Raw genomic sequence first — 57,671 nt, forward strand, 5'->3', positions numbered from 1 at the left:
AATACCAAGGTCATTGATATTGTTAAGGAACTTCGGGAATACGGAATTGAGCCTGTGATTGTGGATGAAACAGCGGATGCGGAGGAAGCGCAGAGACTGTACGGCGTGAAGCTGGCAGACAGAAGTGAAGTGAAGGATTTGGATGCGCTTGTCATCGCTGTGGCCCATGAAGAATTCAGCCACATGACCAGGGAGGATATCGCTGGATATTTCAAACCTGAGCATGAGAAGAAGGTGCTTGTTGATATCAAGGGTATCCTGGACCGTAAGGATTATCTTACACAGGATTATATCTACTGGAGACTTTAAGAAGGCGCCGGTTTATGGAATATAGTGCAGCCGCGGCGGCAGGAAAGCCGGAACGGCCGCAGGAATACTGAGGCAAAAGGTAACTGTAGGATACCGAACAGCTGCCGGAAAAGGAAAGGATAGGAAAATGGGTTATAAACATTTGCAGTTTGACAAAGACAGTGTATTTCTTGTAACTGGAGGCGCGGGCTTTATCGGTTCCAACCTCTGTGAAGCGATTCTGGATATGGGGTATCAGGTAAGATGCCTGGATGATTTATCCACCGGAAAGCAGGAAAACGTGGAGATGTTCCTTGACCGTCCGGGCTATACTTTCATTAAGGGTGACATCAAGGATCTGGAGATCTGCCGCAGAGCCTGCGACGGCGTGGATTACGTGCTGAATCAGGCAGCCTGGGGAAGTGTTCCCAGGAGCATTGAAATGCCCATTTTCTATGAGCAGAACAACATCGGCGGAACGCTGAACATGATGGAGGCGGCAAGGGAAAGCGGCGTAAAGAAATTCGTATATGCTTCCAGCTCTTCCGTATACGGCGACCACCCCGCGCTTCCCAAAAAGGAAGGCATTGAGGGCGAGGTGCTTTCTCCCTATGCGCTCACTAAACGCACCAATGAGGAGTATGGGAAGCTTTATAAGAAGCTGTACGGGTTGGATACCTACGGCATGCGTTATTTCAACGTGTTCGGACGCAGACAGAACCCGGACGGCATGTATGCGGCCGTTATCCCCAAGTTCTTAAAGCAGCTGCTGCATGATGAAGTGCCTACGATTAACGGGGACGGCAGGCAGTCTCGTGACTTTACCTACATTGATAATGTTATCGAAGCCAACCTGAAGGCCTGCCTGGCTTCCAGTGAAGCTGCCGGGGAAGCTTACAATATCGGATCCGGCGGAAGAGAATTCCTGATAGACATTTATTATTATCTGTGCAAGGCGCTGGGCAAGGACATTGAACCGAAATTCGGGCCGGCCAGAAAAGGGGATGTGCGGGATTCCAATGCGGATATCACCAAGGCAAGAACCAATCTGGGATATGACCCTGACTATGATTTTGAAGCGGGAATCAAGCTTGCCATTGACTGGTATAAAGAGAATCTGAAATAAATACAGCCGGGGCCACTGGCTGCCTGGAAAGGCAGTCTGGTCCCGTTTGTTTTGGAAAGGTGAGGACGGATAAGTGAAATATAAAGTGGTAATATTCGGCGTAAAGGATACCACGGCGGAAATCGTGACCTTTATCCAGGAAAAAATATGTCCTGTGGATCTGGTGGTGACCATCCATCCCGACGTGCTTTCCGGAAACCAGGTTTCCGGCTACCAGGGACTGGGTTTTTTGACGGAAAAGTATGGAATCCCTGTATTCGAAACCCATTCCTATGGACTGAAGGATGAAGAAACGGCCCGGTTCTTTGATGGGAATGAATTTGAAATCGGTATTTCCATGGGCTGGCAGCGGCTGATTCCCCAGTCCGTGCTGGATCGGTTTGCACACGGTATTTTCGGCTTCCACGGAAGCTGCGGTTATCTGCCCTACGGCCGGGGGCGTTCTCCGCTGAACTGGTCGGTTATCAACGGGGACACCCGGTTTATTCTGAATCTATTTCAGTATGATGCGGATCCCGACAGCCCGAATGTATTTGCCAATGAAATGTTTTCCATCAATCCTCATGATACCATCCGTACGCTGCAGTACAAAAACATCCTGGCCTCCAGGCGGCTGATTCAGAAGCTTCTGGAAGCGTACAGGAAGGATGGGATCACCATAAACAGACAGTCCAGGGATTTCAGCGGCTGGTACAACAAACGGACTGCCGCGGACGGGAAAATCGATTTTCATGGGAAAACAAGGGATATCTATAACCTGGTCAGAGGAGTGACCCGCCCCTTCCCCGGAGCCTTCTGCCTGTGCGGGGAGGACAGGGTTACGGTATGGAGTGTCCACCCCTTTGACGAAATCATGGATTTCTCCGCTTATGCGCCGGGAGAAATCATAGACAGCATTGACGGAAAGCTGATAGTCCGCACAGTGGACGGTTCTCTTTTGATCGAGGAATATGAATGCGGCCGCAGGCTGCTTCCGGGAGACAGGCTGGAGTAAGGCGGTCATATAAGGGCGTGGCTGTTTCAGGTAACGGTCTAGCCCCGTCTGAACGGTTACTGTTTCTGGCCTCTTAAGGCCGGCCCGACTGATCAGTTAGGAAAGGGTTACGTATGAAGATTGCGATTCGAATGGATGATATTACGGCAGATATGAACTGGAAAAATTTCCTGGCGCTGAAGGAGCTGTTCGACAGGCACGGTATCTGCCCTCTGATCGGCGTGGTGCCGGATAACCGGGATGAAAATCTGCGTATGGATCCTCCCAGGGAAGACTTCTGGGAGTATCTTGGTAAGCTGCGCGGGCAGGGCTGGGTAATTGCGCAGCATGGGCAGTATCACCGGTATACCACTCAAAAAGGAGGATGCTTTCCCCTGAACCGCTTTTCCGAGTATGCAGGCGTACCTTATGAAAAACAGAAAAGCATGATTGAGGAAGGGAAAAAAATACTGGAGGATAAGGGGATCAGGACGGATATTTTTATGGCGCCGGGGCATACCTTTGACAGGAATACGTTGAAGGCGCTGAGAGAATGCGGTTTCAGATACCTTACCGATGGTTTCGGAAAATCACCCTATTCCCGGGAGGGGCTGACCTTCCTCCCCATATCCAGCCGTAAAAAAGATTGTTTTAAGGACAGGGAAGGCTATACTACCCTGGTAATCCACGCCAACGGAATGAGCGAGGCGGAAATCGGCTGGTATGAAAGAATGCTTGCAGAGTATCCGGATCGGTTTATTTCCTATGGTCAGCTGCTGACGCTTCCTGTCACAAAACGCGGTTTTGCAGGAAATCTTGCTGAATATATACAGGCTTCCTGCAAACGGATCCTGGTGAAGCTGCTTTCCTGAACGGAGTGAGGCTGTGAAGAGGGGGCTGTGAAGGGTGGTACTGTAAAGAGGGACACTGTGAAGAGGGGCACAGCAAAGTGATGCTGTAAAGGGTGCTGCTGTAAAAAGTGTACAGTGCAGGGGTGTCATCGTGAAGGAACACGTACCAGAGACATATAAATTAGGAAAGGCGCAGAAAACGGGAATGAAAACAGTGAGAGTGCTTCAGGTTCTGGGAGGAACCAGCCTGGGCGGCGCGGAAAGCCGGGTAATGGACAGCTACCGCCACATCGACAGAAACAGAATACAGTTTGATTTTGCCGTCCACACCGGGGAAAAAGGTTTTTTTGACGAGGAAATCGAGCGTCTGGGAGGGCATATTTACCGTTTCCCCAGGTTCCGGGTTATAAACTGGCCGGCCTACCGCAGGGCCTGGAAGGATTTTTTCAGGGAACATCCCGGCTACAGGGCAGTGCACGGACATATGACAAGCACGGCGTCCATTTATCTGCCGATCGCAAAGAAATCCGGCGTGTCGCTGACGATTGCCCATGCAAGGAGCGCCGGAGTGGATCCGGGGCTTAAGGGGAAGCTGACCCGCTTCCTGAGAAGAAATCTGGGGAAAAAGGCAGATATGTGCCTGACCTGCTCCCAACTGGCGGGAGAAGCGGTGTTTGGAAAAAAAATGTGGGATGAGGGACGGGTGAAGACGGTTCCCAATGCCATCGACGCGCCGGCCTTTGCCTATGATGAGAAGATCAGGGAGCGGATGCGGCGCAGCCTGAGCATCCCTGAGGATGCTTTCGTGATAGGCCATGTGGGACGGTTTGGCCATATGAAAAATCACCTGTTTCTTCTGGATGTTTTTGCAGCGGTGAATAAAAAACTGCCGGGGGCAAGGCTTTTGCTGGTGGGCGAGGGCGGCCTGATGGAACAGGTGAAGGAAAAGGCGGCGGCGCTGGGCGTTTTGGAGCAGGTGATTTTCACAGGAAACCAGGGGAAGGTGAGCGATTATTATCAGGCGATGGATTTCTTTGTGTTTCCCTCCCTGTTTGAAGGCCTTCCCGGGTCGGTAATTGAGGCCCAGGCCTGCGGGCTGCGGTGCCTGATATCCGACAGCGTAACGCCGGAGGTGCTCATTACAGATCTGGCCGAGGCGAAGCCACTTTCCCTGGGAGCCGGAGACTGGGCTGAAGATGTTCTTTTGAGGAAGGATTACAGGCGGGAGCAAATGGAGCAGGCAGTCAGGGAGGCTGGCTTTGATGTGTCGGATCAGGTAAAGCTGCTGGAAGAGATATATTTGCAGGAAAAATAAACGTCAAGGAAAAGGCGGCCGGGATTGCGGCGGTCAGGCCAGGATTTTGCCGCAGCCGGATTTTTACATCTGCCAGGAGAAATATTAATGAAGAAAAAAGTTATGCTTATTGTACCTATGCTGCATCAGGGAGGCTTTGAACGGGTCTGCGTAGCTACTGCGCGCCTGCTGGAGCCGTTTTATGAAGTTTATATTGTGATTTTCAGCGCTAGGGATATTGCTTATGATATCAGGGGGCTCCATGTGATCGACCTGCATATGGGGGCGTCTGAGGGAAAGCTGCTTAAGATTCGCAATGTATTCCGCAGGAGCCGGAGGGTAAGCGCACTGAAAAAGGATTTGGGAATCGATATTGCATACAGCTTCGGCCCCACAGCCAATCTGGTAAATGTGTTTTCCAGATCCCGTGGAAAGACCTGGTGCGGTGTCCGCAGCTATATGGATATGGGAAATCCCAGGCTTCTGAAGCTTTTCTGTAGCAGAGCGGATCGGATAATCAGCTGTTCCCGTACGATTGAGAAAGAAATACGGGAAAAATTCGACTGTCAGACTACCTCTACGCTTTATAATCCTTTTGATATCAAAGAGGAAGAGGAACGGGCGCAGGAGGAGGAAAGCCGACTTCCTTTTCAGGACTGCGGGCCGGTGGTGGTGTCCATGGGGCGCGAGGACGATGTAAAGGGCTTCTGGCATCTGGTAAAAAGCTTTTCCCTGGTTCATCGCAGGCTGCCGGATTCCCGGCTGGTGATTGTGGGAGAGGGCGATTTCCTGGAGTACTGGAAGCTGTCTGAGGCGCTGGGGATTTCGGATGCGGTAAGCTTCCCGGGGGTAAAGAAGAATCCCTTCCCGTGGCTGAAGCTGGGAAGTATTTATGTGATGACTTCCTTAAACGAAGGCTTTCCCAATGTGCTTGTGGAGGCCATGGCCCTTGGCAAGCCGGTGATTTCCACCAACTGCATGACCGGGCCGGCGGAGATCCTCATGGATGATTTTGAGGCTTATGTGGGAAAAGAAGAGTATGTGGACGGAGACTACGGTATTCTGATTCCCAACCTGGAAACGCAGAAAAATCTGGATGCCAGGGTGATTACGCGGGAAGAGGAGCTTCTGGCGGAACAGATGCTGCGCCTGCTGACGGATCAGAAGCTGCATAAAAAATATGCCGATGCGGCGCTTAAGAGGGCGGCCTGCTTTTCCAATGAAGCTTATGTGGAACAGCTCCGCGGGATGGCGGAGGATGTGTGAAAGGTAAAATTCAATTGTAATGGCTTGTAAATTCCCGCTGTTTGCGGTTGAAAAAACTGCGGTATCCACCTGAAAAAGATGGATGCCGCAGTTTTCTTATTATTTGCCTGAATGCATTTTTATAAAAAATTATAATTTCAATCCCCGGTATCTGTTAAAGCATGCAAAGATTTCCTGCCGTCTGGGAACCGCCAGATCCGTGGGCAGATAGCCGGAGCCGGCCAGTGCGGACAGGCCTTTTTTTTCAATCAGTGAAAGAAAGGAATCCACAAGCATACGCAGGCTGGTCTGACCGTTAAACATACTTTTTTCCGCCAGGGCAAGCATATAGGAAAGGGCGGCGGTCTGTTCCGAATCGGCAAGCTGTTCCAGGTAGCGCAGGTCGATGTCCTCATGTCCAATCTGAATGTTTTCCCGGCCGTGGACCTTGGTTTTCAGCCGTTCATCCCTGCGAAGCTCTGGACGATAGCCGGGAGTGCGGCGGAAGGATGGCAGTTCGGGATCAGGGAGCGGCTGGGGCATTCCCGCTTCCGGTGTTTCCTGATTGCGGGAGGCGTAGAGGGCGGCTTCTTTTTTGGCAAAAGCGGTTATGTCTTTGGGAACATAGCGATCCATCTGGATTACCGCATCTGCGATGTAAAAATAGGAACCGGAGCTTCCGGCAACAATTACGGAAGAAATGCCGCATTTTTCATAGAGGAAACGGGCGCGTTCAATGAAGGGAGTGATAGGCTCCTCTTCCCGGCAGACCACGCGCTGCATCAGCTCGTCGCGTATCATGAAATTAGTGGCGCAGGTGTCCTCGTCTATCAGGAAAAGTGAGGTTCCGCTTTCCATGCCTTCTATGACATTGGCGGCCTGTGAGGTGCTTCCGCTGGCATCCTCCGTATAGAAGGCTTTGGTATCCTTTCCGTTGGGAAGGTTATTGATGAACATGGATATGTCCGTTTTTTTGATGCTGCGGCCATCCTCTGCGCGTATTTTCAGGGCGCTGTCATCAGTGATGACATATTCCCTGCCGTCGCCTGCGATATGGTTGTATACGCCAAGCTCCAGAGCCTCAAGGAGCGTGGATTTCCCATGATATCCGCCGCCTACGATCAGGGTGATTCCTTTCCTGATGCCCATGCCGGTAATCGGCCCATGATGGGGCAGATTCAGTGTGATTTCCATGGAAGAGGGGGAGGTGAAGGGAATGCCTTCTTTCATGGGGAGGTCCGATACCCCGGACTGCCTGGGAAGGATGGAACCATTGGCTACAAACGCACACAAATCCAGGGCAGGCAGCTGGGTGCGGATATAATGCTGGTCCTCAGCCAGATGGATGACGCTTTGTACCTTGGCGGGGGAGAGCTTTTTGTAAAAGCAGACCGTCTGTACGCAGGCCGGCAGGAAATCAAAGAGAATGCGTTCCAGCTGTGACGCGTTGATAGTCCTTCCATTGGCCGGAAAACCAGCGGCAAAACGGAATAACAGGCCGCCGTTTTCCGGGTTGATGGTTACGGCGGAACGCTCCAGAATTTCCTGGCCGCAGCGGCTGACACTGATCAGCCCGCTTTTGCCGGAGCCTTTGGCCTTGAAGGTATACTTTTCGATCTCCTGGTAAAAAAGCCGGTTCAGGTAGTCCTGTAGCGCAACCTTTTTATAGCGGGTATCATAAAGCCCGGCAGGAAATCCGGCGGTTTTTCCGTCAACAAGGATGCTCAGGCGGGACGGAGAGGCAAAGGGATCCCCTTGGACATGGTCAATGGATAAGACATAATTGCGGAAGGAATAGCTTCCTTTTAAATCCTTGTAGGCAGGATAGCTTTTATGGTCGATGGCACGAAGCGCACGACGCAGGTCTTCTGAATTTTTCATGGGGTTTTTTGGTCCTTTCTGTAAAGCTTTTTTGTGATATCGGGCAGCTGTTTTGTGTTTTCCTACATATTCCCCAAAAATCAGTTAAAATAGTTTACAGGAATATTTTTTTAATCCGGCAGCACTTTTTTGCGGTATTTGGTCAATGCATGGTCTTCATTTACAACTGCGTTATCTGTACTTTATCACAGGATTGCGGGGAGTGCAAAGAGTAATGACGGCAAAGGAAAAAGGATTTGTATTTTGGGGTCAGGTCTGTTATTTCTTCATTGACTGTATATAAGAATACTGGCGAGGGTGATGTTGGAAGAGGTGATTGCTATTAGCAAAAGACCTTTTAATGGTGCATTATACAGACTGGGTATTGCCATAGGCGTTTTAGTTGCCTCTGCCTTTATATTACCAAGATCATTCAAAGGCGGTTACCTTTCTGGCCTCATATTCCACCTCAGCTTCAACTCCATGTGGCAGGAATCCGTAGTATTTCCATAATATCGGAATCCTGGAAAGCCGTTCATCATTGGAGTGCATGAGGAAAAAGCTGAAGCGGGAACGGCTCCTGTAAACGCCGGATCTTTTATGTCATACAGCAGAAAAAATAGGAACTGCTGCAGCGATATACAGTTTATCAGGGACGCGAATTAATGTGTTTCAAGATAAGCTTTCAATTCAGGAATCTCATTCGTCAGCATTTCTGTAAAGTAAACCGCCCCTTTTTCATTCAGATGGTCGGCATCTCCAAAATATTGAAGGTTCGTCTGATAACGTTCATCATGGGAATAATCGTAATACGTAATATTGTATTCAACAGCGATATCCTGTATTTTACTGTAGAATTCATATAAAAAATCTGCAGAGACATATTGATTATAGTATTGTGTATAGGGGGTTGTGATCAATATGGGAGTAATATTTCTTTCTTTGCATAATTCAATTATATTTCGCAGATCCTGTTCTTTATCCTCTTCAAAATAATCTGTTTTCCCTTCAAAATGCCTTTGATATCGGGCATATCCCTTGGCCTCAAATTCCTGTACCTTTTCAGCACCGTAAATTTGTTCCGGATTTTCAGGAGCAGGTGCCTGCGGTGTATCAGAAGATTCCCCCTCTCCCTGCAGCTCACCTTCGGCAGCAGGCGCTTCTGTTCCCGGAGCAGCATCCGGTGAGGCTTCCGCGGCATATACAATATTCTGGCGGTTATCCGACAATGAGGGGAAGGAAATCGGCGGTTTAAACAGGTCGAAGATTCCATCACCTGCTGAAAGAATAGGAAATCTTACAGCAACAAGATCCTTATACAAGCTGTAGTCGGGATTGTACTGGGGAGACAGCAGGCGGTAATACCTGATACTGATGGCTTCTATATCATTGGGGTCAGTTGCCTCACGGTTAAAGGAAAAGTAGGAAACCGGAATAAAGGCGATGCTTCCCTCTGTAAAAGCGTCCTTATGCATATTTAACAGCGCATAATCGTATTCAAAGGACTGGCTGGTCAGTGCGAAATTAAAACATTTCAGCCCGCGATCCTTAAGGGCTGACCAGTCGAAAGCACATTGACCGTGCGAACTTCCGAAATTAGCGATTTGAATTGTCTCCGGGACAAAATTAAAGGCATTGATTTCCGCTATGGGATTATCTGATTTTTGTTCATACATAATATCCAGATAGAATAAACAAAACAGGGTGATACAAACAGCCAGGACACTTTTTACCAGAAATGATTTCATAGGCTTTTTATCAGAATCCATAAGTATGGCTTCTGAAATCAACTCCTTTCCAGGGAAGATTGAAAAATATACGGAAACATATGATACTATTTGAGACATTCGTTCTGTATTATCATAGTCAGTACTATATTCTACTACGTTAATGGAAAAATATACAAGTTAAAATAAAGGATTACGGTAAAATTAAAAAAAATTTAAGGTTTTGCATAAAAGATTATTCAGCACTATCCAGGAAAAATATTCCACCTAATAATATGTTCCAACTGCTTTTGCACTTTTATTTGACAATTACTGTCAAAAAATTATTAAATTTTTAGAAACTTCTAATAAAAAGTTGAAAATGGCGGAATGCAGAAGTATAATGTATAGAATTTGGTGAAAGGAAACACTAAACACTTTATAAAGTTAATGTCTGTATAAGGGGGTTAAATCCCTCGCCTTAAGGCGAAGCCTTTAGGTCAACCCCATAGCTTCAAGTGAGAAATACTAGGCTTGAGGTGATAGAATGGAAAATTACAGGAAGTCAGCACATGCAACATATGATATCAAGTATCATATAGTATGGATTACGAAATACAGGAAGCCGGTAATTGTAGGAAAAATAGCGGAACGAACAAGAGATCTGATAAGGCAGGTATGCCAGACAAAGGAAGTGGAAATATTGTCAGGTCACGTAGAAAAGGATCACATACATCTGTTGGTATCAGTATCACCGCATGAGGTGATAGCCGAATATATAAAAAATCAGAATCTCGAAGAAAGAAGGAAGAACGATAACTTTGAGATAGGTCAACTTTAGGCGGCTTTAGCCGCTAGTCCGAACCTGCCGGCTTTAGCCGGCAATGGTTCAGTTAAGGAGAAAATGTGCGAAAAAAAGGTATTATTTTCTGTACAAGTATACTTTTATTTTGGGGTTTTCTGCTGTTTGGAATAAATGAGGAAGCCAGGGAAAACGAAAAAATATTATCCACAGCTATTAAAACAGAAGATGAGCTCAACCTTATGAAGGAAGGCAGAGAAGCTTCAGAAGAACTTCCGGGAGCTTTTGTACGATTTTGTGAAAAGGAACTGCCATATGATGGGAATTATGGATTCTATTATATTTCACAGTCAATGAATACGGAACAATTTGAAGGTCAGTTAAAAACCCTGGATCATCAGACAGAAGTTTATTTTTATGAAGACAGTTATTGGAAGGATAAAAAGAGCGCTGTCAGGGAAGGGCATCCCTTCCGGTTTATAGTATTTGGAGACGGATGGTATACCGAGGATGAAATCGTATTTTCAGGGCTGCCGATAATCAGTATTACAGGAGATTTAGTGGAATCTGAACAAAAGTCTGTCAGCAATAACAGCAGGATTGTCGTATGGAATCCTTCTGATGCTATTGCCGGTGGAATGTATACCATTAAAGAGAGTTATTGTACTTATTATGAAAGAGGAGCCAGCAGCCGTCAGTTTGATAAGAAGAGTTTTGGAATACGGCTGTTTGATGAAAAGGGAGATTCACAAAGTAAATCCTTTTTGGGCATGCGCGATGATAATAAATGGATATTGAATGCGCTTTATTCAGATACAAGCAAAATCCGTGAAAAACTGGCACTTGATATATGGAGTGAAATAAGTCCGAATCTGTCAGGCAGCAGGATGGAATATGCGGAGGTGTTTGTTAACGGATTCTACCGCGGATTGTATGGGCTGATGGAGCCGATTGATAGAAAGCAGCTGTCGTTGAAGGAAGGGGATTATCTATATAAATGCGGTTCCCTGGAAGGGATAAATAAGGAATATTATGTTCCATTATCCGATTGTATGGAAACAGAAGATATTGAGGTGGAATATCCGAAAGAACCGCAGCCTGATATCTGGGCACCGATGCAGTATTATACTGAATTTATTACGGAGGGTAATATTACCGAAAACTCAGTTAAGCTTGATGAAGAAAATGTGGTTAATTATTGGCTTTTTGCGCAGTTCCTTTCTGCTTCGGACAATATAGACAAGAATTTTTTTATTGCGGCATCTGAAGACGGAAACGGACTGCTTCTACAGAAAATACCGTGGGACTTAAATTATAGTTTTGGAGATGCCTGGTCGGATGAAACAACAAACATGACCAAATTCGGTGTTTTTGACATTGATACAATTTATTCGCTGCAGGATTACCAAAATCTGTATCAAAGTCGGCCTGACGAAATATCCGGTCTTACAAAAAGTCTGTGGAATTCTATGAGAGATGGGGTGATACAACAGGAACGTTTATGTGAAGCGGCAGATGAGTATATGACAATGCTGGCAGAAAGCGGTGCGTTTGCAAGGGAGTCTTTGCGTTGGCCGGAAGCGGAAAACAATACTGATATTTCTTCTATAAAGGAATATATCGGGGAGCGGATTGCATTTCTTGACAGCGTCATTGCAGATGGAAGCAATTATGGAGATTAGAAACCGATGGATTACAGAGTAGAAGAAAAATATATCTGTACGGAGGGAGAGCTTCAGATTTTAGCCGGAAGGCTGTCTTCCATAATGAAGGAGGACGGACATCATGAGGAAGGAAAGAGATATCAGATCAGGAGCCTGTATTTTGATGATTTTGATGATTCCTGCCTTGCTGAAACAATAGATGGTGCAAATGACAGAAAAAAGTTCCGTATCCGCATTTATGGCGGCCATACCGACAGAATTGCTCTTGAGGTCAAATATAAATTGAATGGTATGACAAAAAAGGATGCCTGTCTGCTCACTGAAGAACAATGTAGAGAGCTTATGGCAGGGAGAAGACTGCCCTTTCAAAAGTCTTCTCCTAAGGTTTTGCGTATGCTGTATCTGGCAATGACAACGGACTGGCTTTTGCCGGTAACTATTGTGCAGTATGAAAGAACAGCATATATAAGTAACATAGGAAATGTCAGAATTACATTTGACAGAAATATTTCAGCGTCTGCTGATATCAGGCATTTTTTGGAACCCGGAATCAGACTTATGCCTGTCATGGAAAAGGGAAAGCATGTTCTGGAAGTAAAATATGATGAAGTGCTTCCGGATTATATTGCACAGGCGCTGGAAACGGGGAGGCACCAGCAGACCCCTTTTTCAAAATATAAGGAATGCAGAATAGCGCTTGAAGCATACAGAACAGGAGAAATGAGATGAGTGCAAAGGATATAATCAAAAAGTCGGTACTGGAAGGATTTTCAATGGAGATGTCGGTTTATCATATCATCTTCATTCTTCTTGTAACGGTAGTACTGTCGATGTATATATTTTATATTTACCGTTTGAACAGCCACAGCAGTTTTTATTCCAGGGACTTTAACAAGACACTGGCAATCATGCCGGTTCTGACAGCGGCTATTGTGCTGGCGCTCCAGTCTTCTATTGTTATTTCTCTGGGTATGGTAGGCGCCCTGTCAATTGTTCGTTTTCGGAATGCCATAAAAAGTCCTATGGATCTTCTGTTTCTGTTCTGGTCCATCAGCACCGGAATTATATGTGGGGCCGGGCTGTATGTGCTGGCAATTGTTACCTGCCTGATTGTAACGATACTTTCATTTCTGCTTGATTTTATAAAAATGCCGTAGGCACCGCTTCTTCTGGTGGTAAATAGCTCGGATAAAGAAATAGAAAAGAAATTTCTGCCTGTACTGAATTCTTTTGCCAAAGGTTATAAAATCAGGTCGCGTAATATAACGCCTGCCGGGATTGATTATGTAATTGAGCTAAGGACAAAGGATGAAATGGGCCTGATGGAAGCCTGCAGCAAACTGGAAGGACTGGATTCCATATCCCTTTTGACACATGATGGGGATATCAGATATTAAAGGTGGCAGAGGTTCCTTGGTTAACATCTCAAATGCAGATAACGGCAGTGGGGAATAAAGAAAACCAAACCGGACATACTATTCCCAAAACAGAAAGGCGGAAAGAGTATGGACAAGAATGGACAGAATTTATCCGGTTCCAAAACGAAGAACTTAAGCGTATATGACGACGGCAATATTCCCGAAGTGGATTTGCCGCTGCCCGATGACAGTACGCAGGATGTCATTCCTGATGAGGTGCCCAGGAAAGATGGCCCTGGCGGAGAAAACAGCAATAAAAACAATGACTGACTCAGCCCCGCTGCACAGGGGATAAAACGGCGGAATGGAATAGAGACAGCCTGCAGGCGGATACCACAGCATGAAGCATGCCGGTATCCGCTTTTTAGTTGATTTCAGAGGTAAAGAAACGTCAGGCATTTCAGTAATATCCCGGTATCAGGCCCTGGAAGGAGCTGTTGTTCATACACACAGAAATGAGGCAAAACAGGCGTTTGTTTGAAAACAGTCCCTTGTAACCTCCCTTCTAATGTGGTAAACTAAGTTGAATTTGTGTACCCAAATTAAGGAAGTGTTAATTCTGTTCATGAAGGATGGGCAGGATCTTCCCGGAATGTTAATGTAGGAGCAGCCGGTGCACGGATGGGAGCAAATATGCGTAAAATAATCTTTCATATAAACAGCCTGGAACAGGGCGGGGCTGAGCGGGTTATTACCAATCTGGCCCACCAGTTTGCGGCTGAGGGTTACGAGGTCTATATCGCTACGGAATGGTATGCGGAAAATGAATTTCGTATTGATAAGAGTATTACAAGAGTCCATGTGGGTCTGAATGCGGAGGAAGAGGGCAAGGGCAGAATCGCCAAGCTGAGAATCCGTGAGAAGAGGCTGCGGGCTTTTATAAAAAAGGTGAGGCCGGATGTGGTGGTGGCGTTCTGCCATAAGGCGAATTACCGCGCTATAACGGCTGCATTGGGAACCGGGATTCCGGTCATCGTCTCGGTAAGAACGGATCCTGTTGGGCATTATGACAAATGGGATGATAAAATCCAGATCCCTCTTCTGTTTCCCAGGGCAGCAGGCTGCGTGTTCCAGACGGAAGGGCAGCGGGATTTTTTTCCGGTCAAGGTACAGCGGAAATCACGTATCATACTGAATCCGCTGAATAATAAATATCTGGATATTCCCAAACCGGAAACAAGGGTAAAAGAAGTGGTGCAGTCAGGCAGGCTGGTGGATTTCAAAAACCAGCTTATGTTAATCCGTGCTTTTGATAAAGTACATCAGAAGCATCCCGACTATGTACTTAAAATATACGGCGGCGATTCCAGGGACGGTACGAAGGAGCTTCTGGAGCAGCTGATTGCCGAAAGAAAAGCCGAAGCTTATGTGTTCCTGATGGGGGCCAGTGATTCCCTGGAGAGGCAGTTGGTGAATGCTTCTGTTTTTGCGTTTTCCTCCGACTGGGAGGGGCTTCCCAATGCGTTGCTGGAGGCGATGGCTCTGGGGCTTCCCATTGTGTCCACTGACTGTCCCTGCGGCGGTCCAAGGACAGTGATACAGGATGGGGTAAACGGCCTTTTAGTGCCGATTAAGGACGAGGACGCGATGGCGGAGGGGATCTGCCGTCTGATAGAAAATCCGGAGCTGGCGGAACGCCTTGGAAGCAAGGCCCGGGATATCCGAAAAATTGCCAACAGCAAGGCGGTTTTTGAACAGTGGCAGGATTATATAGAATCAGTATGCAGACACTGACAGCTGTCTGTGAGGCAGCTGTAACTGGTATGGCTGCGGACATAAGAGAGGTACGAAAAGATTCCCGCCTGCGGTAAAGGCGGACAGAGAGGTGCAAGAAAGTATGTTTTCCTATGCGGATTATAAAGAGATCATAAGAATTATCAAAGAAAGCGGCAGGGCCTGTAATTTCAGGCAGGCGCAGGAAAAGGATAAATTTATTATCATGCGTCATGATGTGGAATTCAGTGTGGATCGTGCTTTTGCGCTTTCCAAGCTGGAGCTTTCCATGGATTTTACTTCCACTTATTTCTTCCAGTGGACGAACAATTCCTACAATATCCTGTCCAAGAAAAATATGGATATGATTAAATATATGCATGAAAGAGGACATGTTATCGGCCTCCACTTCGCTTTGAACGGCCTGACTGATATGGAGCTTGTGCGCAGGAAGATACTGCAGGAAATCCATGTGCTCAGTGAAATGCTGGGCTTTGAAATCACAGAGTTTTCCATCCACAGGCCTTCGGCGGATGTGCTTCGGGAGAATATCAAATTCCCCGGCATCATCAATGCTTATCAGGATGAATTTTTCACCTTTTCAGAAAACGTAACAGCGGATACGCCGCTTCATGTAAAATATATTTCCGACGCCAAGCACAGGTGGAATTATGGGGTGCCGGATGAAGAAACGCTGCTGGGATATGATAGGGTACAGATTCTGACCCATCCTTATTCCTGGACGAAGAAGGGGTATGATAATCTGGAGAATTTCAGGACGCTGCTTCAGGAGCGTAATGCAGAGCTGATGGATACTATCGATAACGAGTGTAAGCACTTCGCCAGCATCCGCGATTCGTTGTAGGGCGGCGGCTCCCCGTCCGTCCCCGGAGGCCCCGGCTTCTGTTTGTCTCCTGTCTGCCGTCTGTCTGGCCGGGGCGGGGTTTTTGCTGGTTCGGCCTCAAAAATGGGATATTTCTAACAGGCTCCGTTTTCCCTGCGGCTGCCAAAATGGCGGAACTCCTCACTGCGTTCGTCAGACATCGCCATTTTAGGCGGGCAGCCGCAGGGAAAGCGGAGTCTGTAAGAAATATCTCCATTTTCTCGGGACTCACCTGCAAAAATCCCCGTCCCGGCCAGACAGACGGCAGACAGGAGATAAACAGAAGCGCGGCCTCCGGGGACGGACGGGGAGCCTGGGGCTATGATGAAGGGCGTAAAGGATAAGGGCAAAAGATAAGGGGTTAGTTGGTGTAGAAGTGAAGTTTTTGAGTTTTAATGGTTGATATGGCATGAGGAGTTTGGTTTGGAAGGGAGTGATGGAGGATGTGCGGGATTTGCGGGTTTGTTAGCCGGGGGGATATTTCTTTGGAGGCTTTGCGGGGGATGAATGATACGATGTATCACCGGGGGCCTAATGATTCCGGGGCGGAGATTTATGTCGGGGGAGATGGGTACCGGGTTGGATTTGCGCAGCGCAGGCTTTCTATCATGGATCTTTCGGAGCTGGGGCATCAGCCTATGCATTCGGAGGCTGCTTTTGGTGTGGCAGGGCAGTGTGTGAGTGTGGTTTTTAATGGTGAGATTTATAATTTCGGCGAATTGAAGAAGGAACTTTCGGACTACCCCTTTAAGTCTAACTGTGATACGGAGGTGATTATCGCAGCTTACCTGAAATGGGGTATTTCCTGTATTGACAGGATGAACGGGATGTTTGCCATCGCTTTGTATGACAGGAGGTCGGATGAGGTTTTTCTGGTGCGGGACAGGATCGGGAAGAAGCCTTTGTATTATTGGATTGAGGGCGGTAATCTGGTCTTTGGGTCGGAGCTGAAGCCTTTGATGGCTTGTCCGGGATTCCGGAAGGAGATTCGCAGGGATGTGCTTGCCAGGTTTTTGTATCAGCAGTATATCAATGCGCCGGATAGTATTTTTAAGGATGTTTATAAGCTGGAGCCGGGAGGTGTGCTGCGGTTTCATCAGGGCGAAGTGAAGAAGTGGAAATATTGGGATATCGGCAGGGTGTATCACAGGATGCAGGAGCGGCCGGTTGAGGATTTTGATGAAGCGAAGGGGGAGCTGAAGGGGCTTTTGAAGAGAGCTGTGGCTTCCAGGATGATCGCGGATGTGCCTTTGGGCAGTTTTTTGAGCGGGGGTTATGATTCTTCTTTGATGACGGCAATTGCTCAGGAGAATTCGGCGGAACCGGTGAAAACCTTTTCCATCGGGTTTGAGGAGGAGCGGTATGATGAGGCGGCGTATGCCAGGCAGGTGGCGGAGTATCTGGGGACGGATCATACGGAGGCTTATATTGATGAGAAGGGGATGTTTGAGCTTGTGGAGAGCATTCCGAAGTATTATGATGAGCCTTTTGCAGACAGTTCGCAGATCCCTACCATGTTGGTGTCGGCGCTTGCCAGGGAGCGGGTGACGGTGGCGTTGTCCGGTGACGGCGGGGATGAGTTTTTCTGCGGTTATCAGATGTATGACAGGCTGGCGCAGGCGCAGCGGCTGGATGGGGCGGGAGCGTTTGTCCATGGAGTTCTGGGGCTGCCGGGGCTTAAGGGGACGAAGCTGGAGGAAAGGCTTCCAGTGAAGGTGCGCGCTGTGTCGGAGAACCGGGATCCGGAGCTGAAAACGCAGATGTGTCCGCCGGCTTATCTGAAGACAGCCATGGCCTTTGTCCCGGAAAGCGGGCTGGACTGCAGGTATCCGCAGGAAAGCGGCTATCAGGTAAAGGACTGGCAGATCCGCAGAATGCTTCTTGATATGGATACGTATCTGCCGGGGGATATCCTGTGCAAGGTGGACAGGGCGTCCATGAAATATTCGTTGGAAGCAAGGTGTCCGATTCTGGATAAGGATGTGATGGAGTATTCCTTCCGGCTGCCTCATTCTTTTAAATATGACGGGAAGGAAAAGAAGCGGATTCTGAAGAGTATCGCTTATGATTATATACCGCGTGAAATGCTGGATCGGAAAAAGAAGGGGTTTTCGGTGCCGTTGGATAAATGGCTGCGGGGACCGCTGCGGGAGAGTCTGGAGACGTATTCCGAAAAGGGATTTCTGGGACGGCAGGGAATTTTTGATGCGGATTATGTGAGCAGGTTTGTTACCAGGTATCTGGAGCAGGGAGACGGCGGTCCGGGAAGCGGATCCAATTATTCCAGGATAGTATGGGCTTTTTATACCTTTCAGCAGTGGTATGCCTGTTATATCAGACAGGCTTAAGGAGTGGTGAAGTTGGGAAAAGGACAGTGTGAGAAAAAAGACAGGAAACAACCGCATATTGCTCTTTTTATCAGCGCGCTCCGTAAGGGCGGTTCGGAACGTGTCCTGGTGAATCTGGCGGAGTATCTGAAGGATAACGGCGTGGAGGTCACTGTGGTGACCCAGTATGAGGGGCAGGGGGAATACTCTCTGTCGCCCGGTATCCGGCGTGTATTCAGCGAGATTACGGAGGAGGAGAAGAGCAGGAGCCGGGTGGTGAACTTTTTCCGGCGGTTTTTCAAGCTGCGGGGTATCTGGAAAGCGGAGCGGCCGGATGTAATTTTGTCCTTTATTGGGAAAAATAATCTGATGGCGCTGCTGACCAGCAGCTTCCTTCGTATTCCGGTAGTGATTTCCGTCCGGGGAGAGCCGAAGGAGGAATATTATTCCGGTGTGCTGCGTTTCTTTGCGAAAACTTATTTTGCCAGGGCGGCGGGAGTGGTTCTTCAGACAAAGGAGGCCATGCAGTTTTTCCCGGAAAGGATCCGGAAGAAAGCGGTGATATTAAAAAATCCGCTGAATCCGTCCTTTGTCAGGGAGCGGTTTGAGGGGGAACGGGAGCGTTGTATCCATGCGGTAGGCCGTATGGACGCCAATAAAAACCATGAAATGATAATGCGGGCGTTTGCTGCGCTGGCGGCGGATTTTCCGGAGGTAAGGCTTGTTATATACGGAAACGGCGAGTGCAGGGAGCCTTTGATAAAGCTTTCAGAGCAGCTGGGGCTTTCGGAACGAATCAGCCTGCCGGGAGCGGTGTCGGATGTGGCGGATAAAATTTACAGAAGCAGCGCTTTCGTGTTGTCCTCTTACAGTGAGGGGATGCCGAATACGCTGATTGAGGCCATGTGTATGGGACTGCCGGTAATTTCCACGGACTGCCCCTGCGGCGGGCCTGCGGAGCTGATTGAGGATGGCGTGAACGGGTATCTGATTCCGCCTGGTGATGGGAAGGCGCTGGAGGAGCGGCTGCGGATTCTTCTTTCCGACAGGGAGAAAGCGGAGAAAATGGGCCGGAATGCGTCGAAGCTGCTGGAAGAGTATCGGCCGGAGCATGTGGACAGGACCTGGATGGACTATCTTCTTTCCTTCCTGCCGCCGGCAAAATGAAGGAAATTGGATAAAACTGCACCGTTGTTAAGGCAGGGCCGGAAAATGTTTCCGTTACAGAGAAAGATAAGCTGTCCGCCGCCGATGAAAAGGGCGGAAGCGGCAGCTGACAGAAAGCAACAGGTAGTATGAAGAAAAAAGAATGGATTAAGACAATTTGTTTCATAGCAGGGTTTTTCCTGATTCTGATACCGCTGACTTATATTATCCGTACGAATGGTGATATTAAGGATATTTTTGTGGGATTTTATGCAGAGAAGGAAGATACGATTGATGTGGTTATGATCGGATCCAGTCCGGTGTATCCGTATTATGCGGGGCCGAAAATCTGGAAGGATACCGGGATAACCTGTTATCCGCTGTCCTCAAACATGCAGCGGCCCAAGGCGGCGGTGCATCTGGTGGAGGAAGCGGAGAAAACGCAGGATCCGGGGCTTTACATTTTTGAACTGCGCATGTACCTGGGGCCGGATGAGCGGCTGACCCAGAATATGGCCTATACCAGGGGAGTGACCGATAATATGAAATACTCCTGGAACCGGATTAAGACGATTAATGCGTTGGTGGATCCGGACGGCCCGGAACCGCGTTATACCTATTACTTTGATATTTTCAAGTATCATTCCAACTGGAAAACCATGGTGCTGCCCAGCCAGATCGTTACCTTCCGGTATGAGTGGCCGGATCCGCTGAAGGGCGCTGTCATCAGGGATGATGTGGGTCCCAGTGAGATTGCGGATTTTTCCTGGGTAACGGAGCGGCAGGCCATACCGGAGGATCAGGAGGAGGTGCTGCGGGAGCTGCTTTCCTGTCTGCAGGAAAAGGGGCTGAATGCGCTTTTCATCGTTTCCCCCAATACCATGACGGAAGAAAAACAGCGCCAGTATAATTATATTGCGGATATCATTGCGCCTACAGGCTACGGCTTTCTGAATCTGAATGATTATTATGAGGAGCTGGGAATTGATTTTGAAACGGATTTTGATGATTACGGCGGCCATACCAATGCCTTCGGCATGGAAAAATGCAGCGCCTTTTTGGGGGAATATCTGAGCACCCACTATGATTTTGAAGATAAACGGGGACGGGAAGGCTATGAAAGCTGGGATAAGGCGGCGAAACTGTGGGAAGAACAGACAGAGAGCGCAAAGCAGACCATACTTGATAAAATAGCCCGGAAAGAGTTTAAGGTAATTGAGGAAGAAGAGTAATTTTTTGCAACGGTTCAGGACGATGCGTCGTCCCGAGCAGATACTATTTGAAGAATTATTCCGCCAGGTCAGCGCATAAAAAGCGCAGACCGTAAGAAAGCAGGTGAGCCTATGTGCGGTATTGCAGGATTTTGCAACTGGAAAACAGACTGGGAGAAAAACATAAGGAAAATGAATGACCGTATGCGCCACAGAGGGCCGGATGCCTCCGGGATCTGGGCCAGTGAAGACGGCAGGGTTGTTTTCGGCCACCAGAGGCTTTCCATTGTGGATCTTTCCGAGAACGGCGCACAGCCCATGCAGTCTCACAGCGGCAGGTTTGAAATTGCATTTAACGGTGAAATTTATAATTATAAACAGATTGCGAAACGGCTTCTGGATGAAAAAAAGGTGGATCATTTCCGGGGAGGTTCGGATACGGAGGTGCTTCTGGAGGCTATGGAGCATTATGGGGTGAAGGAAGCCATTTCCATGTGCAAGGGGATGTTTGCCATCGCTTTGTATGACAGGGAGGAACGCGTCCTTTACCTTCTCAGGGATCGCATCGGGGAAAAACCCCTGTACTATGGATTTGTCAACGGCAGCTTTGTGTTTGCCTCGGATATCGGTTCCATTGCCGCGCTGGACGGATTCAATAATGGAATCAATAAGGATGTCCTGGATATTTACTTTGTACATGGTTATATACCGGCGCCTTATTCTATTTATGAGGATATTCGGAAGCTGGAGCCGGGCTGTATACTTACGTTGCGTCAGCCCTTTGCAGAGCCGGAATTGGAGGCCTATTGGTCTGTGAGGGAAGCGGCACGGAAGGGGCAGGAAAACCTGTTTACCGGCAGTCGGGAAGAAGCGGCGCAGGAGCTGGAGCGCCTTCTGAAGAATTCCATACGGGAACAGATGGTGGCGGATGTGCCGGTAGGCGCCTTTTTATCGGCAGGCATTGACAGCAGCACGATTGTGGCGCTGATGCAGTCACTGAACAGCGGAAGGGTGAAAAGCTTTACCATAGGTATGGGAGAAGCAGAGTACAATGAGGCGGAGGCGGCCAGGGAAATAGCGAAAATACTGGGAACCGAGCATACGGAGCTTTATATTACGGAGGAGGATGCCAAGGCTGTCATCCCCAGGCTTGCGTTTATGTTCGGGGAGCCCTTTGCGGATTCCTCCCAGATCCCGACCTATCTGGTGAGTAAAATGACAAGGGAGCATGTAACCGTTTCCTTAAGCGGCGACGGCGGGGATGAGCTGTTCTGCGGCTATACGTCCTATGCCTCGGTGAGTCGCATCTGGAACAAGATGAAAAATGTCCCCTATTTTCTGAGGAAGCCCTGCAGCGGCCTGGTACTTCACAGCCCGTTTGCCAGGAAAGAAATCTTCCGTATCAAAGGAAAGCTTTTGGGCGCAAAGGATCCGGCGGATATTTATCTCCAGTCCCGCCTGACAGATCCGCTCACCATGGAAATTGCAAAGCAGCGGGGGAACCTGCCCTATAAATATACCATGATGCCTGAGGGATACCTGAAGGAGGTCAATCACACGATCATGCTGATGGACATGCTCATGTACCATCCGGATGATATTCTGGTGAAGGTGGATCGAACGGCCATGGCTGTTTCGCTGGAAACGAGGGTGCCGATGCTGGACAAGGATGTGGTGGAGTTCGCCTGGAGCCTTCCTGTGGAGTACGAACGTCAGGGAGAGACGGGAAAGCTGGTTCTGCGGGATGTGCTTTATAAGTATGTGCCGAAGGAGCTGATGGACAGGCCGAAAAAAGGATTTTCCATTCCCATTGCCAAATGGCTGAAGGAGCCGTCCCTGCGGGCCTGGGCGGAAACGCTGATTGATCGCAGGACGCTGGAGAGCCAGGGGATGCTGAATCCGGAGGTGGTATGGACCATCTGGAAGGATTTCGTGGAAAACGGTGTGTGGCGCATCCAGATCTGGTATATATTGATGTTCCAGGCATGGATGGCGGAACGCAAGCTGGCTGTCTGAAGGAGGTGGAAGCCTTGCGGAAACTGGAAAAATTCACGCCTTTGCCGATACCGGAGGAGGAACAGACGGATAAAATTTCTGTGATAGTAGCAGTCTATAATATAGAAGCCTATCTGGAAAAATGTGTCCGTTCCCTCAGAAACCAGACCTATCGGAATCTGCAGATCATTCTGGTGGATGACGGCGCTACGGACGGCTGCCCGGCCATCTGTGACAGGCTGGCGGAAGAGGATGGCAGAATTCAGGTCATCCATAAGAAAAACGGCGGCCTCTCAGACGCCAGGAATGCCGGAACCGCTGCTGCGGACGGAGAATATATCGCTTTTGTAGACGGGGACGACTGGATTGAGACGGATATGTATGAGAAGCTGCTTTCCGCTGCCAGACAATTCGATGCGCCCCTGGCGGTATGCAGATACCGGAAGATTTACCGGAACCGGGAGATGGATGCTTCCACCGGTGCGGCCGTGGTTTTTGACGGCCAGGAGGCCCTGGAATCCTTTCTTATGGAGGAGGATGATATCTGCATCCAGAACGCTGCCTGGAACAAGCTGTACCGCAGGGAGCTGATGGGGGAGCTGCGTTTTCCCACGGGAAAGTATTATGAGGATATTGTGTACACCACCATGCTGCTGGCACGTTCCCAAAAAACGATTTATCTGGATCTGGCGCTTTATAATTATGTGCTGGAGCGGGAGGGCAGTATCATGGGCGAAGGGCTGGGAAGCCGGATTTTTACGGATCAGATCCCTGCCTATGAAGAAAAGGAAGTATTTTTACGCTCTATCGGAAGAGAGGATCTGGCGGATGTACACAGGTATTTTTTCTATAAAAGGCTGCTCCTGTACTATATTGCCCTGGGAAAATCCCAAAAGGATATGAAAGAAAAGTACAGGAGAGTCATACGGGAGAGGCTGCTGACGGACCGCGGGGATATGGACAGGGTATATGCATGCAGGGCGGCTAACCCGAAGGAAAAGAAAAAGATGGAAATTTTCCTGAAAAGCCCGAAGCTGTATCTGGCGGTAATTATGGTGAATGAACGGTTTCTGATTCCGGTGAAGCAGCGGCTTCGCCGGCATTGAAGGCATAGAAGGCAGAAAATATGCAGGCTTTTAGAGGTCTGTGATAAGATGGTGCAGATGGGAGCAAGTACAGTATGGTAATTGTGCAATTATCAGGAGGGCTGGGCAATCAGATGTTTGAATATGCCCTTTACCTGAGTCTGAAGGCGAAGGGGAAGGTCGTGAAAATAGACGATATCACCTGCTATGAGGGGCCGGGAACGCGGCCGAAGCAGCTGGATGTATTCGGGGTTTCCTATGAGCGGGCCACAAAGCAGGAGCTGACGGAAATGACGGATTCTTCCCTGGATCCCGTCTCACGTATCCGGCGAAAGCTCACCGGGCGTAAGACAAAGGCATACAGGGAAAAGGATATCAATTTTGACCTGCAGGTAATGGAACGTGATCCGGCGCTGCTGGAGGGATGCTTTCAGAGTGAAAGGTATTTTCAGGACTGCAGGGAGCAGGTGAGGGAAGCCTACCGCTTCCGTGGGATCGAATCCGGGGCTTATCCGCTTCCGGAGGCTTACCGGAGGCTGGAAAAAGAAATCGCAGACTGCCCATCAGTGAGCGTCCACATCCGCAGAGGCGATTATCTGGAGGAAAGCCACGGAGGGCTCTATACGGGAATCTGTACCGAACAGTATTATCAGGAGGCCTTTGCCCGGCTGGAAAAGGAAGTGCCGGGGGCAAAATTTTTCCTGTTCAGCAACGATCCGGATTGGACGAGGGAGCACTTTAAAGGCGAAAACCGGATACTGGTGGAAGGAAGCACGGAGGATACGGGATATCTGGATCTGTACCTGATGAGCAAATGCAAACATAACATCATCGCTAACAGCAGCTTCAGCTGGTGGGGCGCATGGCTGAACGACAACCCGGAAAAAAAGGTGACGGCGCCGGCCAGATGGCTGAACGGCAGGGAATGCCGGGATATTTATACGGAGAGAATGATACGCATATGATGGAGAATATTAAAAAGCTGAGTCGTATTTTAAGCAAGGCACAGAAAAGAAAAGTTGGGATGATAGGTATCCTGATATTGATTGGCGGCGTGCTGGAAACAGTAGGCGTAACCGCAATCCTTCCGCTGATTACCGCGATTATAGATCAGGACCGTATGCTGAAAAACGAGACTGTTCAGCAGGTGTGCAGGTTCTTTGGATTTGAATTAAGCAGGGAGAACTATACCCAGCTGATTTTGCTGCTGCTGTTACTGGTCATTGTGGTCATTGTGGTAAAAAACCTTTTCCTGCTGCTTCTTACCTATGCCCAGGCCAGGTTTGTAAACGGAAACCAGTTCCGCACGGTAAGCTATATGCTGGAGGAGTACCTGAACAGACCCTATGAATTTTACTTGAATGCGGATATTCCTACTGTATTCCGTACGGTGGACAGCGACGTGCCCAAGGTATTTACTATATTGATGGAATATATCCAGCTGGCCAGTGAGGCGGTGGTAGCCGTTTTCCTGTGCGTTACGCTTCTGCTTGTGGACTTCAAAATGACGGTGGTCATGGGCGGCATCCTGGTGGTTATGACGCTGTTAATTATGCGGGTGATGAAGCCGAAGCTCAACACCATGGGATTAAAATCCCAGAGCGTACAGAGCCGGATGGGGAAATGGCGCCTGCAGTCCATTTATGGAATCAAGGATGTGAAAATCCTTCATAAGGAATCCTTTTTTGCCAGGAATTTCAGAAAGTATTCCCAGATTGCAGGGGAAGTAACCAGTAAGTATACGGTTTTGAATAATGTGCCCAGATTGTTGATTGAGACGCTGTGTATGGGCGGCGTTCTGGGGTATCTGGCCGTGTATATCTTAAGGGGAGGCAATCTGACGGAAATGATTCCCCAGATGACCGCATTCGCCTTTGCGGCAACCAGACTGCTTCCCAGCGTAAACCGGATCAACGGCCATGTGACCAACATCGCTTTTTTCCAGCCGTCTCTGGATTATGTGTATGAAAATGTGGATTTCAGCGATTATACTAAGTATGGAGAATACCAGAACAGGGACGACGCCAATGCGGCGCCGGTTCCGGTAAAGGATGCCATCTGCCTGGACAATATTACCTACATTTACCCGAACACTACGAAAAAGATTCTGGAGGATGCCTGCATGCGGGTTCCCATCGGTAAATCTGTAGGCGTTATGGGACCTTCCGGCGCCGGAAAAACAACGGCGATTGATATTCTTATGGGTCTGCTTCAGGTGCAGAAAGGAACGATTACATGCGGCGGAGTGAATATTTTTGACAATTACCCCTCCTGGCTGAGCCATATCGGTTATATTCCCCAGACGATCTTCCTGACAGATGATTCTCTGAGGGAAAATATCGCTTTTGGTGTGGATAAGGATCAGATTGACGATGCCAGGGTGTGGAAGGTATTGGAAGAAGCCCAGATGAAGGAATTCGTGGAGCAGATGCCCCAGCAGCTGGAAACAAGCGTTGGCGACCGCGGCGTACGCCTCTCCGGCGGCCAGCGCCAGAGAATCGGTATCGCAAGGGCGCTGTACCATAATCCGGAAATCCTTGTTTTTGACGAGGCCACATCGGCGCTGGACAATGATACCGAGTCTGCGATTATGGACGCGATTAACAGCTTCCATGGGCGTAAGACGCTTATCATCATTGCCCACAGATTGCGGACAATAGAGAATTGTGATATTATCTACAATGTGGATAAAGGGAAGATTGTGGAGGCGAAACTGCCATAATCTGATATTTTGCCGTTGACAGAGGGGCAGCGTTCCTGACAGCCGCCGACAGGAAGGGCAAAGGAATGACCGTCTGGTTAACGTATAAGGAATGAAGGAAAGTAACTGTGAAGGTGCTGAACAGTTACAAAAGAAAATGAGTAACTGTTCAGCGGAATGAATGGCTGCGAAGATAAAGGAAGCATTTACATGATTGGTACGGAATTGCTTAAAGGGCAGGGACTGGGTAATCAGTTGTTCTGCTATGTAACGACCAGATGTATCGCAATGAAGCAGGGAAGGGATTTTTCGATTTTGGGAAGTGACACACTGGCCAATAATATCCACAGTTCCTGCGGGCTTTATTTTATGGATTTGGATTTCGGTGTTAAGGCCGGAAAAGAAGATTTTACAGGAGTTTATGCAGAGAGGGATGATCGGATCTTTACCGGCAGCTCCCGCCATGATATGACGCATGGCTGCTATGTCACGGCTGCGGATGAAGAGATGTTCCATGTAAAGGATAATATGCTCTTGTTTGGAAATATGCAGGCAGAGGAATATTATATTGCCTATCGTGACCAAATTAAGCAGTGGCTTAAAGTAAAGCCGGAATATGACTGCTATGAATTCAGCAGGGATAACCTGTGTATTCTTCATCTGCGTTGTTCTGACTATATGGATTCGCCGGAACTGTATTTGCGTAAAAGATACTGGCTTGACGGTATGAAGAATATGCGCAGGATAAATCCGGATATGGAGTTTATGATCATAACGAATGATGTGAAGGAGGCTAATAAATTCCTCCCCGGAGTACCTGCATATAATTTTGATCTTGCAAAGGATTATTCCATTCTAAAAAATGCGAAGTATCTTCTGCTGGCAAACTCTTCTTTTGCATATTTTCCTGCATTTACCAGTGATACGGTGCAATATATTATTGCGCCCAAATATTGGGCGAGACATAATGTATCGGATGGCTATTGGGCAAGTGAGCAGAATATTTATTCCGGCTGGCATTATATGGATCGCAGGGGAAGAGTCTTTTCTGATGAAGAGTGCAGGGTAGAACTGGAAGCCTATAAAGATAAATCGCCCAGATACAAAAAGCTGAATATGCGTCCGGGAAAGGTGAGAACCTTTTTTTATACAATACAAAGTAAATGCATTTATACCAACGCAAGAGTCCGGAAGATTTCCAGGGGAGTTATGCGCAGGCTGAAGGCATTGAAAGGCAGGTAGAATCGGCGATGAGTACAGAAAATAAAGAACCCAGGAGCTACCGCAATGCCCAGGGCAAGCTGGTCCTCCCGCAGGTTACCCTCTGCGCCATGACCAGCGTTAATGTCAGGGAAACCCTGAAAGCAATGGAATACAGCTGCCGTGGCATTGAGTTTGCCGATGCGGTGATTATTACGGATAAAAAGCCGTGTTTCCTGCCCAAAGGAATCCGGTACAGCCATATTGACCGGCTGGGAAATATCGATGCATTCAATTACAAAACCGTCTATGATATGGGAGACTATATTCATACGGATTTTGCCCTGCTGGTGCACTACGATGGCTTTGTGGTGCATCCGGAAATGTGGCGGGATGAATTCCTGGACTATGACTACATCGGTTCGCCCTGGCCGCTGCCAAAGCCGGGCGATGACACTACCTACCGGGATATTTATGGCAATATTTGCCGTGTGGGCAACAGCGTGGGAATACGCAGCAAGAGGCTGATGGATTATCCGAAAAAGGCCGGTATTCCCTGGGTAGGGGAAAAGGGATATTTTAATGAGGACGGCTTTATCTGCTGTAAAATCCGCCATCTTCTTGAGGCGGAGGGAATGCGGATCGCGCCGATGGAGGTGGCGAAATACTTCGGGCACGAAAATATGATTCCGGAAATTGAAGGGATCACTCCCTTTGTTTTTCATAAATGGTATGGGACCAATGCGGGTTATCCTGATTTCAGGAAAAAGCATACGGTTCTGAACTCCTTAAGAAGGCTGCATGGCAGGCTGAAGGGAGGAAATTAAAATGGTATATGATTGTTTCCAGTTTTTTAATGAACTGGATATTCTGAAGCTGCGGCTTCATATTATGAACCCGGTGGTGGACAGGTTTGTCATCAGCGAGGCCACGGAAACCTTTTCCGGGAACCCAAAGCCGCTGTATTATGAGGAAAACAAGGAAATGTTCGCGGAGTTTGCGGACAAAATCATTCATGTGGTGGTGGATGATACGCCGCCGGGCTATACCCATGACAGGGATACCTTCCAGAAAAATGCGGTGGGCAGGGGACTGAAGGACTGTACGGATGAGGATATTATCATTTTCAGTGATCTGGACGAAATCCCCAATCCGGAGAAAATTAAGGAAATCCTGCAGAATTTTGACAGGACGAAAATCTATCATTTTGCCCAGAGGCTGTTCTATTGTTATCTGAACATGGAAGAGGTGTCCGGCAATCTGCTCTCCTATGCAGGAGAATTCCCGGAAGCGGAACGATCCAAAGACGGGATTCCCGGCAGAAAAAAATGGATTGGCTCCAAGATGTGTAGCTATTCGCTTTTAAAGGAGCAGAAGCTCCAGTTGGGCGAGCTGCGTTTTCCGGAAAGAAAGGCCTGCGGCATCCGCGTGGAGGACGGCGGCTGGCATTTTGGCTATATGGGCGGCCACGGGGAAAAGGACGTAAAAAAACGTGTGGCGGAAAAGGTCCGCAGCGCGGCGCATCAGGAATATAACAAAGCGGAGGTCCTTTCCGATGTGGCGGACAGAATTAAGGATGGAAAGGACATTTTCGGCAGAAATGCGTCCTTTGTCCAGGTTGAGATAGACAAAACCTTTCCGGAATATCTGCGGGAGAATCAGGAGGAGTATTCCTTTCTGATTCTGAAGGAAGAACCACCGGTTAAAAAGGGGCTGCGCCACATGCTTGGCGGAATACGCAGGTTTATTTTCAGGACAGGCCATTTGGCGAAACGTGTTTTGCGGAAAATCAAGGGTTGAAAAAATACGGAACGGGAGGAAGGACGATGGACATACCTAAAGTTTCCATATGCATCCCTGCTTATAATAATGCGGCAGAGGTAAAGAGGCTTCTGGAATCCATCCGTATGCAGACCTTCCGGGACCTGGAAATCATATTGACGGATGATTCCACCAATGAGGAGATTGCGGAGCTGGTTAAAAGTTCCGGGTGGGAAGATATCCGCTATATCCATAATGAAAAACCTTTGGGACACATTTTCAACTGGAATAAAAGTCTGTCAGAAGCGCAGGGAGAATATATAAAAATCATGTTCAGCGATGACTGGTTTACTGCTCCTGACAGCCTGGAAAAGATGGTTTCCCTGCTGGATCGGGCGCCGGAGGCTTCTTTGGCATTCTGCGGAACGATGCAGGTGATGCTGCCGGAGGGCGGACAGGCTGCGAAAGGCGAACCGGAGGGTGGCAGCGGGCGGCCAGTGAAAAAAGCTTACGCCAGGGCGGCGGCGGATTGGTACACGGACAGGCTGGCGGCGGATTACCGGAACCTGTTTCTGGGAAATGAAATCGGCGCTCCCAGCGCGACCCTTTACCGGGCCTGCGGGGCAATGTTTGATGAGAAGAGCAACTGGGCCTCCGATATGTTTCTGTACTTTGAAATACTCAGCAGGAATCCCCGTTTCGTCTGTACGCAGGAGCCTCTGATTTCCATCGGGATCCATGAGGCGCAGTATACCGGGATGTTTGAAGAGAAGGATTTGCGTAAATTTAATGATACGCTTTACATGTATGAAAAATATCAGCTCAGGGAAAGCCAGGCCTGCAGGGAATATATGTTAAGGCAGATACTGAAATTCAGGCAGGGCTGGGAAACTGCCGGACGGTGTGGGATTTCCCGCGGTGAATATTTGAAACAGGGGATATCCTGGTTCTGGGAAAATACGGTGCTGGGATATTGGAATGGGGCGATGCATAAGCTGGGGATCCGGAAAATAGAAGGGTGACAGATACCATTTTAGCATATAGGGAACCAGTTCCCAGGGAGAAATGAATGGACAAGGAAAAATGTACGGAGGATTGGCCGTACCAGTTGGGACAGATATTATTTTATATCGGACTGGTACTGGAGTTTCTGATTGTTATTGCGGACAAAAGTGCATACATCAATCCATGGGAGGGGCAGCTGTTTCGTATAACCTTCCTGCTTTTTCTGGGCAAAATCTGCCTTACCCGTTATTCATTCAGGGAATGGCTGTGGATGCTGTTTTTTCTTATAATTGCCGGAACCTGTTATTTGTTTTCGGGACGGGATGAAGCAGTCAGGCTGGTGGTTTTCTGCGCTTCCTTCAAAAATGTGGATTTACGCAAGTCTTTACAGTTGGCTTTTTTCGTCACACTGTCGGGCTGCCTGCTTCTTGTATTGCTGGCTTTAACAGGTATTTTCGGCCAGATGTATATTGTGGATGCAGGGGACAGGGGAATAAGGTATACCTTCGGGCTGGGGCATCCTAACGCCTTCTTCTGCATGTTCTGGGTACTGGTTACGCTGGGGATATATCTGTACTGGAGGAAGATGAAGCTATGGATGTATGGCCTGCTTCTTGCTGCTGGCCTCATTTTATTTCTGCCGACGGATTCCAGGACAGGGGTATTAATTCTTGTTTTTACACTTGCCTTTTCCCTGTTTCTTACTTATGGCAGGAAGGCTCGGGACAGTAAATGGCTTTATATTGCCGGCATTCTGCTTTTCTTTGGCTGTGTGGGACTGTCCATATGGATTGCCTGTTATGAGCCGTATGAGGGGCCTTTTTATCCATATGACCGTTTTTTTACCGGACGTATTACAAGCATGAATACCCTGGAGGGCGGAGGAGGAATACTGCGCAACTGGCGCCTTTTCTCCCGGCCGGAAAACATCAAGTATTTCGATATGGGCTATGTGCGCCTGTTCTATTGGTATGGAATCATCCCCGGCGCGCTTTATGTGCTTCTGTACGCAATGCTGATGTGGCAGTGCTATAAAAAGAAGAATTATATGGGCTTCATGATGGTGCTCAGCTTTGCGTTGTACACCATGCTGGAAGCGCATTTTATTTCCGTATATCTGGGCAGAAACTATGCCCTGTTTCTGTTGGGGGCTTACTGGAGTGATATGCTCTGCTTCCGGAAGCCGCCTGCAGAGGGGATGCAGGATATACAGGAGGAATACTGGTGGCAGGGCTGGCGTTTTCTGGGACGGAAAGAAACGTCCGGGGAACCGGGCTGTTAAAAAGAAGCGTGAGAGGTATAGGGAATGAGGTTGGTAATTGACTGCTTCAAGCTGGTAAAGGGAAAAGGAAAAAGTATTGGTATTTACAACCTGGCACAGAATCTGGCCCAGCATCTGACTGAGACGAACCAGAACGGAGAACGCTGCGAGGAAATCATTGTGCTGGGGAACGAATATAACCGGAAGGATTTTGATATACCCGGCATTCGTTTCGTTCAGATGAAAGGAAACCCGCTGAACAAGCTGACCTGCATCGTATGGGAGCTTTTTATTGTTCCGTTTCAGGCGCGTAAATATAAGGCAGACAGAATCCTTTTTCCCAGGGGATACCGTCCGCTGTTTTACAGAGGAAAGGATACGGTTATTATCCACGATCTGATCCCCTTCTTTTATGATAAATATTTTCCCGGCGTATTAAACCGGGTGGAAAATGCCTACATCATGAGCCGGCTGAAAGCTTCCATGAAGCATGCGGATCGGATTATAACGATTTCTGAATTTTCACGCAGAGAGATTGATGCCATGTGTCCGGGCAGCGGGAAAAGGGTCAGGGTTATTTACAATGGATTGAATGAAGTAAAATGTTCCCGAGATAAATGTGCCCTGATTCCGGAGGAACCTTATATTTATGCAGCCGCCTCAGGGCTTCCTCACAAAAATGCGGCGGGGGTGCTGAAAACCTATGATGCCTATTATCATCAGACACAGCATCCTGCCAGGCTGATAGTGGTGGGAATCCCCAATACAGATGGCTATGAGATCAGCAGTGAGGCGGCGTCCCATGTGACCTGCTATAAATATATTGAACGTTCAGAGGATATGCACAGCCTTTTGGCCGGTGCAAGGGTTTTCCTGTTCCTTTCCCTGATAGAGGGATTTGGATTCCCTTCGCTGGAGGCCATGCAGCTGGGGGTGCCGGTAGTCTGCTCCGACAGGACGGCATTGGCTGAGGTGGTGGGAGATGCCGGCCTTCTCACAGATCCGGATAACTATGCTCAGAGCGTAAAATGCCTGAACCGGGTTCTGACGGAGGAAGAACTCAGACAGCAGCTGATAAAAAAAGGTTATGAGAATGTGAAGCGGTTCGGCTGGGACAGCCGCATTACGGCATACTGGGAGGAACTGACCAGGTGAGGGCTAAAATTTCGGTGATCATACCTGTTTATAATGCCTCCGGGCTTCTGCCCGACTGCCTGCAGAGCATTGCTTTGCAGACCTGGACTGATCTGGAGGTGCTGCTGGTAGACGACGGATCCACGGATGACAGCGCCGGCATCTGCCGAAGCTTTTGTGAAAAGGACAGCCGCTTCCGGCTGCTCCAGAAAGAAAACGGCGGCGTATCCTCTGCAAGAAACCTGGGGCTGAAAGAGGCCTCCGGTGACTATATTGCCTTCGTGGATGCGGATGACTGGCTGTGCCCGGGAATGCTGGAGCATCAGGCAGATTGCTTGGAAAAAGACGGCAGCGATATGGCTATGTGCGGTTTTCAGGAGGCAGGGGAAGCGGAACGGAAGCAGTTTCGCAGGGACTGTGGGGCAGGAGAGAGCACACAGCTTCTGAAGAGACAGGATAAAAAGCCTCCGGATAAAGAAAAAGCGGATAAGGAAAGACCAGACGGAGAAGCGGCGGGTATGGAAGAAACATATCCGGAGCACATCTCCATGCCGGTGGAAGCCTATGTGGCGGAATACCTTCTGGCCGGAAATACCCGATGCTGGAGTATTCTTTTTCGAAAAGAAATACTTCAGGAGGTGCGTTTTCAGGAAGGGCTGACAATCGGGGAGGATTTGCTGTTCCTCATAGACCTGCTCCCTGCATTGAAGAGGGTTTCCCTGATAAAGACAAGGGAATACTGTTACTATATCAATGATGATGGCGCCATGTTTTCAGGATTTAAGCCTGCATACATGGATCAGATAACCTGCTGGCAGCAGGCCCGGGAAAAAATAAAGCTTTTGTATCCGGATTATACGGCAAAAGCGGATATCAGCCTTTTTCAGGCGGCGCTTCTTACGGCCGGAAAGCTGGCACTGCTCCCGGCAGAGGAAAGAAGGGCGATGGCTAATTATACAGAAGTATGCCGTAAAGCCGCCAGAGAGGCAGTCCGGGACCGGATGGTAAGAAGAGGACTTCCGGCGGGGTATCAGCTGAAGGGACTTTTGTTTCTTTTAGCGCCGCCTTTGTATCTGGGGCTGTACCACCATTGGAAAGGGCGCCGGTAAGCCGGATTTTTATCAAAACAGGAAGGTGAGACTCCGTTGAAAAAAGATAAAATTGTTCTGTATATGCACGCAGGAAGCGGAAATCATGGATGCGAAGCAATTGCCAATACCGTATGCAAAATGCTGTCCAAGCCTGCAATCATCGTAACCAACAGCGCTGCGGAGGATGAAAGGTATTCTCTGAAAGGTTTATGTACGCTGATTGAGGAAAAGAAAATCAGGGAAAATTTTTTCATTCATGTATATTATTATCTGAAGGAACGTTATTTTCATGATCCGGAGGCTGCGCTGCGCTATCGGTTCAAAGAGGTGTGCGGCAGGAACCTGCGGGCGCTGAACATCTCCATCGGCGGCGATAATTATTGCTATGATCTTCTTTTAAAGGATTTAAAGCTGGCCAACCAGATGTTCAACAGTCAGGGGGCGAAAACGGTCCTGCTTGGCTGTTCCATAGAACCGGAGCTGCTGGCTGAACCTGATATTATCGATGATATGCGGCGCTACAGCAGCATCATAGCACGGGAGTCCATTACCTGGCAGGCATTGCAGGATGCAGGGCTGAAGGACAATACCTACCTTGTACCGGATCCTGCATTTCTTCTTGAAACAGTAAAAAAGCCTTTGCCGGAGAATTTTACGGAGGGCGGCATGGTAGGGCTGAATGTGAGTCCGCTGGTAGTTGAAAATGAAGCGGTGCCGGGGATTACCATGGAAAATTACAGGGCGCTAATCCGGCATATTCTTGATACCACGCAGATGAATGTGGCGCTGATTCCCCATGTGGTCTGGAAAAACAATGATGACAGAACGGTTTTAAAACGACTGTATGAAGACTTTAAGGAAACCGGACGAATAGTTCTCATTGAGGACTGCGGCTGCGAGGAACTGAAGGGCTATATCGCCAGGTGCCGTTTTTTTATAGGAGCCAGAACCCATGCCACGATAGCGGCCTATTCATCGCTGGTTCCCACCCTGGTGGTAGGGTACTCGGTAAAAGCCAGGGGAATTGCCAAGGATCTGTTCGGCACCTGGGAGGATTATGTGCTTCCGGTGCAGAGCCTGCGTCAGGAGGGGGAACTGATTGAGGGCTTCGAATGGCTTAAAAACCAGGAACAGTTTGTAAAAACACGGTTGGAAAAGGTTATGCCGGCTTATCTGGAACGCGCCAGGCAAATGGGAAAAATACTTGGAAGACTGGCAGAATGAGGGGATTAACTGTATGGAGCGGTTACAGGAACTGATACAAAGAACGGAAACAATCCAGAAGGTAAATGCGCTGCAGCAAAATGTGGCGAAACAGCTGTTCACCTATCCGATATTGGGGAAAAAAGAAAAGACCAAGCGGCGTATCAGAAAATATCTGCTTTTTCAGCAGATACCGCCCGTGGATCGGTTTTACTGGCCCAATGCGCTGCTTGCCAGAGGACTGTCGGAAGTTTGCAGAGGTACCTCAGACAATGTGAGTATTAATACGTTGGAGAGATATTTTAACAGGTGGATAAAGCAGGAAATGCCGATATACTATGTGGATAACATAACGAACGGCATTCCCTTACTTGATTTATATGAAAGAACCGGTAATGAAAAATACATGACAGGCGCCCAGCGCCTTGCGGCCTATCTGCTGAAGTATCCGGCGGATTCCAGGGGGAATCTTCCTTACAGGCTGAGGGATGGAAGCCATATTTATGCCGATGGTATCGGCATGGTCTGTCCTTTTTTATGCCGTTACGGCATCCTGACAGAGGATATGACGGCGGTTAAGCTGAGCGTCGTTCAAATGGTGCACTTCCTGGAGGGCGGGATGGACGAGGCATCGGGACTGCCATACCACGGCTTTGACAGCGATACCGGCGTAAAATATGGTATTATCGGCTGGGGCAGGGCCGTAGGCTGGCTGATGTCCGGTATCTCTGAGAGTCTGGCCTATCTTCCAGAAAAAACACCGCAGTTTAGTTTCCTGCGGGACCATTTTCAAAAGCTGTCCGCCATTGCTGTTGGTTTCCAGAAGGAAGACGGAAGCTTCCCCTGGCAGCTGCAGGCACAGGACGGACCCAGTGATTCCTCCGCCACGGCCATGATTGCCTGTGCGCTGCTGCGGGGAATGCAGTTTGAAAACCTGGACGGTCACTATGAAGAAAACGTGCTGCGTGCGGCCGAATATTTACTTGCCCATATGAAAAACGGCAGGGTGGAGCAGTGTTCGGCGGAGTGTGACGGCTTCAGCCAGTATCCTCAAAGATACGGAAGCTATCCCTGGGCGGACGGGCCTGCGCTGCGGTTGTTTGGGATGATGGAGGAAGTGTAGATGGGAAAGCAGCGTCTTATATTGTATGATACCTGCAACTACAGGGATTATCCCGTAGGCGGACAGGTGACAAGCATAAAAAATTTTCTCAGATTCCTTTCACAGGAATATCCGGAGCATACAGGAGAGGTTCTTCTTGTAGGGGTGTCATGTGATGCCAGCGAAGTTGGTAAGGTCAAAAGAATATCCATCGGTGGAGGCGAATACTCTTTTCTGGCCGTGACTCAGGCATCAGCTGATTTAAGCAAGGTGAAAAAATCCCTTCGACTGGATTATGTAAAGGGACTGTGGAAATATCGGAAGCTGATAGGGTTAACCAAGGAGGACTGCAATTATATCCATACACCGGAGGCCTTCGGTGCGGTACGCTTTCTCAGGCCCGGCGCTGTTTGTTATGTATTTTCCCATGGAACTTATTTGGATATGTGGCAGCGGGTACGCTTTTTTAAGAAGGCGCCTTTCATACGCAAAGCTTTTCAGGGTTTTCTGGTTCATGTGATAAAGAAGAGCACGGCTATCTTTGTTTTGGAACAGGAAACACTGGAAAATTACAGCGTTTACAATAAACATACGGTACATGTGGGAAATTCTATTGTGGTGCATCCTTATGAAGAAAGAAAACTGCATGAGGATAAAATACACTTTTTATATGCGGGAAGGCTCTCGGCCGTTAAAAACGTGGGGCCTATGATTGAAGCGGTTAAAAGTTATGGCAGAAGCTGCGATTTTACGATACTGGGTGACGGTGAAGAGCGTAAGCAGCTGGAAACGCTGACCGGCGGAAACGAGAGGATTCATTTTGCCGGCGCGGTATCACCGGATGAAGTACAGGAAACGATGAAGGCAGCCGATATACTTGTTATGAATTCAACGTTTGAAGGGATTCCCATGATTATCCTGGAAGCCATAAGCCGGGGACTGCCGGTGATTACCACGGATGTCGGCGGGATTAAGGAAGTGCTGACTTACGGAAAGGATTCAGAGGTCACGGATGGAAGTGTGGAGAGCATTCATTCCGCAATGGACAAAATCGTGTCGGATTATGAACGTTATGCGAAGGCGGCTTATGAAAAATCCCTTCAGTTTGATTACCGGAAGGTAAACAGGAAGGTTTTTGATGTAATTAATGAAAGTCTGCAGTGGTGATTCAGGAAGTTTGCAAATTCGGGAAGCCTGGGATGCAGGTGATGCGGCCATTATGCCATGAGGGAATATCATGATACAGGACAAAAAGGATTTAAAAGAATATCTTGCATACGAGAGGGCGTTGTATTTCGGGGGAGAAAACAGTTCCTGGCTGTCGGCATGGCTTCTGCGTTCCAAATTCTACAGGATATGGCAGTATCTGTGGACATTAAGGCATGCGGAGTATCATAAAAACAGGAATACGCTCTGGGATAAGGCTGCATTTGTCTGGTACCACCGCAGGAAATACGTGCTGGGGAACCGGCTGGGCTTTGAAATCCCGGAAAATTGTTTTGAAAAAGGTCTGCTGATTTATCATATTGCCCCAATTGTAGTGAATGAGGACTCCAGGATCGGGGAAAACTGCCATGTTACAGGCAATTTCTGCGTGGGAAATACCGGCGCCGGAACAAAAAGCCCTGTGCTTGGCAAAAACGTGACTGCGGGATGGGGATGTTCGGTTATTGGGGATATCAGGATTGCGGATGGAGTTACGATTGGCGCCGGGAGCGTGGTTACACGGTCTATAAACCAGAATGGAGCAACTGTAGCCGGGGTACCGGGGAGGGTGCTGCATTTAAAGAAGTAGTATAGGGTTAGATGCTATAATACAGGAAGAGGCATAAATATATTGGGCTAACAAAATAATTGTCAGAAATAAACATAAAATATTGAAAAGAATCTGACAATATATAGGCAATAGATAATTTTGCTGTTTAATAAGGCGAGTTACTTACGAATAAAAGAAAATATTGTATTCTTTGTAAATATAATTAGGATATGTATGTTTTGCTGAAAATTATTAAAAATAAAAAGTGTATTAAGATTTAAAAAAGGCTTTACCAACAATAAGCTGAATTCATTATAAAACACATATTAAAGACAATAAGATTAAAAGTTTTAACTTTGAATACAGTCATATTAAAGCGAAAATTGTAATTATCAGAAAATAAAACAATATTTTTATATAATTGTGACAAATTAATTTTAAAATTAAATTAACATATACAAATTTGTTATTCTGTCTGTTATCCCAGGTTGGAGTGGAAAGTACAATGAAGCAAAAGCTAATAAGCGTGATTGTTCCGGTTTATAATGCAGAGAACTATCTTGAACGTTGTCTTAACAGTATAGTTAATCAAACATACAGTAATCTTGAGATTATTCTTGTGGACGATGGTTCCAGAGATAGAGGACCTCAAATATGTGATTCTTATGCGGCTGGAGACAAAAGAATCCGTGTGATTCACAAACAAAACGGCGGCCTGATGTCGGCTTGGATGGCAGGGGTTAATGTGTCTGCCGGGGATTATCTGAGCTTTATTGACAGTGATGACTGGGTAGAAACCAATATGATGGAGGAGATGCTTAAGGAGGCGGCGGGAATTCCGGGAGAAGTTATTTGTGGAAACTTCGTGATCGAGAAAGACGGACATTCAACCAGCCATTTTCATGAGCTATCGCCGGGTATATATGAAGGTGCTCTGCTGGAGAATTCAATAAAAAGAAATTTATTGGGAAATGAGCGGCGTACCATATCAATGTCACGGTGCATGAAGCTTTTTACCCGGGAATTGATTGTGGATAATATGATTTACTGCAATCCCGGCATTAAAATGGGAGAGGATGTAAACATTGTTCTTCCGGCGTTATTGGACAGCAGGAGGGTGGTAATATTAAAGGAAGCGCTGCATTACCACTATTTTTATAACGATGCTTCTATGGTACACAAATATGATGCGGGAATGTACGATGGAATATGCCTTTTGATAGACGCCATTAAAGAAATATTCAGCTCTAAGAGTATTACAGACTGGCAGGAACAATGGGAGAAGGAAAGCCTGTTCCTGCTTATGCTGGCTGTTAAAAATGAACTGCGCGGCGGCAAAAAGGGCTTCACAGACAGAACGAAAAAAATTTGTAAAGCTGAACATGTGAAAACAATAGCTGATAAATATAAAATTCGTCCGGAGGATACTGTAAATAAACTTCTTATCTGGGTAATGAGAAGGCCCTCTGTTTTCCGTTGCGGAGCAGGAAAGATTGTCTTTGAATTGTATGACAGGATTAATGGATAACAGAAAATGTGCGAATATACTGACGCTAATAATAATTGCCTGAAAAGTGGGAATATTTTTGAAACTTTGTATGGAAATGTATATTTTCAGAACTATATTATGATATCTTAAAAATTGTACTACAAAATATAATTATTTTTTAAGTAGTCTTATTAGTCGGAAATAAATGTATATTGTTGGAAAATTGTGGATTAATAACAGAATACATATAATTTACAACTAATATAACAGTGAAAATATTAAAATGCGAAAATTATTAGTATATTTGCAAATAGTCAGAATATTCTGAACTTATATACTTTTATATACTATTGCAGGAAGGATTGAATGGAGTCGATGATAGTAATACGAGTTATGGGCGGTTTGGGAAACCAGATGCAGCAGTATGCTTTATATGAAAAGTTTAAGGCTTTAGGAAAGGAAACACGGCTTGATACATCATGGTTTGACAATGCTTCTATGCAGGAAAATGTATTAGCCAGACGCAGCCTGGAGCTGAGGCTTTTTGATAATCTCACTTATGAAGCCTGCACTCCCCAGGAGAGAGAGGCTCTTTTGGGAAAAGAAGGGTTTTTTAATAAATTGGAACGAAAACTGTTTCCTTCCAAAAACAATCATTTTTATGAAAGTGAAATGTTCCATCCGGAAATTTTTATGTTAGACAATGTATATCTTGAGGGACATTGGGCCTGCGAAAAATATTATCATGATATTATGCCGCTTCTGCAGAGTAAAATAATATTTCCTAAAACCGATAATGTTCAGAATAATATGTCGAAAAATAAAATGAAGTCAGAAAATTCAGTCAGTATCCACATCCGACGCGGAGATTACCTGGACCCTAAAAATGCAGCCATGTTTGGAGGAATCTGTACAGACAGCTATTACAAGTCGGCGGAGGGATATATACGTGACAGAGTAACAAATCCTCATTTTTATTTATTTTCCGATGATCCGGCCTATCTGCGCGAGCATTATAAGGGTGAGGAATATACCGTTGTTGATTGGAATCACGGCGCTGACAGCTTTTATGACATGGAATTAATGAGTTGCTGCAAGCATAATATCTGTGCCAACAGCACTTTCAGCTTCTGGGGGGCAAGGCTTAACAGGACAGAGAAAAAAATTGTAATACGACCGGCAAAGCATAAAAACAGCCAGCAGGCTGAGCCGGAACTAATGCATGAATTGTGGGAAAACTGGGTTATAATTAATGAAAAAGGCAGAATTGTCTGAAGACTTAGTTGAAAAATGGTAAACTGTCATAACAATATACTTTTTTATTATCTCGTATGATTGGGACGTATGATATCTGCAAGTATATTAATCGTAATCTGAATATTTCCTATGGTTGGAATTACTAGGGTAATATGTTATATTATAGAAAAAGGAAAAATGTGCATATTAAGAGGGAGAGGAAATTAGCTCGTTTGGGTGGAATAATCTGTCATAATATGATAAAATACTAAAACTACTGAAAAAGAAAGAAGCAGTGAATGGGACGAGTAAAATATGCAGCCAGAAATATTATGTTTGGCTACGTCAGTAATATAATTACACTGCTGTTAAATGCAATCCTGCGTTATGTATTTATAATGCGCCTGGATGAAACACTTCTTGGAATTAACAGCACATATACCAATATTTTGTCCGTGCTTTCGTTGGCTGAATTAGGGGTTGGCACTGCAATAAATTTCAGTCTCTATGCTCCGGTTGCGAAAGGTGACAGGGAAAAGGTTAAGGCTTACATGCAGTTTTACAAAAAGGCATATCGTATGATTGCTTTTATTGTTGCAGCAGTAGGTCTGATTTTGGTACCGTTTTTAAAATATATAATTAAAGATCCTATTGGAATAGACAGTACCCAGGATTTGATAAATTTTTACCTGATATTTCTTTTTAATACGGTAAGCTCTTATTTTGTGGCGTATAAATACAGCCTGCCCAATGCTGAACAGAAGAATTATATTCAGTCGAATGTTATAACTATCACTAAAATTGTGACTACCTTGGTTCAGACAATAGTGATTCTTGCTACCTCAAGTTTTTATGGCTACTTAATCTCCGCTTCCGTTATAGAGCTGGCACAGAAAATATTTGCAAATATTTACCTTAATTATAAGTATCCATATTTAAAAGAGAAAAATGTGGAAAAACTTACTAAAGAAGAAACCTCTGATATTAAAAGAAAAACAGGGGCGCTTGTCTGTCATAAGGTCGGGGATGTGGCCAGACTTCAGACAGACTCCATTATAATATCAGGGTTTATCAACGTTGCCATGTCGGGTATGGTTGATAACTATAATATGGTGATATCCTCTGTATCCAACTTTGTTAATATTATTTTTAATTCTGTAATATCCAGCTTTGGCAACCTGATTGCCACGGAGTCCAGGGAAAAACAATACAACATGTTTTGTATTTACCGTTTTTTTGCTTCCTGGATATACGGTTTTTCTGCTGTGGGTTTTTATATACTGTTGACTCCTTTAATAAAACTGTGGCTTGGAGATAAATGGATTTTACCTGGGGCTGTTATTGCAGCGATTTTGATTGACTACTACTTTAAGGGCGAACGGGTAGTATTATCTAATTATAAAACTGCTGCAGGTGTCTTTGAGCAGGATAAATACCTTCCATTAGTACAGGGAGCGGTGAATCTTGTTATTTCCGTAGTGCTGGTAATTAAAATCGGACTGATAGGGGTTTATATCGGGACAATTGTATCCGGCCTGCTGGCCAATATAATCCGGCCTGTTATTATATACAGAGTCTGTTTTGAAAGAAAAGCGACAAGTTATTTTTATGATACGGTCAGATATGCAGCGGTCATTATACTGGCGGCCGCATGCTGCGTGCTGTGCAGCAATATATTTATGAAAGAGGTAACGATTGCCTCTTTTGCCGTAATGATAGTTATTATTACTCTGGTTTTCAATGGGATTTTCTTGATTTTTTTTGGAGGAACCGCAGAGTTCAGGTACTTATTTGCAATTTTCAGAGATAAGGCATATGCTGTGGTAAACAGGCTTCATCGCTGATAATATCATCTTTAGGTTAAGGGTAAAATGAATGACAACAGAATTGAACTACAGCAGTATATTGGGAACAAAAATTAATATAACTGATATGGAAAAGACAGTCAGTTATATAGAACAGCATTTGGATGAACTTAAGGGACACTATATATGTGTCTCTAATGTGCATACTACGGTTACGGCTTATCGGGATGGTGAATACAGAGAGGTACAAAACAACGCGGCAATGAATATTCCGGATGGCAAGCCGTTATCCATTGTACAGCGCCATACCGGATTTAAAGAAGCCGGCAGGGTTCCCGGGCCGGATTTAATGCCTGAAATATTCAGATTGTCCGAGAAAAAAGGGTACAGGCATTATTTTTACGGAAGCCGGCAGGAAACGCTGGATGCCTTAAAGGTAAAGCTTGCAGAAGAATATCCCAAAATGAATGTCGTCGGCATGTATTCACCTCCGTTCCGTCCTATGACGGAAGAAGAGGATGAGGAAGCAATCCGTAATATCAATGAATGCAATCCTGATTTTATTTGGATAGGTCTTGGGGCTCCCAAGCAGGAAAAGTGGATGGCAGCGCATGACGGCAGAGTATGCGGTGTTATGCTTGGTGTTGGCGCCGGCTTTGATTTTCATGCCGGTACTATCAAAAGAGCACCATTGTGGATGCAGGAATTCTGTATGGAGTGGCTGTTTCGTATTGGGCAGGATCCTAAGAGGCTTTTTCCAAGATATCTGGATACTAATTTTTCCTTCGTTTTTTATCTGTTCAGAGAATGGCTGAAAGGAAAAAACGGGATCGACAGGAAACATTATGTATCTGGGCCAATATCTGCATGCGACAAAGAGATTCCGCGTGGGAAAAAGGGCAGGCCTCTGCGGGTTGCAATGATTGGCCATAAAAGAATACCTTCCAGAGAAGGCGGCGTGGAAATTGTGGTTGACGAATTATCGACCAGGATGGTAAAACTGGGGTGTGAGGTGGATGCCTACAACCGGTTTGGTTATCATGTTTCCGGTAAGGAATTTGACGAAAAGAGAGAAAGATATTATAATGGTGTGAGGATTTTTACGATTCCCACGCCAAGCAGCAGTTCATTGAATGCAATAGTCTATTCTTTTCTGGCAACAATCCATTCGTTGTTCGGACGCTATGATATCATCCATTTTCATGCAGAAGGGCCTTGCACAATGATTTGGATTCCCAAATTATTTGGTATACGAGTTGTGGCAACCATACACGGACTGGACTGGCAGAGATCTAAATGGGGTAATTTTGCATCGAAGGTATTGCGATTCGGAGAAAAAATGGCGGCAAAGCATGCGGACGAACTGATTGTTTTGTCTGAGAACATGAAAGATTATTTCCAGAAAGAATACGGACGGGAAACCAGCTATATTCCTAATGGTATTATATGCCCGGAACATAAAGAGATAAACTGCATTAAAGAGAAATACGGACTGGAGAAAGATGAATATATTCTGTTCCTTGCAAGAATTGTTCCAGAAAAGGGGCTGCATTATCTGATAGATGCATTTAAAGATATTGCGACCGACAAAAAGCTGGTAATTGCCGGTGGAAGCAGTCATTCTCATGATTATATGGATCAGATAACAACGATGTCACAGGAGGACTCCCGCATTGTAATGACTGGATTCGTACAGGGAGAAATATTGGAAGAATTGTATTCCAATTCATATATCTTCGTATTGCCAAGCGATGTAGAAGGAATGGCAGTCAGTCTTTTGGAAGCTATGAGCTATGGAAATTGCTGCCTGGTTAGTGATATTGATGAGAATATGGAAGTTGTCCAGGATAAAGCATGCTCCTTCCAAAAAGGAAATGTAGAAGATCTTAAACAAAAATTGGAAGAACTTCTTACAAGACCGGATATTGTGGAAAAGTATAGAAAAGAGAGCGCAGACTATATCTGCGGCCGTTTTAACTGGGATGATGTGGTGGACAGAACAATCTGTCTTTACATGCAGAAAGAAAAAGGAAAGTAAGACAGGTATAGATAAATGGAACAGAAGAACGCCGTATATAATATGGGGTCCGAACGCGGGACAGGTTTCAGGCCAGAAGAAATATTCTATTATTTATTCTTTGCTATAATGTTGTTTGCCAAAGGAATTGGCCTGTATGAAGGGATGAAATCCTTTAGACTGTGTATTATTGCCGCTTTTTTCTGTTTTGTGGTAAAAGTGTGCCTGACTGAGCATACTGTAGGTGAACTAGTGCAGATGCTCGTTCTGATGGCTTTTGGAGTACTGGCTTACCGTAATTCCGGAGAAATGGCTGCTTTTATCTATGTGCTGGTGGTTGCAGGCATGAAACATGTTCCTGTAAAAAGGGTTTTTAAAGTAGGTGCTGCAGTATGGACAGTGGCATTTTTATCAACTATTGTATTGGCTTTGTTAAAGCAGATACCGGATCTCGCGCTTGTCCATTCCAAATTGGGTTTAGGACATATTATCAGATGGAGCCTTGGGTATCCACATCCCAATGTGCTCCATATTTCTTATGTTATTCTTCTGGCTTTCTTTTTCTATCTCGCCAACCTGAACAGGAAACAGTTGATAATTGCAACAGCATTATTATATGGGGGCAACTTCTATATTTTTCTGTATTCTGTAAGCTATACCGGGTTGATTCTTACTACGGTTTATCTGCTTGCCAACCTGTATTTTAATTTGCGGAAGGAGTTTACCAGAGGAGAGAAAGTATTAATTCAGTGCATTTATCCGGTATGTGCTTTGCTTTCTGTATTGGGACCGGTACTCATTAAAGGAAAGCTGTTTGATATATTTAACAAGATGATGAATACCAGGTGGAATCTTTCCCGATATTTTTTGACGGAACAGCGGATTTCTCTTTTTGGGACAAGGTTTACGGATTTGCCGGATAAGGATTATAATATAGATTGTTCTTATGTTTATATTTTAATGTATTATGGCATTATTTTATTCGCAATTATTTCGATAGGATATTTTGTGACAATAAGAAGAGAAGTAAAGCTCATGCGTAGAAAAGAGCTGGCAATTATGACGGGTTTTCTGGTGGCAGGTATGTCAGAGCCTTTTATGGCAAATTTGTCATTTAAGAATTTGACACTGATTTTTATAGGAGAGTGTTATTATGTTATTTTGAAGGAATTGCAGGAGAAAAAGCCGGATATCTGGTGGAATAAAAAATTATGTCTGTTTCCCTGGGCCGAGAATTATGTAACAGTGCCTTTAAAAGGGATAGGAAAGATAAAAGATAAATTTTCAGGAGTTGTAAAAAAAGGATGGAGATTGAGCCTGATTACGGGCCTGATTTTTGGGCTTGGTGTAGGGGTGTTTTATTATAAAACTGCAGATGTACCGGATGCGATATATGCAGATTCGGGAATCAGTGATTATTGGGGCGGAGAAAAAGTAAAACTGGACAGAAACAATTTACCTGCTGATTTTCAGGGAGAAATTATAGGGACCGCAGATGGTAATACAGATTTGTATGTTTTAAAGGGAAATATTATTTGGCTGGAGCTTATAAGAGGAACTGTTACGGTGGGTATTGCAGGCGTTATAGCCGGCTGGTGTGTGACAATTATACTTTGTGGCATATATTTTGGTTTGATGGATAAAAAGAGAGTAAGAAAATGAAGGTATTGATAGTAAATAAATTTTTATATCCTAATGGGGGATCGGAAACCTATATTTTTAAGCTGGGTGAGACTCTCGAAAAAAAAGGGCATGAAGTACAATATTTTGGGATGGAGCATGAGGGCCGTATTGTTGGAAATGAAGCGGAGAGTTATACATCAGATATGGATTTCCACACAGGCCGGATAAAGAAGCTATTGTATCCTTTTCAAATTATTTATTCGGTGGAGGCCAGAAAAAAGATACGAAATGTGCTTAACCGTTTTACACCTGATGTGGTACATCTTAACAATTTTAATTTTCAGCTTACGCCCTCAATTATTTATGAAATAAGAGCTTTTGAAAAAAAGACGGCCAGAAAGATTAAAATTATATATACGGCACATGACAGTCAGTTTGTGTGTCCAAATCATCTGATGAGAAATCCGCTGACAGGGGATATATGTACGAAGTGTATTGACAATGGAGTTAGTAATTGCATAAAAAACCGATGTCTTCATGGTTCGGGGACTAAAAGCCTGTTAGCTGCATTTGAGCATGCGTTATATCATATTCTTAATACCTATGAAGAAATAGATTGTGTAATCTGCCCCAGCGAGTTCCTGAAGAAGAAACTGGAAACCTATAAGGCTATTCGAAATAAATTGATAGTTATGCATAATTTTGTGGACAGACCGTCTATAAAGACAGAAGCTGTCATAAAGAAAGATTATGTTGTATATTTCGGCCGATACTCGGAAGAAAAAGGCATTCAGACTTTGCTGAAGGTATGCCGGAGAATGCCGGAAATTCCCTTTGTTTTTGTAGGCAGTGGTCCGATGGTAGAAGAGATTAATAAGGTAGAAAATATTACAAATAAAGGATTTTTGTCAGGGGAAAAGCTTCAGCAAATTATAGGGGAGGCAAGATTCTCAGTGATACCTTCGGAGTGTTATGAAAACTGTCCATTTTCAGTAATGGAATCTCAGATTTACGGAACTCCTGTATTGGGAGCGAATTTAGGCGGGATACCAGAACTCATATCAGATGGGGAAACCGGAGAACTATTTACAAGTAAAAATGAGCAGGAATTGTATGCAAAAATATATGAACTGTGGCATAATAAAGAAAAAACAGACAGATATATAGAAAATTGCAGGAATGTCACATTTGATACTGCAGAGAAGTATTGCGAGAAAATTTTAAAAATTTATGGAGATAAATAAGATGGCAAGAAGAACATTATATGGAACGGTAATCGTGACCTATCGCTGTAATGCCCATTGTAATATGTGTGATTGTTTCAGGGATCCGACAAGGCCAGAGGATGAAATAACGCTTGATGTAATAAAAAAACTGCCGGAAATGGCTTTTACAAATATTACAGGCGGTGAACCATTTATCAGGAAGGATATTCCCGAAATAGTAAGGGAACTTTATAAAAAGTCGGACAGAATCGTAATTTCAACAAATGGGTATTTTACGGATCGTATCATAGCCTTATGCAAAGAATTTCCCAAGGTGGGAATTAGAATCAGCATAGAAGGACTTCAGGAGACCAATGATAAAATAAGAGGAATTCCGGACGGATTCAACAGAGGGTATGGTACATTAAAGAAACTCGTAGAAATGGGACATCCGGATGTTGGGTTTGGCATGACAGTTCAGGATATGAACTGCGAAGATCTGGTTCCTTTATATGAAAAGGCAAACGAATTGGGAATGGAATTTGCTACGGCTACGCTTCATAATTCATTTTATTTTAGAAAAACTGATAATAAAATAGATGATAAATACAAAGTATCACAAAATTTTGAAAAACTGATTAATGAACTGCTGAAAAGCAATTCTCCTAAAAAATGGTTCAGGGCTTATTTTAATCACGGACTCATTAATTATATTTATGGAAATAAGAGATTGCTTCCATGTGATATGTCTAAAAATGCATTTTTTATTGATCCTTTTTGCGATGTTATTCCCTGTAACGGTATGGAAAAAAAGGCTGTTATGGGAAATTTAAAAGAACAGTCGTGGGATGAGCTGTGGAACTCACAGCAGGCAGAAAAAGTGAGGGATTGCGCCAGAAACTGTACAAGAAATTGTTGGATGATTGGAAGTGCCTCGCCGGCTATGCATAAATATATTTGGGTGCCTGGCTGGTGGGTAGTTAAGCACAAGATTTTTAAAGGCGGAAAATACAGCCTGAGTGAGAACAAATTTATTAAAGAGGCAAAAAAGGATAAGTAAATGAAAATTCTGATGCTGGTTAACTGGAAGGTGGAATATACCTCTGAAGCCCCTGAAGACAGGCAGCCTCCGGATTATGTTGTTAACGGAGAGAGGTACTGGTTTTTCAGGTATTTTCCTGAAGATGTTACCGTAGATGTCGTAGATATCCGTTCCTTTCCGGCATGGGAAGGGATTGAACAGAATAAACTCAGGTTTTACATTTGGCAGACACTGAGGATATTGCCCAGATTAAGACGATATGATGTGGTACTTTCACATGGAATGCAGAGTGGAATTGTTCTGTGCCTTTTACGGAAGCTCTTTGGCAAAGGAAAATATAAACATATTGTATTTGATATCGGGGCTTTTAACAGTGCGAAGGAAAGCGGCAAGGCGCTGCGGGTCATGCAGTTTGCAAGTAAATCATTAGATGGTGTTATTTATCATACAAAATGTCAGAATGAATATTACCGGAAGTGTCATCCCTGGCTGTTAGAAAAAAGCAGATATATTCCATTTGGAACCGATACGGATTTTTTCAGATATCAGGAACAGGAAAATGGCGGGCTGCAGAAATATATTATCTGCATTGGCTATAATAAAAGAGATTGGAATACATTAATAGAGGCCTATAAGCTGATTCAGACAGATGTCAAGCTTTATATGATAGGTAATGCAGATATAGAGTGTGCGGATCCCAGAATTAAAGTGTTTGCAAAAGTAAATATAATCGAACTTATCCGTTTGATTTCAGGCAGTTTATTTGGGATTCTTCCTCTGAAAAGTTTTAATTATTCCTATGGACAGATGACGCTTCAGCAGCAGATGGCATTAGGGAAAGCGGTTATTGTTGCTGATGTACCCAGTATCAGGGAATACGTAAGAGATGGAAGCGATGCGCTGCTCTATGAACCGGAAAATGTTATGGCGCTGAAGAAAAGCATTGAAAGCCTGCTGGAACATCCGGAGAGAGCAGAACAGATAGGAAAGACGGCAGCCTGTACGATTTATGAAGTATTTAATGAGAAAAATATGGCTGTGGGGATTTATGATTTTATCATGGATATTTGTGAAAATAAGAAATTGTAGGAATTTATTATATTTTGAATTATACTACTATATGGCATGATAATGGGAGCTGTAATGGAGACAAGGGTAAGTGTTATTGTACCGGTATATAATGTGGAAAAATACCTGGAAAGGTGCGTTAAATCGCTGACAGATCAAACATTAAGGGAAATTCAGATTATTTTAGTTGATGATGGCTCCTCAGATGGAAGCGGGGAGCTTTGTCGGCAATTTGCGGAAAAGGACAGCAGAATAAAGGTCATAAGCAAAAAAAATGAGGGGCAGGGATTGGCAAGAAATTCCGGCCTTTCATGTGTTTCGGGCAAATATGTTACTTTTGTGGATTCAGATGACTATATTGATACGGATACGTTTGAAGTTTTATGGAATACCATGGAAAGCAGTAGAGCTGATTTGTGCTGTTACAGCTATGTGAAGCATGATACAGAAGGAAAGATTGTTTACAAGGCTAAAGTAGATGAAAGGTTATATGAAAATAATGCGGTATATACATCCTTTTTGCTTCATTATTTCGGAGATGATCCCCTGTTAGATGATTTAAGAGGTGTTTCTGCCTGTATGTCAATGTTCAGGACTGAAATTATTAATAACAATAAGATTCGATTTCTGTCAGAACGCAAGGTATTTAGTGAGGATACGCTTTTTTGCTTGGATTATTGTAAATATATTAAAAAAGTGGTTACACTTTCGCATCCTTTTTACCATTATTGTCTGAAGGCTGATTCATTTACAAAAGGCTATCAGGAAAAGCGTCTTGAATTGACAATTGATTTCTGCAATACACTTAGCCGGTATGCCTGTGACTATAAGGTTGAAGAACTTGTTAGTGAAAGAATAAATATGGTTTTGTGGATTACCCTAATGGATTGTGTTAAGCAGGAAATTCTGCGGAGCAGGGAAACTGGAGTGCGGAAAACATATCAGATGATAAGGGAAATATGTAACCATTCATATGTGAAGGAAGTAATTCGCAATATGAATACAGATGGCTTCCATATGAAACAGAAGCTTTTTTGGTTTGCGATCAGGCGCCGATTGATTCCTATGGTTATGATATTGGGAATTCTTCGGGTAAAACAGGGAATATGAAGGTAATAGTATATGGGTATAAAAACTATTCTGAGAAAAATTAAGGGGATGGGATTGACGACTGCTTTCCTGAAGTTAATTGGTTATGATGCAGTATTTACTTGTGCTGTTCGACAGAGAGCAAGTAAGGAGGATATTCCTGAAACGAAAAGTCCGTTCCATGTTTTCGGACAATCAAAAGAATTCTGGTATGCGGATCCTCTTCTTTACTCTTTCAGAGAAAAGGAATGCATATTTATGGAGGCTTTTGACAGAAAGGCTGGGCTTGGGAGAATTGCATTTTCTGAAAGAAAGGAAAATGAATGGACAGCTCCTAAAATTATTATTGAAGAAAGTTTTCATTTATCATACCCTATGATATTTCAATATAAGCAGGAACTTTACATGATGCCCGAAACTTCCACAGCGGAGAAAGTAGTATTATACCATTGTATTAAATTCCCGGGGGAATGGGAAAAACAACAGACATTTTTAGATGGCAGAAAAATAGTTGATATAGTTGTAAAAGAAATAAAAGAAAATGAGATTCAATTTTTAGGCTCGGAATGCAGCAAGGATAACGATCTTATGACAAAGTTCTGCCGCTTTTCCCTGAAGCATAAAGAGGGGATGTTTGTGGCCAGTGAAGAGACGGAATTTAACCGTGTGCAACAATATACTTGGTTTTCACGGTGCGCAGGGTATCCTTATTCGGATTTGCTTCCGTTGCAAAGAAGCCGTGAGGGTATTTATGGTTATTCCATCATTATGTCTGATCGCAATGAAGTAATGGAAAGCGGAAATGTAATTATGAAAGCTGAAATAACTCCTGAGGATATACAGCTTTCAGGTAAAAAGCCAGGAAAGATTATTGGAATCCATACATACACCAGAACACTTGGATATGAGGTGATTGATGTGGAATATATGGAATATAATCCCTCAAAGTGGAGGGACAGGCTGAATAAAATAAATAGAAAAGGATGATTTCCGCCATGCCCTTGATAAGTATAATTATGTCAGTATATAACGAAGAGATATATTTGAAAGAAGCGCTGCAAAGCATTTTCAATCAGACAATTGAGGATTATGAACTAATTATTGTTGATGATTGTTCCACAGATAGAACGGTAGAAATTATAAAAAGCTTTAACGATCCCAGAATTAAATTAATTATTAATGAGACAAATATGGGATTGACTAAGAATTTGAATAAAGCTTTGAAACTGTGTCGAGGCGAATTTATAGCCAGGATGGATGGAGATGATATTTGCATGCCTGATCGGCTGCGTAAGCAGGTGGAATATATGAGGCTGCATCCTGAATATATGCTGACAGGGTGTCAGACAAGGACGTTTGGTGAGCAAAATATGACATGGTGTCTGAAAGATAATCCTGAAAAATTGAGGATAATGATGTTAATCAGGCCGGTACTTGCACATCCTACATTTATGATGAGAAAAGAACTTATATTTGACAAGAATTTTTGTTATGATGAAAGCTTTCGTTCCGCACAGGATTATGACCTTGCACAGCGGGTAAGTGAATTTTATCCTATAGGAATTGTGCAGGAAGTACTTTTAAATTATCGCACACATAAAAAACAGGTATCCAGCAAATCGGGAAGTACACAATTTGCAAATGCTGATCGTATACGTGAAAGGCAGTTGGAACGGTTAGGAGTAGTACTGGATGAAAATATGCGTAAAGTATATACTTTGTGGGTAAAAGAAGATAAGAATATCGAAGCAGAAACCTTTCGCAGGGCCCAGGAACTGATTCATGTATTTTGCAAAGCCAACGATAAAAAGAATATTTATAGTAAAGAGTTAATGGAAAAAACTTTGAAAGAAATGTTGTTTACTTGGTTTTTAAGAAATAAATCAATGAAGACTATGCTTAAGCTGCCGGCCATCTGTGATTCCATCAGTGATTTGCCAATTTTAGCAAAACAGACTGCAGAAATCATGAAAAGAAAAATGCACGAAAATAAATAGGGAGAAACTCATGCGGGAAGAAAGTTTGTCTGTAAGAAGAAAAATATATCGTAAAATTTGTGCATTGGGAGAAAGGTTTTTACCGGATAAATTATATTTAGAGATGCTTTATCAGGTGAGAATGGGAGAGAAACTCGATCTGAAAAAACCGAACAATTTTGATGAAAAGCTGCAATGGCTGAAGCTCTATGACAGAAAACCGGAATATACAATAATGGCTGATAAATATGAAGTCAGAAAATACGTAGAAGAAAAACTGGGAGAGAGCTATCTTATTCCCTTACTGGGGGTATGGGACAGCGTTGATGATATCGATTTCTCTATGCTTCCGGAACAATATGTGTTAAAATGTACGCATGATTCAGGAAGTGTCCTTATCTGCAAAGAGAAGAACACCTTTGATATTCAGTCAGCAAAGCAAAAATTAGAGAAAACATTAAGGACTAATTACTTTTATCCAAGCAGAGAATGGCCATATAAGAATATACATCCAAGGATAATAGCTGAAAAATATATGACGGATGAATCCCATGTGGAATTGAAAGATTATAAAATATATACATTTGGCGGCGAGCCATATCTCATTCAGGTTGATTTCGGCAGATTTGTCGAGCATAAACGAAATTTATATACAACAGACTGGCAGTACATTGATGAAGAAATAGAATATCCTAAAGACCCATCGGTGCAAATTGAAAAGCCGGAGAGCCTTGGGGAGATGCTGGAGTGTTCGCGAAAGCTCGCTGAAGGAACCGTCAGCCTGAGAACCGATTTTTACTCTATTAATGACAGAATATATTTTGGAGAAATAACATTTTATCAGGAAGCTGGATTTGCCCATTTTTCTTCGGAGGAATTTTCAAGGAAATTAGGGGAGATGATTGTGTTGCCAAAGAAACGAGGATAAGGATGACAGATAGGCTATTTCGTTTATATTATGAAATCAAAAGGAAACTGCGCTATAGACTATTAAAAAATAAAAATATATCTATTATAACAAATAATTGTCTTGGAGGAAAGCTGGCTCATGATTTTGGGCTCAAACTTAATAGTCCAATAGTTAACATGCAAATGGTACCGGAGGATTTTGTTAAATTTTGTAAGGCATATAAAATGTATTTGTCTAAAGATTTCTGTGAAGTTACTAACTTAGATAATGGATGTAAAGAGAAATTTTATAGTGTTGGTGGTGGAAATATTGATTTTCCGGTAGCGAATGTTGGAGATATTACTCTGTATCTTCAACATTATCAAAACTTTGAAGAGGCAAAAGCTGCTTGGGAAAGGCGAAAGTATAGAATACAGGATAAAAAATTTTTTATTCTGATTACAAAAAAACAAGGATTTGAAAATGTAATAGAAGATTTTTGTAAATTGTCCATTGAAAAAAAAGTTGTTCTGCTGATTGACAAGCCATATAAAAAAGAAATAAAAAATACAAAGTGTATATGTTTGGATGTACCATTAGGTGTTCATTTTATGGATAGAAAGAAGAATTGCTTTTATTATTATTATGAAAAGTACCCTTTTCTTAAATGGTTTAATGGAGAGTAATCATATGGTGATAATTGAGTTAAGCGGTGGTTTGGGAAATCAAATGTTTCAGTATGCTTTGGGTCAAAAATTAAAGTTTATAGGAAGGGATGTTAAATATGATTTGTCTTTTTATAGTAATAAAGAACAAACAGCAAGAAAATATAAATTAGATTTGTTTGGTATAAAATGTCCTGTGGCTTCTGAAAGAGATTTAGCATTAATGGGACAAGGAAAATCATTTGTAAATCGTATCAAACAGAAATTTCCTTTTGTTCAAAAAAAATTATATATTGAAAATCTCGATAAGGGATACGAACAGATAGTCTTGGAATTAGATGATATTTATCTATCAGGATACTGGCAGTCTGAGCAATATTTTTATGATATTCGTGATCATATATTAAAATTGTATCGATTACCGAAGACAGTGAATGTTGATAATTGTAATATTTTAAAAGATATAGAAAGAGAAAACTCGGTTAGTATTCACATACGTAGGGGGGATTATCTGGAAGGTAAGAATAGTGATATATATGGTAATATCTGTACTTTGATGTATTATACAAATGCAATTAAATTTATAAATAATCATTTAAAGAATCCTAAATACTATATATTTACTAATGATATAAAATGGGCAAGGGAGAGGTTTTCTGGTACTGATATGATAGTAGTAGATAACAAGTGTTCTGATGAAGATTATTTAGATATGTTTCTTATGAGTAAGTGTAAAGCTAATATTATTGCTAACAGTTCATTTAGTTGGTGGGGAGCATGGTTAAATCAATCTCCAAATAAGATTGTCATATCTCCTCAAAGATGGTTTAATAATCATAATGTTACAGATATAATATGCAATAGCTGGATAAAAATACCAGGATGATAGGAGAAAATAATTTAAAATGAGGATTGCAATAGTACCTTGGGATGAAAATATTACAGAAAATAATATTTTTATAGAAAAATATGCAGGGTATGTGGATAGTCATATATTGTTAAAAAAAGCATTTGAAAAAAGAAATATGGAAATTAACACTATAGACTGTTATACAAATTTAAGAGATGTGGATTGGTTTCTCTTTTTTTCCTTAGATTATAAATGGCTTTATAGAATATTAAAATTAGGGCTTTACAAACGGATGATTTATTGTAGTGCAGAACCAGATGTTGTAAAGCCAATTAATTCACGAGAAGGGTATACAAAGCTTTTAAAAATATTTCCTTTTATTTTAACTTGGAATGAGGAACTAATAGACAATAAACGTATTTTTAAAAGAAATATACCTTATTATTTTAATAAACAGTTTGGACAAAATAACTTTAACAAAAAAAAATTACTTATTAATATTTCAGGTAATAAAACTTCTAATATGAAAAATGAATTATATAGTGTAAGAGAAAAGGTAATAAGTTTTTTTGAAAAAAATTATTTTAATATGTTTGATTTATATGGAACTGGTTGGAATAAAAAAAAGCATCCTTCCTATAAAGGAATCGTGGAGAGCAAAATTGAAATATACCATAATTATAAATTTGCATTATCTTTGGAAAACACTTATGGGGTAAAAGGGTATGTTACAGAGAAAATATTTGATTGTTTTTGTGCAGGTATAGTTCCTATATATAAAGGTGCAAGCGATATTAATAAATATGTTCCTAAAAGTTGCTATATAGATTATGATAATTTTAAATCAATAGATGAATTGGCAAAATTTCTAATTGAAATGAACGAAGAAAATTATAATAAATATTTAAATTCTATTTGTTGTTTATTGGATTCTGATATTCAAATGACATTTAGCAGTGAAAAGTTTTGCGAATATATTTGCAAAGTATTTGAGAAAAAAATGCCGGATTTAAAAATTAATAAGAGATATATCTTATATATTAAGTATAAAGAGATGCAACAAGATATATCTTATAGATGTATGATTTTAAGGATAAAAATAAAAAAAGTTGTATTAAGTTGGTTACATCGCTAGGAGGAAACAGTGAGAATATTGATTGCGGTGCATACTTATTATCCGGATAAAAATGGGGTACAGATTGTAACGGAGTATATTGCTGAAGGATTAGCTAAGCATAATGATGTTTTGGTTGTAACTAATATGAAAGAAGGTTATAAAAGAAGTGAGAACTTTAAAAATGTTAATATTAAAAGATTAAATATAAAAAAATATAATAATTTTTTTTATGGAGAGAAAAAACTTTTCTTTAGAACATTAAAAAATTTCAAACCAGATGTACTAATATGTGTTTGTACACAGTCATGGCCATTTGACTGGATGCGAAATAAGATTAAGAAGTTAAATTGTATTACTATTTTGTATACACATGGTTATTCGGCTCTACTAAAGGAGTATCCTCTCCTTTATGACATTATACATTTTAAATTTAATGCTTTTAGATATCACTTTCGATGGAAAATCTATTATGCATTGGCTTATAAACATATAGCAGAATATGATTGTGCTATATATTTATCAGAAAAAAATATTTCTAGCTGGTATGCTAGAGAAAAAGAATTGAAAAATAGTGCTATTTTAGGAAATGCTGTTGAAGATATTTTTTTTGAGAATAGTGTACTATGTCGGATCGCAAAAGGAAAACGTAATAAGCATATACGATTTATTTATGTTGCAAACTATGACGATAATAAAAATCAAATATTTTTACTTCGGGCTTTTTATAAAGCTAATTTGAGTTCATCTGAATTAGTTTTTATTGGTAGTAAGAAAAATGAATATTTTGATTTGCTGTGTAAAGAAAAGGAAAGATTGGATACTCTTTTTAGTATGAAACAAATTTTCTTTTATGTAGGATTAGAACGAGAAGAAATACCTAAATTTTTGGAACAAGCAGATGTTTTTGTTTGTTCTAGTAAAAAAGAGGAGTATCCAATAATGCTATGCGAGGCAGCTGCGAAAGGGCTTCCGATCATTAGCTCTAATGTTGGACATGCATCTGATATGGATGGATGCATGGTGGTTGATTCAGAAGAGATGATGATAGAAGCAATGGTTAGGTTATATTCGTCTGAAGAGGAGAGAATAAGGCGCGGAGAATGTTTGAGAAATTATGCAATGAAGAATTATCGTATTTGTGATAAAGTGGACTGGATAGAAAAGAAAATAGATGAGTTAAAAATAAAGGGAAATAAAAATGTTTAATAAATTTAATTATATATTTAATAGGAAAGAAAAACGAAAATTACTTTTACTTTTAGTTATTATAATTATTGGTAGTTTTCTTGAATTACTAGGTGTAGCGGCCTTTATGCCTTTTATATCAGTATTAATGGATACTAATATAATATATGAGAATAAAATACTTTTATACTTTTATAGAATAACAAACTTTGGAAATATTGAATATTTTCTGGCTTTTTTAGCATTGTTGATTTGTTGTGTTTATATACTTAAAAACATATATTTATCATTTATGCAAAATATGATATTGAATTTTGCTTATAATATGCGAATGAATTTAGCAACAAATTTGTTAGCGACATATATAGCAGAGCCCTATACTTTTCATCTAACAAAAAATATTGCTGATATGCAGAGATGCCTTCAAATTGATGCAAATCAGTTTATGTTATTGATGAATGCTACTCTACAATTAATAGCTGAAATTATGGTTTGTATAGCTTTGGGTATTTATTTATTTGATACAAGTCATTCTATAACAATAGCTATTGCAGTTTTATTAATTGGTTGTTTAGGATTGTTTTATTTAATATCTAAGAAAATATCCCAAAAAT

Annotated in this window: 51 protein-coding genes (2 of these 51 running past the window's edge); 49 read left to right on the forward strand and 2 right to left on the reverse strand. The window is 43.9% G+C overall.

Going from position 1 to position 57,671, the window contains the following annotated elements:
* The 6 genes from FYJ45_RS05475 to FYJ45_RS05500 form a co-directional block, all read left to right on the forward strand.
* Positions 1 to 309 carry the final stretch of a nucleotide sugar dehydrogenase gene (locus FYJ45_RS05475; RefSeq protein ID WP_154463793.1) on the forward strand. It extends 1,008 nt beyond the left edge of the window, so the window shows 309 of its 1,317 coding nt (coding positions 1,009-1,317); its start codon lies beyond the left edge, outside the window; its stop codon occupies positions 307 to 309.
* Positions 310 to 436: 127 nt separating this feature from the next.
* A complete protein-coding gene (locus FYJ45_RS05480) occupies positions 437 to 1,414 on the forward strand; it encodes an SDR family oxidoreductase (protein ID WP_117545228.1) in 978 nt (325 codons plus the stop codon).
* 73 nt (positions 1,415 to 1,487) lie between these two features.
* Positions 1,488 to 2,408 carry a methionyl-tRNA formyltransferase gene (locus FYJ45_RS05485; protein WP_276917971.1) on the forward strand — a complete coding sequence of 307 codons (921 nt, stop codon included), beginning with the start codon at positions 1,488 to 1,490 and terminating at the stop codon, positions 2,406 to 2,408.
* 113 nt (positions 2,409 to 2,521) lie between these two features.
* The gene (locus tag FYJ45_RS05490; protein ID WP_154463794.1) at positions 2,522 to 3,259 is read left to right on the forward strand and encodes a DUF2334 domain-containing protein; all 738 of its coding nucleotides are present in this window, start codon (positions 2,522 to 2,524) and stop codon (positions 3,257 to 3,259) included.
* A 184-nt stretch (positions 3,260 to 3,443) separates the two neighbouring features.
* Positions 3,444 to 4,553 carry a glycosyltransferase family 1 protein gene (locus FYJ45_RS05495; protein WP_154463795.1) on the forward strand — a complete coding sequence of 370 codons (1,110 nt, stop codon included), beginning with the start codon at positions 3,444 to 3,446 and terminating at the stop codon, positions 4,551 to 4,553.
* Positions 4,554 to 4,640: 87 nt separating this feature from the next.
* Complete coding sequence (locus FYJ45_RS05500) at positions 4,641 to 5,798, forward strand: glycosyltransferase (RefSeq protein ID WP_154463796.1); 1,158 nt, start codon at positions 4,641 to 4,643, stop codon at positions 5,796 to 5,798.
* A gap of 129 nt (positions 5,799 to 5,927) precedes the next feature.
* Here the strand turns inward: FYJ45_RS05500 and FYJ45_RS05505 are convergent, their stop codons facing one another.
* Together FYJ45_RS05505 and FYJ45_RS05510 are read right to left on the reverse strand one after the other, a co-directional pair.
* On the reverse strand, positions 5,928 to 7,658 hold the full coding sequence (locus tag FYJ45_RS05505) for an ABC-ATPase domain-containing protein (protein WP_154463797.1): 1,731 nt from the start codon (positions 7,656 to 7,658) through the stop codon (positions 5,928 to 5,930).
* A gap of 641 nt (positions 7,659 to 8,299) precedes the next feature.
* Positions 8,300 to 9,406 carry a D-alanyl-lipoteichoic acid biosynthesis protein DltD gene (locus FYJ45_RS05510; RefSeq protein WP_195841674.1) on the reverse strand — a complete coding sequence of 369 codons (1,107 nt, stop codon included), beginning with the start codon at positions 9,404 to 9,406 and terminating at the stop codon, positions 8,300 to 8,302.
* A gap of 484 nt (positions 9,407 to 9,890) precedes the next feature.
* Between FYJ45_RS05510 and tnpA the strand changes: the two genes are divergently transcribed.
* The 43 genes from tnpA to FYJ45_RS05725 form a co-directional block, all read left to right on the forward strand.
* Positions 9,891 to 10,184: an IS200/IS605 family transposase gene (gene tnpA, locus FYJ45_RS05515; protein WP_154463799.1), complete on the forward strand. Its 294-nt coding sequence runs from the start codon at positions 9,891 to 9,893 to the stop codon at positions 10,182 to 10,184.
* Between the two features lie 65 nt (positions 10,185 to 10,249).
* A complete protein-coding gene (locus FYJ45_RS05520; RefSeq protein ID WP_154463800.1) occupies positions 10,250 to 11,827 on the forward strand; it encodes a CotH kinase family protein in 1,578 nt (525 codons plus the stop codon).
* A 6-nt stretch (positions 11,828 to 11,833) separates the two neighbouring features.
* Positions 11,834 to 12,538, forward strand: coding sequence for a polyphosphate polymerase domain-containing protein (locus FYJ45_RS05525; protein WP_154463801.1), 705 nt, complete (start codon positions 11,834 to 11,836; stop codon positions 12,536 to 12,538).
* Positions 12,535 to 12,966, forward strand: coding sequence for a DUF4956 domain-containing protein (locus FYJ45_RS30370; RefSeq protein WP_235930593.1), 432 nt, complete (start codon positions 12,535 to 12,537; stop codon positions 12,964 to 12,966). The genes FYJ45_RS05525 and FYJ45_RS30370 overlap by 4 nt, the downstream gene beginning before the upstream one ends.
* A 15-nt stretch (positions 12,967 to 12,981) precedes the next feature.
* Positions 12,982 to 13,206 (forward strand): hypothetical protein, encoded by a 225-nt coding sequence (locus FYJ45_RS30375; RefSeq protein ID WP_235930594.1) that lies wholly within the window; start codon positions 12,982 to 12,984, stop codon positions 13,204 to 13,206.
* 108 nt (positions 13,207 to 13,314) lie between these two features.
* The gene (locus FYJ45_RS05535) at positions 13,315 to 13,497 is read left to right on the forward strand and encodes a hypothetical protein (protein WP_025488490.1); all 183 of its coding nucleotides are present in this window, start codon (positions 13,315 to 13,317) and stop codon (positions 13,495 to 13,497) included.
* 363 nt (positions 13,498 to 13,860) lie between these two features.
* Positions 13,861 to 14,961, forward strand: coding sequence for a glycosyltransferase (locus FYJ45_RS05540; RefSeq protein ID WP_025488491.1), 1,101 nt, complete (start codon positions 13,861 to 13,863; stop codon positions 14,959 to 14,961).
* Positions 14,962 to 15,052: 91 nt separating this feature from the next.
* Positions 15,053 to 15,805, forward strand: coding sequence for a polysaccharide deacetylase family protein (locus FYJ45_RS05545; RefSeq protein WP_276891145.1), 753 nt, complete (start codon positions 15,053 to 15,055; stop codon positions 15,803 to 15,805).
* 461 nt (positions 15,806 to 16,266) lie between these two features.
* A complete protein-coding gene (gene asnB / locus FYJ45_RS05550; RefSeq protein ID WP_154463802.1) occupies positions 16,267 to 18,171 on the forward strand; it encodes an asparagine synthase (glutamine-hydrolyzing) in 1,905 nt (634 codons plus the stop codon).
* Positions 18,172 to 18,183: 12 nt separating this feature from the next.
* On the forward strand, positions 18,184 to 19,317 hold the full coding sequence (locus tag FYJ45_RS05555; RefSeq protein WP_154463803.1) for a glycosyltransferase: 1,134 nt from the start codon (positions 18,184 to 18,186) through the stop codon (positions 19,315 to 19,317).
* 128 nt (positions 19,318 to 19,445) lie between these two features.
* Positions 19,446 to 20,528 carry an SGNH/GDSL hydrolase family protein gene (locus FYJ45_RS05560; protein ID WP_154463804.1) on the forward strand — a complete coding sequence of 361 codons (1,083 nt, stop codon included), beginning with the start codon at positions 19,446 to 19,448 and terminating at the stop codon, positions 20,526 to 20,528.
* A gap of 111 nt (positions 20,529 to 20,639) precedes the next feature.
* On the forward strand, positions 20,640 to 22,523 hold the full coding sequence (asnB, locus tag FYJ45_RS05565; RefSeq protein WP_154463805.1) for an asparagine synthase (glutamine-hydrolyzing): 1,884 nt from the start codon (positions 20,640 to 20,642) through the stop codon (positions 22,521 to 22,523).
* Between the two features lie 14 nt (positions 22,524 to 22,537).
* Complete coding sequence (locus FYJ45_RS05570; protein ID WP_195841675.1) at positions 22,538 to 23,608, forward strand: glycosyltransferase; 1,071 nt, start codon at positions 22,538 to 22,540, stop codon at positions 23,606 to 23,608.
* Between the two features lie 74 nt (positions 23,609 to 23,682).
* Entirely contained in the window at positions 23,683 to 24,552 is an 870-nt protein-coding gene (locus tag FYJ45_RS05575; RefSeq protein WP_154463807.1) for an alpha-1,2-fucosyltransferase, read from the forward strand.
* Positions 24,450 to 26,309, forward strand: a complete 1,860-nt coding sequence (locus FYJ45_RS05580) for an ABC transporter ATP-binding protein (RefSeq protein ID WP_235930596.1) — start codon at positions 24,450 to 24,452, stop codon at positions 26,307 to 26,309. The genes FYJ45_RS05575 and FYJ45_RS05580 overlap by 103 nt, the downstream gene beginning before the upstream one ends.
* Positions 26,310 to 26,498: 189 nt before the next feature.
* The gene (locus FYJ45_RS05585; RefSeq protein WP_154463808.1) at positions 26,499 to 27,530 is read left to right on the forward strand and encodes an O-fucosyltransferase family protein; all 1,032 of its coding nucleotides are present in this window, start codon (positions 26,499 to 26,501) and stop codon (positions 27,528 to 27,530) included.
* An 8-nt stretch (positions 27,531 to 27,538) separates the two neighbouring features.
* The gene (locus tag FYJ45_RS05590) at positions 27,539 to 28,315 is read left to right on the forward strand and encodes a DUF5672 family protein (protein WP_154463809.1); all 777 of its coding nucleotides are present in this window, start codon (positions 27,539 to 27,541) and stop codon (positions 28,313 to 28,315) included.
* A gap of 1 nt (position 28,316) precedes the next feature.
* Positions 28,317 to 29,288, forward strand: a complete 972-nt coding sequence (locus FYJ45_RS05595; RefSeq protein ID WP_154463810.1) for a glycosyltransferase family 17 protein — start codon at positions 28,317 to 28,319, stop codon at positions 29,286 to 29,288.
* 26 nt (positions 29,289 to 29,314) lie between these two features.
* A complete protein-coding gene (locus FYJ45_RS05600) occupies positions 29,315 to 30,271 on the forward strand; it encodes a glycosyltransferase family 2 protein (protein ID WP_154463811.1) in 957 nt (318 codons plus the stop codon).
* Positions 30,272 to 30,318: 47 nt separating this feature from the next.
* Positions 30,319 to 31,536, forward strand: a complete 1,218-nt coding sequence (locus FYJ45_RS05605; RefSeq protein WP_154463812.1) for a hypothetical protein — start codon at positions 30,319 to 30,321, stop codon at positions 31,534 to 31,536.
* A gap of 24 nt (positions 31,537 to 31,560) precedes the next feature.
* Positions 31,561 to 32,670, forward strand: a complete 1,110-nt coding sequence (locus tag FYJ45_RS05610) for a glycosyltransferase family 4 protein (RefSeq protein WP_154463813.1) — start codon at positions 31,561 to 31,563, stop codon at positions 32,668 to 32,670.
* Positions 32,667 to 33,758: a glycosyltransferase family 2 protein gene (locus tag FYJ45_RS05615; RefSeq protein ID WP_195841676.1), complete on the forward strand. Its 1,092-nt coding sequence runs from the start codon at positions 32,667 to 32,669 to the stop codon at positions 33,756 to 33,758. The genes FYJ45_RS05610 and FYJ45_RS05615 overlap by 4 nt, the downstream gene beginning before the upstream one ends.
* Before the next feature lie 36 nt (positions 33,759 to 33,794).
* Positions 33,795 to 34,964 carry a polysaccharide pyruvyl transferase family protein gene (locus tag FYJ45_RS05620; protein ID WP_235930597.1) on the forward strand — a complete coding sequence of 390 codons (1,170 nt, stop codon included), beginning with the start codon at positions 33,795 to 33,797 and terminating at the stop codon, positions 34,962 to 34,964.
* A gap of 13 nt (positions 34,965 to 34,977) precedes the next feature.
* A complete protein-coding gene (locus FYJ45_RS05625) occupies positions 34,978 to 36,066 on the forward strand; it encodes a glycoside hydrolase family 88 protein (RefSeq protein WP_154463815.1) in 1,089 nt (362 codons plus the stop codon).
* A complete protein-coding gene (locus FYJ45_RS05630) occupies positions 36,067 to 37,212 on the forward strand; it encodes a glycosyltransferase family 4 protein (RefSeq protein ID WP_154463816.1) in 1,146 nt (381 codons plus the stop codon).
* Between the two features lie 70 nt (positions 37,213 to 37,282).
* A complete protein-coding gene (locus FYJ45_RS05635; protein ID WP_154463817.1) occupies positions 37,283 to 37,840 on the forward strand; it encodes an LbetaH domain-containing protein in 558 nt (185 codons plus the stop codon).
* Between the two features lie 466 nt (positions 37,841 to 38,306).
* Positions 38,307 to 39,329, forward strand: a complete 1,023-nt coding sequence (locus tag FYJ45_RS05640) for a glycosyltransferase family 2 protein (RefSeq protein WP_154463818.1) — start codon at positions 38,307 to 38,309, stop codon at positions 39,327 to 39,329.
* A gap of 327 nt (positions 39,330 to 39,656) precedes the next feature.
* Positions 39,657 to 40,565: an alpha-1,2-fucosyltransferase gene (locus FYJ45_RS05645; RefSeq protein WP_235930598.1), complete on the forward strand. Its 909-nt coding sequence runs from the start codon at positions 39,657 to 39,659 to the stop codon at positions 40,563 to 40,565.
* 260 nt (positions 40,566 to 40,825) lie between these two features.
* Positions 40,826 to 42,370 (forward strand): lipopolysaccharide biosynthesis protein, encoded by a 1,545-nt coding sequence (locus FYJ45_RS05650; protein WP_154463819.1) that lies wholly within the window; start codon positions 40,826 to 40,828, stop codon positions 42,368 to 42,370.
* 31 nt (positions 42,371 to 42,401) lie between these two features.
* Entirely contained in the window at positions 42,402 to 44,369 is a 1,968-nt protein-coding gene (locus tag FYJ45_RS31685) for a WecB/TagA/CpsF family glycosyltransferase (RefSeq protein WP_321085761.1), read from the forward strand.
* Between the two features lie 750 nt (positions 44,370 to 45,119).
* Entirely contained in the window at positions 45,120 to 46,010 is an 891-nt protein-coding gene (locus FYJ45_RS05665) for a hypothetical protein (RefSeq protein ID WP_154463820.1), read from the forward strand.
* Positions 46,007 to 47,215, forward strand: a complete 1,209-nt coding sequence (locus tag FYJ45_RS05670) for a glycosyltransferase family 4 protein (RefSeq protein ID WP_117545235.1) — start codon at positions 46,007 to 46,009, stop codon at positions 47,213 to 47,215. Before FYJ45_RS05665 ends, FYJ45_RS05670 begins: the two co-directional genes overlap by 4 nt.
* A gap of 1 nt (position 47,216) precedes the next feature.
* On the forward strand, positions 47,217 to 48,236 hold the full coding sequence (locus FYJ45_RS05675) for a radical SAM protein (RefSeq protein WP_025488516.1): 1,020 nt from the start codon (positions 47,217 to 47,219) through the stop codon (positions 48,234 to 48,236).
* Positions 48,237 to 49,307, forward strand: a complete 1,071-nt coding sequence (locus tag FYJ45_RS05680) for a glycosyltransferase family 4 protein (protein WP_117545236.1) — start codon at positions 48,237 to 48,239, stop codon at positions 49,305 to 49,307.
* Between the two features lie 54 nt (positions 49,308 to 49,361).
* Positions 49,362 to 50,396: a glycosyltransferase family 2 protein gene (locus FYJ45_RS05685; RefSeq protein WP_235930607.1), complete on the forward strand. Its 1,035-nt coding sequence runs from the start codon at positions 49,362 to 49,364 to the stop codon at positions 50,394 to 50,396.
* A 12-nt stretch (positions 50,397 to 50,408) separates the two neighbouring features.
* Positions 50,409 to 51,362: a glucosamine inositolphosphorylceramide transferase family protein gene (locus tag FYJ45_RS05690; protein WP_154463821.1), complete on the forward strand. Its 954-nt coding sequence runs from the start codon at positions 50,409 to 50,411 to the stop codon at positions 51,360 to 51,362.
* A 29-nt stretch (positions 51,363 to 51,391) separates the two neighbouring features.
* On the forward strand, positions 51,392 to 52,372 hold the full coding sequence (locus FYJ45_RS05695) for a glycosyltransferase family 2 protein (protein ID WP_268890912.1): 981 nt from the start codon (positions 51,392 to 51,394) through the stop codon (positions 52,370 to 52,372).
* 10 nt (positions 52,373 to 52,382) lie between these two features.
* Entirely contained in the window at positions 52,383 to 53,279 is an 897-nt protein-coding gene (locus tag FYJ45_RS05700) for an ATP-grasp fold amidoligase family protein (protein ID WP_154463823.1), read from the forward strand.
* 2 nt (positions 53,280 to 53,281) lie between these two features.
* Entirely contained in the window at positions 53,282 to 53,926 is a 645-nt protein-coding gene (locus tag FYJ45_RS05705) for a DUF1919 domain-containing protein (RefSeq protein WP_154463824.1), read from the forward strand.
* A 4-nt stretch (positions 53,927 to 53,930) separates the two neighbouring features.
* Positions 53,931 to 54,791, forward strand: coding sequence for an alpha-1,2-fucosyltransferase (locus FYJ45_RS05710; RefSeq protein ID WP_207708392.1), 861 nt, complete (start codon positions 53,931 to 53,933; stop codon positions 54,789 to 54,791).
* Positions 54,792 to 54,810: 19 nt separating this feature from the next.
* The gene (locus FYJ45_RS05715; RefSeq protein WP_154463826.1) at positions 54,811 to 55,890 is read left to right on the forward strand and encodes a glycosyltransferase family 10 domain-containing protein; all 1,080 of its coding nucleotides are present in this window, start codon (positions 54,811 to 54,813) and stop codon (positions 55,888 to 55,890) included.
* A 9-nt stretch (positions 55,891 to 55,899) separates the two neighbouring features.
* Positions 55,900 to 57,078, forward strand: a complete 1,179-nt coding sequence (locus FYJ45_RS05720) for a glycosyltransferase family 4 protein (RefSeq protein WP_154463827.1) — start codon at positions 55,900 to 55,902, stop codon at positions 57,076 to 57,078.
* On the forward strand, positions 57,071 to 57,671 hold the 5' end (the start) of the coding sequence (locus FYJ45_RS05725) for an ABC transporter ATP-binding protein (RefSeq protein ID WP_154463828.1). The gene runs 1,145 nt beyond the window's last position; only the first 601 of its 1,746 coding nucleotides appear in the window; its start codon is at positions 57,071 to 57,073; its stop codon lies off the right edge, out of view. Before FYJ45_RS05720 ends, FYJ45_RS05725 begins: the two co-directional genes overlap by 8 nt.

Origin of the sequence: Eisenbergiella porci, assembly GCF_009696275.1 — a bacterium.
In the GTDB taxonomy this organism is placed as follows: Bacteria; Bacillota; Clostridia; order Lachnospirales; family Lachnospiraceae; genus Eisenbergiella; species Eisenbergiella porci.

Bases quoted from the DNA above. Each gene is read 5' to 3' on its own strand.
- FYJ45_RS31685 (WP_321085761.1), top strand. From the start codon at position 42,402: ATGACAACAGAATTGAACTACAGCAGTATATTGGGAACAAAAATTAAT.
- FYJ45_RS05590 (WP_154463809.1), top strand. From the start codon at position 27,539: ATGAGTACAGAAAATAAAGAACCCAGGAGCTACCGCAATGCCCAGGGC.
- asnB (WP_154463805.1), top strand. From the start codon at position 20,640: ATGTGCGGTATTGCAGGATTTTGCAACTGGAAAACAGACTGGGAGAAA.
- FYJ45_RS05645 (WP_235930598.1), top strand. From the start codon at position 39,657: ATGGAGTCGATGATAGTAATACGAGTTATGGGCGGTTTGGGAAACCAG.
- FYJ45_RS05510 (WP_195841674.1), bottom strand. From the start codon at position 9,406: ATGGATTCTGATAAAAAGCCTATGAAATCATTTCTGGTAAAAAGTGTC.
- FYJ45_RS05715 (WP_154463826.1), top strand. From the start codon at position 54,811: ATGAGGATTGCAATAGTACCTTGGGATGAAAATATTACAGAAAATAAT.
- FYJ45_RS05685 (WP_235930607.1), top strand. From the start codon at position 49,362: ATGGAGACAAGGGTAAGTGTTATTGTACCGGTATATAATGTGGAAAAA.
- FYJ45_RS05675 (WP_025488516.1), top strand. From the start codon at position 47,217: ATGGCAAGAAGAACATTATATGGAACGGTAATCGTGACCTATCGCTGT.
- FYJ45_RS05700 (WP_154463823.1), top strand. From the start codon at position 52,383: ATGCGGGAAGAAAGTTTGTCTGTAAGAAGAAAAATATATCGTAAAATT.
- FYJ45_RS05580 (WP_235930596.1), top strand. From the start codon at position 24,450: ATGGCTGAACGACAACCCGGAAAAAAAGGTGACGGCGCCGGCCAGATG.
- FYJ45_RS05495 (WP_154463795.1), top strand. From the start codon at position 3,444: ATGAAAACAGTGAGAGTGCTTCAGGTTCTGGGAGGAACCAGCCTGGGC.
- FYJ45_RS05670 (WP_117545235.1), top strand. From the start codon at position 46,007: ATGAAGGTATTGATAGTAAATAAATTTTTATATCCTAATGGGGGATCG.
- FYJ45_RS05540 (WP_025488491.1), top strand. From the start codon at position 13,861: ATGCGTAAAATAATCTTTCATATAAACAGCCTGGAACAGGGCGGGGCT.
- FYJ45_RS05585 (WP_154463808.1), top strand. From the start codon at position 26,499: ATGATTGGTACGGAATTGCTTAAAGGGCAGGGACTGGGTAATCAGTTG.
- FYJ45_RS05525 (WP_154463801.1), top strand. From the start codon at position 11,834: ATGGATTACAGAGTAGAAGAAAAATATATCTGTACGGAGGGAGAGCTT.
- FYJ45_RS05695 (WP_268890912.1), top strand. From the start codon at position 51,392: ATGTCAGTATATAACGAAGAGATATATTTGAAAGAAGCGCTGCAAAGC.
- FYJ45_RS05505 (WP_154463797.1), bottom strand. From the start codon at position 7,658: ATGAAAAATTCAGAAGACCTGCGTCGTGCGCTTCGTGCCATCGACCAT.
- FYJ45_RS30370 (WP_235930593.1), top strand. From the start codon at position 12,535: ATGAGTGCAAAGGATATAATCAAAAAGTCGGTACTGGAAGGATTTTCA.
- FYJ45_RS05600 (WP_154463811.1), top strand. From the start codon at position 29,315: ATGGACATACCTAAAGTTTCCATATGCATCCCTGCTTATAATAATGCG.
- FYJ45_RS05630 (WP_154463816.1), top strand. From the start codon at position 36,067: ATGGGAAAGCAGCGTCTTATATTGTATGATACCTGCAACTACAGGGAT.
- tnpA (WP_154463799.1), top strand. From the start codon at position 9,891: ATGGAAAATTACAGGAAGTCAGCACATGCAACATATGATATCAAGTAT.
- FYJ45_RS05635 (WP_154463817.1), top strand. From the start codon at position 37,283: ATGATACAGGACAAAAAGGATTTAAAAGAATATCTTGCATACGAGAGG.
- asnB (WP_154463802.1), top strand. From the start codon at position 16,267: ATGTGCGGGATTTGCGGGTTTGTTAGCCGGGGGGATATTTCTTTGGAG.
- FYJ45_RS05480 (WP_117545228.1), top strand. From the start codon at position 437: ATGGGTTATAAACATTTGCAGTTTGACAAAGACAGTGTATTTCTTGTA.
- FYJ45_RS05710 (WP_207708392.1), top strand. From the start codon at position 53,931: ATGGTGATAATTGAGTTAAGCGGTGGTTTGGGAAATCAAATGTTTCAG.
- FYJ45_RS05595 (WP_154463810.1), top strand. From the start codon at position 28,317: ATGGTATATGATTGTTTCCAGTTTTTTAATGAACTGGATATTCTGAAG.
- FYJ45_RS05625 (WP_154463815.1), top strand. From the start codon at position 34,978: ATGGAGCGGTTACAGGAACTGATACAAAGAACGGAAACAATCCAGAAG.
- FYJ45_RS05705 (WP_154463824.1), top strand. From the start codon at position 53,282: ATGACAGATAGGCTATTTCGTTTATATTATGAAATCAAAAGGAAACTG.
- FYJ45_RS05490 (WP_154463794.1), top strand. From the start codon at position 2,522: ATGAAGATTGCGATTCGAATGGATGATATTACGGCAGATATGAACTGG.
- FYJ45_RS05690 (WP_154463821.1), top strand. From the start codon at position 50,409: ATGGGTATAAAAACTATTCTGAGAAAAATTAAGGGGATGGGATTGACG.
- FYJ45_RS05650 (WP_154463819.1), top strand. From the start codon at position 40,826: ATGGGACGAGTAAAATATGCAGCCAGAAATATTATGTTTGGCTACGTC.
- FYJ45_RS05605 (WP_154463812.1), top strand. From the start codon at position 30,319: ATGGACAAGGAAAAATGTACGGAGGATTGGCCGTACCAGTTGGGACAG.
- FYJ45_RS05610 (WP_154463813.1), top strand. From the start codon at position 31,561: ATGAGGTTGGTAATTGACTGCTTCAAGCTGGTAAAGGGAAAAGGAAAA.
- FYJ45_RS05680 (WP_117545236.1), top strand. From the start codon at position 48,237: ATGAAAATTCTGATGCTGGTTAACTGGAAGGTGGAATATACCTCTGAA.
- FYJ45_RS05640 (WP_154463818.1), top strand. From the start codon at position 38,307: ATGAAGCAAAAGCTAATAAGCGTGATTGTTCCGGTTTATAATGCAGAG.
- FYJ45_RS05575 (WP_154463807.1), top strand. From the start codon at position 23,683: ATGGTAATTGTGCAATTATCAGGAGGGCTGGGCAATCAGATGTTTGAA.
- FYJ45_RS05500 (WP_154463796.1), top strand. From the start codon at position 4,641: ATGAAGAAAAAAGTTATGCTTATTGTACCTATGCTGCATCAGGGAGGC.
- FYJ45_RS05535 (WP_025488490.1), top strand. From the start codon at position 13,315: ATGGACAAGAATGGACAGAATTTATCCGGTTCCAAAACGAAGAACTTA.
- FYJ45_RS05560 (WP_154463804.1), top strand. From the start codon at position 19,446: ATGAAGAAAAAAGAATGGATTAAGACAATTTGTTTCATAGCAGGGTTT.